44 protein-coding genes and 3 tRNA genes are annotated in these 45,827 nt (G+C 38.4%); 24 read left to right on the forward strand and 23 right to left on the reverse strand.

Annotated elements, in window-relative coordinates; translation table 11 throughout:
• The coding region (locus BM141_RS18455; protein WP_143090725.1) for a helix-turn-helix domain-containing protein at positions 1-247 on the reverse strand (247 nt) is incomplete at its 3' end.
• Between the two features lie 83 nt (positions 248-330).
• Here BM141_RS18455 and BM141_RS18460 point away from each other — a divergent pair.
• The 7 genes from BM141_RS18460 to BM141_RS23465 all read left to right on the forward strand — a co-directional run bounded on the left by BM141_RS18460 (position 331) and on the right by BM141_RS23465 (position 5,970).
• Positions 331-618 (forward strand): acetolactate decarboxylase, encoded by a 288-nt coding sequence (locus BM141_RS18460; RefSeq protein WP_262509465.1) that lies wholly within the window; start codon positions 331-333, stop codon positions 616-618.
• A 796-nt stretch (positions 619-1,414) separates the two neighbouring features.
• Positions 1,415-1,663 (forward strand): DUF2798 domain-containing protein, encoded by a 249-nt coding sequence (locus BM141_RS23805; protein WP_143090989.1) that lies wholly within the window; start codon positions 1,415-1,417, stop codon positions 1,661-1,663.
• A gap of 120 nt (positions 1,664-1,783) precedes the next feature.
• The gene (locus BM141_RS18470; protein ID WP_091548954.1) at positions 1,784-2,905 is read left to right on the forward strand and encodes a serine hydrolase domain-containing protein; all 1,122 of its coding nucleotides are present in this window, start codon (positions 1,784-1,786) and stop codon (positions 2,903-2,905) included.
• 1 nt (position 2,906) lies between these two features.
• Positions 2,907-4,292: a hypothetical protein gene (locus BM141_RS18475; RefSeq protein ID WP_091548955.1), complete on the forward strand. Its 1,386-nt coding sequence runs from the start codon at positions 2,907-2,909 to the stop codon at positions 4,290-4,292.
• Positions 4,293-4,908: 616 nt separating this feature from the next.
• The gene (locus tag BM141_RS18480) at positions 4,909-5,064 is read left to right on the forward strand and encodes a YegP family protein (protein WP_091548956.1); all 156 of its coding nucleotides are present in this window, start codon (positions 4,909-4,911) and stop codon (positions 5,062-5,064) included.
• Positions 5,065-5,124: 60 nt separating this feature from the next.
• Positions 5,125-5,493 carry a PD-(D/E)XK nuclease family transposase gene (locus tag BM141_RS23460; protein ID WP_221407708.1) on the forward strand — a complete coding sequence of 123 codons (369 nt, stop codon included), beginning with the start codon at positions 5,125-5,127 and terminating at the stop codon, positions 5,491-5,493.
• A 42-nt stretch (positions 5,494-5,535) separates the two neighbouring features.
• Positions 5,536-5,970 carry a hypothetical protein gene (locus BM141_RS23465; RefSeq protein ID WP_221407709.1) on the forward strand — a complete coding sequence of 145 codons (435 nt, stop codon included), beginning with the start codon at positions 5,536-5,538 and terminating at the stop codon, positions 5,968-5,970.
• A 365-nt stretch (positions 5,971-6,335) separates the two neighbouring features.
• Here the strand turns inward: BM141_RS23465 and BM141_RS18490 are convergent, their stop codons facing one another.
• Entirely contained in the window at positions 6,336-6,824 is a 489-nt protein-coding gene (locus BM141_RS18490; protein ID WP_394331692.1) for a transposase, read from the reverse strand.
• Between the two features lie 239 nt (positions 6,825-7,063).
• On the reverse strand, positions 7,064-7,348 hold the full coding sequence (locus BM141_RS18495) for a hypothetical protein (RefSeq protein WP_091548958.1): 285 nt from the start codon (positions 7,346-7,348) through the stop codon (positions 7,064-7,066).
• A gap of 215 nt (positions 7,349-7,563) precedes the next feature.
• Between BM141_RS18495 and BM141_RS18500 the strand changes: the two genes are divergently transcribed.
• The 3 genes from BM141_RS18500 (at position 7,564) to BM141_RS18510 (ending at position 11,195) form a co-directional block, all read left to right on the forward strand.
• Positions 7,564-9,294, forward strand: coding sequence for an alpha/beta hydrolase (locus BM141_RS18500; RefSeq protein ID WP_177217453.1), 1,731 nt, complete (start codon positions 7,564-7,566; stop codon positions 9,292-9,294).
• A 224-nt stretch (positions 9,295-9,518) separates the two neighbouring features.
• On the forward strand, positions 9,519-10,247 hold the full coding sequence (locus tag BM141_RS18505; protein WP_091548959.1) for an esterase family protein: 729 nt from the start codon (positions 9,519-9,521) through the stop codon (positions 10,245-10,247).
• A gap of 15 nt (positions 10,248-10,262) precedes the next feature.
• Positions 10,263-11,195 carry a sugar phosphate isomerase/epimerase family protein gene (locus tag BM141_RS18510; protein ID WP_317039488.1) on the forward strand — a complete coding sequence of 311 codons (933 nt, stop codon included), beginning with the start codon at positions 10,263-10,265 and terminating at the stop codon, positions 11,193-11,195.
• A 41-nt stretch (positions 11,196-11,236) separates the two neighbouring features.
• Here the strand turns inward: BM141_RS18510 and BM141_RS18515 are convergent.
• From BM141_RS18515 to BM141_RS18525, 3 genes are all read right to left on the reverse strand, one after another.
• Positions 11,237-11,309, reverse strand: a tRNA-Lys gene (locus BM141_RS18515).
• Between the two features lie 166 nt (positions 11,310-11,475).
• Positions 11,476-11,559 (reverse strand) — tRNA-Leu (locus tag BM141_RS18520).
• A 15-nt stretch (positions 11,560-11,574) separates the two neighbouring features.
• Positions 11,575-11,647: transfer RNA gene (locus BM141_RS18525), tRNA-Lys, on the reverse strand.
• A gap of 150 nt (positions 11,648-11,797) precedes the next feature.
• Between BM141_RS18525 and BM141_RS18530 the strand changes: the two genes are divergently transcribed.
• The gene (locus BM141_RS18530; RefSeq protein WP_091548960.1) at positions 11,798-12,589 is read left to right on the forward strand and encodes an SH3 domain-containing protein; all 792 of its coding nucleotides are present in this window, start codon (positions 11,798-11,800) and stop codon (positions 12,587-12,589) included.
• Here the strand turns inward: BM141_RS18530 and BM141_RS18535 are convergent, their stop codons facing one another.
• Both BM141_RS18535 and BM141_RS18540 read right to left on the reverse strand, forming a co-directional pair.
• A complete protein-coding gene (locus BM141_RS18535) occupies positions 12,590-13,321 on the reverse strand; it encodes a DUF429 domain-containing protein (RefSeq protein WP_091548961.1) in 732 nt (243 codons plus the stop codon).
• A 42-nt stretch (positions 13,322-13,363) separates the two neighbouring features.
• On the reverse strand, positions 13,364-15,001 hold the full coding sequence (locus BM141_RS18540; protein WP_143090990.1) for an NAD(P)H-hydrate dehydratase: 1,638 nt from the start codon (positions 14,999-15,001) through the stop codon (positions 13,364-13,366).
• Positions 15,002-15,218: 217 nt separating this feature from the next.
• Here BM141_RS18540 and BM141_RS18545 point away from each other — a divergent pair, with 217 nt between their 5' ends.
• Positions 15,219-16,574: a hypothetical protein gene (locus BM141_RS18545; RefSeq protein WP_091548963.1), complete on the forward strand. Its 1,356-nt coding sequence runs from the start codon at positions 15,219-15,221 to the stop codon at positions 16,572-16,574.
• Here BM141_RS18545 and BM141_RS18550 read toward each other — a convergent pair.
• The 4 genes from BM141_RS18550 to BM141_RS18560 form a co-directional block, all read right to left on the reverse strand.
• Entirely contained in the window at positions 16,571-16,945 is a 375-nt protein-coding gene (locus tag BM141_RS18550) for a DUF3127 domain-containing protein (RefSeq protein WP_091548964.1), read from the reverse strand. The two genes, BM141_RS18545 and BM141_RS18550, sit on opposite strands and share 4 nt — an antisense overlap.
• 18 nt (positions 16,946-16,963) lie before the next feature.
• Entirely contained in the window at positions 16,964-17,122 is a 159-nt protein-coding gene (locus tag BM141_RS23090) for a hypothetical protein (RefSeq protein WP_177217454.1), read from the reverse strand.
• Between the two features lie 117 nt (positions 17,123-17,239).
• Positions 17,240-17,866, reverse strand: a complete 627-nt coding sequence (locus BM141_RS18555; protein ID WP_091548965.1) for an ABC transporter ATP-binding protein — start codon at positions 17,864-17,866, stop codon at positions 17,240-17,242.
• A gap of 11 nt (positions 17,867-17,877) precedes the next feature.
• The gene (locus BM141_RS18560; protein WP_317039489.1) at positions 17,878-19,281 is read right to left on the reverse strand and encodes an MBL fold metallo-hydrolase RNA specificity domain-containing protein; all 1,404 of its coding nucleotides are present in this window, start codon (positions 19,279-19,281) and stop codon (positions 17,878-17,880) included.
• A gap of 632 nt (positions 19,282-19,913) precedes the next feature.
• On the opposite strand from BM141_RS18560, the gene BM141_RS18565 reads away from it, so the two are divergent.
• From BM141_RS18565 to BM141_RS18575, 3 genes are all read left to right on the forward strand, one after another.
• Positions 19,914-20,714: a GNAT family N-acetyltransferase gene (locus BM141_RS18565; protein WP_245764111.1), complete on the forward strand. Its 801-nt coding sequence runs from the start codon at positions 19,914-19,916 to the stop codon at positions 20,712-20,714.
• Between the two features lie 46 nt (positions 20,715-20,760).
• A complete protein-coding gene (gene argG / locus BM141_RS18570; RefSeq protein ID WP_091548967.1) occupies positions 20,761-21,951 on the forward strand; it encodes an argininosuccinate synthase in 1,191 nt (396 codons plus the stop codon).
• A gap of 121 nt (positions 21,952-22,072) precedes the next feature.
• Positions 22,073-22,948, forward strand: coding sequence for a Cbp1 family collagen-binding glycoprotein adhesin (locus BM141_RS18575; protein ID WP_091548968.1), 876 nt, complete (start codon positions 22,073-22,075; stop codon positions 22,946-22,948).
• A 62-nt stretch (positions 22,949-23,010) separates the two neighbouring features.
• Here the strand turns inward: BM141_RS18575 and BM141_RS18580 are convergent, their stop codons facing one another.
• The 4 genes from BM141_RS18580 to BM141_RS18595 all read right to left on the reverse strand — a co-directional run bounded on the left by BM141_RS18580 (position 23,011) and on the right by BM141_RS18595 (position 26,092).
• Complete coding sequence (locus BM141_RS18580) at positions 23,011-23,574, reverse strand: D-glycero-alpha-D-manno-heptose-1,7-bisphosphate 7-phosphatase (protein WP_091548969.1); 564 nt, start codon at positions 23,572-23,574, stop codon at positions 23,011-23,013.
• A gap of 33 nt (positions 23,575-23,607) precedes the next feature.
• Positions 23,608-24,495 (reverse strand): DUF4349 domain-containing protein, encoded by an 888-nt coding sequence (locus BM141_RS18585; protein WP_091548970.1) that lies wholly within the window; start codon positions 24,493-24,495, stop codon positions 23,608-23,610.
• 75 nt (positions 24,496-24,570) lie between these two features.
• Positions 24,571-24,777 (reverse strand): helix-turn-helix transcriptional regulator, encoded by a 207-nt coding sequence (locus BM141_RS18590; protein ID WP_091548989.1) that lies wholly within the window; start codon positions 24,775-24,777, stop codon positions 24,571-24,573.
• Between the two features lie 235 nt (positions 24,778-25,012).
• Positions 25,013-26,092 (reverse strand): endo-1,4-beta-xylanase, encoded by a 1,080-nt coding sequence (locus BM141_RS18595; RefSeq protein ID WP_091548971.1) that lies wholly within the window; start codon positions 26,090-26,092, stop codon positions 25,013-25,015.
• Between the two features lie 493 nt (positions 26,093-26,585).
• Between BM141_RS18595 and BM141_RS18600 the strand changes: the two genes are divergently transcribed.
• From BM141_RS18600 to aroC, 4 genes are read left to right on the forward strand one after another with little or no spacing between them, the layout of a single operon-like run.
• On the forward strand, positions 26,586-27,371 hold the full coding sequence (locus BM141_RS18600) for a rhomboid family intramembrane serine protease (protein ID WP_091548972.1): 786 nt from the start codon (positions 26,586-26,588) through the stop codon (positions 27,369-27,371).
• A 42-nt stretch (positions 27,372-27,413) separates the two neighbouring features.
• On the forward strand, positions 27,414-28,352 hold the full coding sequence (locus tag BM141_RS18605) for a rhomboid family intramembrane serine protease (protein WP_091548973.1): 939 nt from the start codon (positions 27,414-27,416) through the stop codon (positions 28,350-28,352).
• Positions 28,353-29,708, forward strand: coding sequence for an adenylosuccinate lyase (gene purB, locus BM141_RS18610; RefSeq protein WP_091548974.1), 1,356 nt, complete (start codon positions 28,353-28,355; stop codon positions 29,706-29,708).
• Between the two features lie 16 nt (positions 29,709-29,724).
• Complete coding sequence (aroC, locus tag BM141_RS18615) at positions 29,725-30,801, forward strand: chorismate synthase (protein WP_091548975.1); 1,077 nt, start codon at positions 29,725-29,727, stop codon at positions 30,799-30,801.
• Positions 30,802-30,905: 104 nt separating this feature from the next.
• Here the strand turns inward: aroC and BM141_RS18620 are convergent, their stop codons facing one another.
• Positions 30,906-32,840 (reverse strand): OmpA family protein, encoded by a 1,935-nt coding sequence (locus BM141_RS18620; protein ID WP_091548976.1) that lies wholly within the window; start codon positions 32,838-32,840, stop codon positions 30,906-30,908.
• A 481-nt stretch (positions 32,841-33,321) separates the two neighbouring features.
• Here BM141_RS18620 and BM141_RS18625 point away from each other — a divergent pair, with 481 nt between their 5' ends.
• Positions 33,322-35,097, forward strand: a complete 1,776-nt coding sequence (locus BM141_RS18625; protein ID WP_091548977.1) for an AMP-dependent synthetase/ligase — start codon at positions 33,322-33,324, stop codon at positions 35,095-35,097.
• A 158-nt stretch (positions 35,098-35,255) separates the two neighbouring features.
• Here BM141_RS18625 and BM141_RS18630 read toward each other — a convergent pair whose 3' ends face one another.
• The 5 genes from BM141_RS18630 to BM141_RS18650 all read right to left on the reverse strand — a co-directional run bounded on the left by BM141_RS18630 (position 35,256) and on the right by BM141_RS18650 (position 41,764).
• Positions 35,256-37,235: an AAA domain-containing protein gene (locus BM141_RS18630; protein ID WP_091548978.1), complete on the reverse strand. Its 1,980-nt coding sequence runs from the start codon at positions 37,233-37,235 to the stop codon at positions 35,256-35,258.
• Positions 37,236-37,317: 82 nt separating this feature from the next.
• Positions 37,318-40,341, reverse strand: coding sequence for an amidohydrolase family protein (locus BM141_RS18635; protein ID WP_091548979.1), 3,024 nt, complete (start codon positions 40,339-40,341; stop codon positions 37,318-37,320).
• A 117-nt stretch (positions 40,342-40,458) separates the two neighbouring features.
• On the reverse strand, positions 40,459-41,196 hold the full coding sequence (locus BM141_RS18640) for an OmpA family protein (protein ID WP_091548980.1): 738 nt from the start codon (positions 41,194-41,196) through the stop codon (positions 40,459-40,461).
• Positions 41,186-41,503 (reverse strand): MmcQ/YjbR family DNA-binding protein, encoded by a 318-nt coding sequence (locus BM141_RS18645; RefSeq protein WP_317039490.1) that lies wholly within the window; start codon positions 41,501-41,503, stop codon positions 41,186-41,188. The genes BM141_RS18640 and BM141_RS18645 overlap by 11 nt, the downstream gene beginning before the upstream one ends.
• A 39-nt stretch (positions 41,504-41,542) precedes the next feature.
• Positions 41,543-41,764, reverse strand: coding sequence for a DUF6728 family protein (locus BM141_RS18650; RefSeq protein ID WP_091548982.1), 222 nt, complete (start codon positions 41,762-41,764; stop codon positions 41,543-41,545).
• A 187-nt stretch (positions 41,765-41,951) separates the two neighbouring features.
• Here BM141_RS18650 and BM141_RS18655 point away from each other — a divergent pair, with 187 nt between their 5' ends.
• The 4 genes from BM141_RS18655 to BM141_RS18670 all read left to right on the forward strand — a co-directional run bounded on the left by BM141_RS18655 (position 41,952) and on the right by BM141_RS18670 (position 45,517).
• On the forward strand, positions 41,952-42,890 hold the full coding sequence (locus BM141_RS18655) for a phosphoribosylaminoimidazolesuccinocarboxamide synthase (RefSeq protein WP_091548983.1): 939 nt from the start codon (positions 41,952-41,954) through the stop codon (positions 42,888-42,890).
• Positions 42,891-43,099: 209 nt separating this feature from the next.
• Complete coding sequence (locus tag BM141_RS18660; RefSeq protein ID WP_091548984.1) at positions 43,100-43,483, forward strand: STAS domain-containing protein; 384 nt, start codon at positions 43,100-43,102, stop codon at positions 43,481-43,483.
• Between the two features lie 181 nt (positions 43,484-43,664).
• Complete coding sequence (locus tag BM141_RS18665; RefSeq protein ID WP_091548985.1) at positions 43,665-44,663, forward strand: PorP/SprF family type IX secretion system membrane protein; 999 nt, start codon at positions 43,665-43,667, stop codon at positions 44,661-44,663.
• A 68-nt stretch (positions 44,664-44,731) separates the two neighbouring features.
• Positions 44,732-45,517 (forward strand): hypothetical protein, encoded by a 786-nt coding sequence (locus BM141_RS18670; RefSeq protein ID WP_091548986.1) that lies wholly within the window; start codon positions 44,732-44,734, stop codon positions 45,515-45,517.
• Here the strand turns inward: BM141_RS18670 and BM141_RS23095 are convergent.
• A partial coding sequence (locus BM141_RS23095) for a hypothetical protein (protein ID WP_394331693.1) occupies positions 45,518-45,827 on the reverse strand: 310 nt, incomplete at its 5' end. It abuts the gene before it with no gap.

Below are 45,827 nucleotides of genomic sequence, written 5' to 3' on the forward strand. Positions count from 1 at the left end.
GTGCCACACTCAACTTGCCTGTATAACCTTGATAATTATCTTGTAAATAGGCTTCCAAACCTACTTGCTCATATCGCTGCCGATAGTTCCTCACTGTTCCTTCACTGATGCCTAAACTGGCACTAATCACCTCCATACTTTGACCCAAATGAAGCATTAAAAGCACAGTTATCTTCTTGTACGCTCTGGCATAGCGTTCATTGTGTTGTAACTCCCTTAGTAAATCATAGTCTGCTTGTGATAACATTTTTACTAATTTGATTACCAAATATTGTACTTTTTTCGTAATTTTCCTAATCCAAATTTCAAAACCTTTTACTTTTTAGTATAATAAAAGGTGGACAGCACAATTTTCATTTTGAGAATATTACAGGAACATGCGTTGGATTTTATATGCCCCAATACACCGCAAAAATCAACGTTCCGGGCTTTCATCTGCATTTTATCTCTGAAGATAAAACAAAAGGTGGTCATGTCCTTGATTTTGCAACTGACAACCCGCTTATAGTAGAACTTGACAAAGCCTCAGGTTTAATAATAGAAGAAAACACCCACACCGATTGGCAAAATATCAACTTAAAAACTAACAGAGAAAAAGATTTAAAGCAAGTAGAGTAAAGTTGCTGACCGAAAATCCAAAAGTTTTCCAACACGTGCCATTGAAATACGTTGCAACTTATCTCGGCATTACCGACACATCGTTGAGCCGTCTATGTAAGGAGCTTCTGAGAAAGTAATTTCTTGCCATTTGCTAAGTAATTTCTTGAAAAAACTATCGGACTTTGCATGAATAAAATTACAAATTTATGCAAGCAACAATGTTACAACAAAACGACTTTGAAAAGCAAGTTACCCTCGTAGTTGTTTTTTGGGGCATTGCCAGTTTTTTTGTTAGGGTATCATGGATTTTTCAATCTTATACCACGCCCGGTCTTCAGTGCTGCCGTAGTACTTATACTGAGCAGCTTAATTCTTTATTACCAACTGAACGATAAGTTTAGGCAATTCTGCAACAACATTCCTCTGAAAGCGATTACTTTATTTCATGCTTGGCGAATTTTTGCAGGTTGGATTTTCTTGTCGTACAGCGGAGTGCTTTGAGAAACGTTCATCAATAACGCAGCGTATGGTGATATTATTTCAGGATTTTTTGATTGAGCGTGTTCGTGTTTTGGTCATTCTAAACTGAATTACTTCATCTTCAATATAGTTGGCTTACTTGACTTTATTGTAGCCGTAGGCACAGGCATCACACTAACAATTTTGGGAGATGAAGGAATGAGACCCGTTATTCATCTGCCCTTAATTATGATACCACTTTTTGGCGTTCCACTTTCAGGGTTTACGCATTTCATTTCACTAAGCCGTTTGCTAAAAATGAAAAACTACAAACTAAGCGAAATAATTGGGTAATATGAGCAATGAATTTAAAAGACTTGCCCTCTTTGGCATAATTATAAGTTTACTAACCTCTACCTATGTTAGTTTTCTCGGAACAATTTTCAAGCAAGGATTTGGCACTGAGAACCTTGTTTACAATTGGTTAAGTCTTGTGCTCAAAGCATATATTGCTGTACTACCCTTTGTACTTATAACCGGACCATTGGTAAGACGATTGGCTGATTGGATTTTCGTAAAATTGACTTCAATCAAGAAGAAGTGAGAAGAAAGGCAGGGATAGACCCGTTAGCGGGCATTATATCCGAAATTATCAGCGGACTTTAAACCTTTATCTTGATGATGTGTCTAAGGTTGAAAATTGATCATATTAACCTCACTTCGTATGCAAAAAATACTTTCAATTATCAAACTCTTAACTTTTTTGCTGTTTGTATCTTGCAGCAAAGAAGATACACCACAACCAACTACCCCTCCTCTCTCTGAGAAAGATTTTTCACCTCTTACAGCCATTATGCAAAGCAATTTATCGGCTTTCAATGGCAATGCAGGGCTACTTTTGATGAGCAAAGATGGAACAATATTGTACAAGCAATACTTTGGCTCGTACAACGACAATACCTACATTCCTATTGCTTCGGGGTCTAAACTGCCTTCTATGGTTACTATAATGGCATTGGTAGATAAAGGTTTGGTGAATTTAAATGACAAAGTAAGTTTATTCTATCCGGCCGAATTTGCTGCTACTGATAGAAAAGATATTACAGTAAGGCAATTAATGTCGCACACATCAGGTTTTGCAGGCGGTAGTCAATGGATTAGTACCGACCTCGTCAACCTTCAAGAGGCGGTGAAAGGAATTGGGCAAGGTGGAGTGATAGGTACAAATAATGTGCCAGCAGCCTCAATGCCTTACGCACCCAATGGGTCTAAATTTGGTTATGGTGGAGTGAGTATGCACGTAGCAGGCGGAATTGCAGAAAAAGTTACTGGAAAAACTTGGGATGTTATTTTTAAAGAACAGGTAGCAGACAAATTAGCAATGCCCAATACCAATTATGTTGCTTTGGGTAACACCACCAACTACCGTATTGCTGGTGGGGCAGGTACAAGAATGATGGAATTTGCCAATCTATTACTCATGCTCTTGAATGATGGAAAGTTTAACGGGGTACAAATACTTTCAAAAAATGCTATTGATGAAATGCTCAAAGACCAAACCAACGGAATGCCAATTGCCTTTACGCCCTATGAAGGTGACCCTTTGAGGCAAAATTTTCGGTATGGCTTGGGATGTTGGGTGGAGGAAGTAACCAACGGAGTTCCTACTGCCTTTGGCTCGCAAGGTGCGTTTGGTTTCAGCCCTTGGATTGATAAGAAAAGAAATGTCATTGGAATTCTTTTTGTGCAAAGAACACTCGGGGCGGTAAACACGCAACCTACAGCTGAAACAGCTCCTTACACGCTTATCCGAAAAAAGATTAATGAAATTATAGACGCTCCCTAACATGAAAAATTTATTGATTAGCATTTTGTGGATAGTATTTTTAGCCGCCTGTCAAAAAGAAACTGAAGACCCCACTCCTGCAACACCCCCCTCTGTGGAATTTGCTTGGCTAAGGTCGGTTGGTGGTGCAAATGATGAAGTCATCAGAGGTACTTTTTTAGATGCTCAAAACAATACGCACATCGTGGGTACATTTAGGGGGACTATGAGTATTGGTGGTCAATCTTTGGCGAGTAACGGTTTGTTGGATTTGTTTATGGCAAAATTAGACCCAAACGGCAATTTTATTTGGCAAAAATCCTTTGGAAGCAGCACAGGAAGCGACCTTGCCGTAGATGTTGATGGCGATGCTATGGGCAATATGTATGTTACAGGAATGTTTAGTAAAAATATCAACTTTGGCAACGGCATATCACTAAATGCAGGCACAAGTGATGATGATGTTTTTGTAGCAAAATTTGATGCCAATGGCACTTGCCTGTGGGCTAAGATGGGATTAGGAGATGCCACGGATTATGGCAACGAAATCAACGTAACATCTGATAATAAAATTTTGACTATTGGTTTTGCCAATAAAGGTATAACTTTTGAAAATACAACGCTCAACAATTCTACTAATTACGGAATGTTTGTAAGCAAGCATAACAGTAGTGGTTTTTTAGAGTGGGCTAAACTTTTTTCTTCCACAGGTGAGGTTTTAGGCAGAGGCATCAGTTCTGATGAGAACGGAAATGCACTCATTACAGGTACATTCAAAGGAACACTTACGCTTGGCACAACTTCACTAACAGCGACTTCGGCTAACGGAGATGTGTTTATAGCCAAACTTGATATCAATGGCAATACACTTTGGGCAAAAAGGTTTGGACAAACAGGTGAAAATTATGCAAGAGGAATTGACAGTGATGCAGAGGGGAATATCTACGTTTCGGGTGTCTTTGATATGCAAATTTTATTCGGTTCAATTAACCTTACTAGCAACGGACAAAAAGATATTTTCCTTACCAAGTTTGATGCTAATGGGAATGTAATCTGGTCAAAATCAATAGGAAGTACAGGCAATGAAGAAGGTTGCGAAATAGAAGTAAATACTAACGGAAATATCTTTTTAACAGGCAGTTACACAGGCACACTTACCTTGAATAATGATAATTTTACAGCAAAAGGTTTGCGAGATGTTTTTGTGGTAAAGACAGATAAAAATGGCAAGTTCATTTGGCAAAAAACTATGGGAAGCCCGCAAGATGATGTAAATTATGCAATAGGATTAAACCGAACCAATGAGAATGCAGTTACAGTAGGCACTTTTGCAGGTACTTTTTCGCAAGCCACTCAATCTGTTACGAGTTTGGGGAATTATGATAGTTATATTTCCCTCTTAAAATAATAACGCCCGCTAACACGGGTTTTGCGTCAGGCGGGGTGACCTGCAAAATTAGGGCTTTGTGCTTCCATTCAAGTTCCGTGCAGGGTTGACAGTTTTTTGCTTCGAGACCCGCCCGAACGCAAAGCCCGAAAACGTTATCGGCATAATTTTAAAAAGCCAACGGAAAAGGCGAGAAACGAAAATTGACAGCCTAACTATCTTAAAATGAAAATTATGTTTCACTTTAAATAGTTAGTTTTATGAAAATCAAGTTAGTTTTAATCCATTTTGTTGTTTTGACAACATTTCTGTTTCAAGTTTCTTATTCAAGTACCTATGCCCACTTATTGGACAAAAATGTGCTTGCCTTTCAAGAAGAATACAGGGTGACTGGTTAAAGGAAAACCTATAATGGTTGGGTAAAAGTGCCTTTAAAGATTAGAGTCACTCAACCAAGTTTTGGCAAGGAAAAAGTGGAAGTAATAGCTTATCACACAGGTTATGGTTGGAGTGATGTTACTTTTTGTATTGTATCATCTGTTTCAAAATACACAGACGGAGAATATGCCGCAGCAAATTTTCAATATAAGGCATCTTGTGCAGGCACAGTTTATTTCAATTTTTAAAATTTGAACTTATGAATGCCAAATGGGAATTTTATCAAGACCCACAAAACTTGTGGCGTTGGAGAAGAATAGCACCTAATGGGCGAATAGTAGGCTCATCTTCACAAGGTTATGTAAACAAATCCGATTGCATTGATAATGCAAAACGAAACGGATACAAGGGTTAATTTTTTGAGTTAGGGCACTGAAAATGTGCCTAACTTTTTATAAATTTGTAAAAAAACACTATGAGTAGGAAACTAATCCGTTTTGACTGGGCAATGAAAAAATTGCTACGCCAAAAAGCTAATTTTGGCATTTTAGAAGGTTTTTTATCGGAGTTACTTCGTTTTGATGTAACGATAGAAAGCATTTTGGAAAGCGAAGCCAACAAGCAAGACGAATACGATAAATACAATCGTGTGGATATTTTGGTTAAAAGCCAAAGGAATGAATTGATGTTAGTGGAAGTCCAAAATGATTCTGAAATAGATTATTTCCAACGTATGCTCTTTGGTGTGTCCAAATTAGTAACCGAGTATATTAAAGAAGGCGAACCCTACGGAACAATTAAAAAAATTTACTCTATAAATATTGTCTATTTTGGTTTAGGGTAGGGCAAAGATTATGTTTATGAATACAAAGGCGAATTTGTAGGCTTGCACCAAAACGATACTTTGCTACCAACAAGTTTGCAAAAGCAAGATTTCAAAGTAGAAAAGGTATCTGATATTTTTCCGAAATACTACATTATAAAAGTAAATAACTTTAATGATGTAGCCAAAGACACCCTTGACGAGTGGGTTTATTTCCTCAAAAACAGCGAAATAAAAGACAATTTCAAGGCTAAAGGTTTAGACAAAGCCAAAGAAAAACTGCGTTACGAAAGTTTGACAGAGGAGGAAAAGAAAATGTATGACCGCTTTCAAGAAAACAGGCGTATTGAAACCAGTGTGAGTTATACAGCCAAGCAAGAAGAAAAAGTTGATATGGCTAAAAAAGCAATTAAAAAAGGCTTTGATAACCAAATTATCGCAGATTTGACTGATTTAACCACTGAAAAAATTGAACAATTAAGAAGTGCGAAAGAGTAAAAACTGTGCCTAACATTATGTTTGCGAGGGTCGCCCCGCGAAAAGGCAGGCTGATGTACATAATTTAGGCTTTTGTACTTTCTATAAACTTTGTGTGTAGGGCAAGGAAAGTGCTATTAAAGCCCGCCCTTCGCAAACATTTTTCCGTTAATGGTAATTTTACAACGACAAACTAAAAAGTAAAGAGTATGAAAAATCTATTGTTTTTATTCCTGTTGAGTAGTAGTGTAGCATTTGTCTACTCTACCCTACTATTTTTAACTACTTGATAGCGTATATTTTAGTTTATTTTTAAAGAATTTTATTTTTTGAACTATCAAAAATCTAATCAACTTATGGGCAAAACATTCAAACTTTTTGACACTTTATTTGAGTATATCTTTAAGCCAATCAATACCTGTCCTGCAAAAACTGTATGACTTATAGCCATGCTTTTTTTCTTTGATTTTCTCAATTTTCTTATCTACATAAACCCCTACATGCATACATACACTAAATCCTATACTGACTAAACCCACTAATTTTTTTAACTTATCACCATGTTTAAAATGTGTATTTTCTATGTCAAAACCTCTTTTTTTGAAGGGCTGAAACATAGTTTCTACTGTCCACCGCTTGCGATAAGCTTGCCCTAAATGTTTAGGGTCAGACATGGTGCCTACCAAAAACAATAAATCCCCGCCTTCTAATTTTTTCAGATATACCTTCACCCATACCCTATCTATCAAACAATCCTTCAAATACAAGGGCTGATGGCTTGCCAAGTCCTCTGCTGATTGGATACGCCCATCAAACCGTTCTATCAAATGATGTTTAGGCATACGAACACAAAAAGGTATCTGCTTGTTTTTCAAAAATTTAAATCAAGCATGACCCACCAATTCCCTATCTGCCACCACCAGCCCAATTCTTTCCACTCCTATTAAATTAATCACTTTTTGTAATAAATCTATGCGATTTTGACAGGACGAATTGCCACTATGCTTATCTAAAAAAGTCTTCTAATCGGTGATGAATACTTTTAACTTTGATGGTATCTCCTTCCTGTTTTATCCTCTCTGCAATAGCTGTTAGTTGAACTTTTAATAAATATTTAATGCTTCTTTGTCCAAATAACCACCTGCAACGCTATTAATTGATAATCCATAAAATATGTGTTAAAAAACCTCTGCATTCTTTTTTTAACAGCCGCTGTACTTGCCTTACTATCAAATCCACTCGCTATCTTGTCGATATTTACTGTTTTTACCTTGCATAGTGCCAATACAAAGAGCGTAATAAATTTTCGCATTGATTTATGTACTTTGGGCAAGTGAGTTTGTAAATTTTCAATAATTTCTTTTCCTTTGTTTAAACTTTTAACCTGATATGTAGCCATAGCTTTTTGAGTGTTTTTATGTAATATTTTCTCAAAACTATGGTTTTTCTATGATTTATAAAGGTTTTGTCATGCTACAATAAAGTAGGCATTAGACAGGCTAATTTCTTGGAATTTTAAAACTAAAACCAATTTTTACTGAGCATAACAAAGCATCATACAATCAAAAACACTCCGTACAATCACTTATTCATGTAATCTAAAACTAAAAAACTATGAAAAAAAATTTTTACCAATTCCTATTTATAAGTAGTTTTCTCCTGCTAAGTAACCTTTACTCCTATGCTCAAATCACTTTTGAGGTTACATTTCCAGAGGAAAGAAGTAAAACAGCCTTAGATGGTCGCTTGCTGCTTTTTATTGCTACGCATAACCAATCAGAACCTCGTTTTCAAGTAGTTGATGAGGTAAAAACTGCTCAAGTTTTTGGCTTAGATGTCGACGGCTGGAAAGCAAAACAAGTCATGAAAATAGACGGCAAGGCTTTTGGCTATCCTATTCGCAGTTTGGCAAACTTGCCCAAAGGAAAATACTTCGTGCAAGCACTTTTGCATAAGTACGAAACTTTCAAACGCTCCGATGGGCATACTGTAAAGTTGCCGATGGATAGAGGCGAAGGGCAAAACTACCGCACTGCTCCGGGCAATATTTACAGCGAAGTCATGGAAGTAGAGTTAGACCCTGCTACTGCCAAAGTAGTCAAGTTAGATTTGACCAAAGAAAACCCACCTATCGTCCCTCCCAAAGACACCAAATACATTAAGCACGTGAAAATTAGGAGTGAAAAATTATCTAAATTTTGGGGAAGGGATATGTACTTGGGTGCAAATATTCTGCTCCCTGAGGGTTTTGATGAACACCCTGAAGCACGCTATCCGCTCATGGTCTATCACGGGCATTTTCCCTATGACTTTGGCGGATTCAGAGAAACTCCTCCAGACCCCAACCTCCCTACCACTGACTACAGTGAAAGATTTAGAATTTACGGATACAATAAAATAGTCCAAGAAGAAGCCTACAATTTCTATAAACTTTGGACGAGCAAAGATTTTCCACGCTTCTTAATCATTGAAATTCAGCACGCTAACCCTTACTATGACGACTCCTATGCGGTCAATTCTGCTAACTTAGGACCTTATGGAGATGCGATTATGTATGAACTAATCCCGCATATAGAAAAGCAGTTTAGAGGAATCGGGCAAGGCTGGGCAAGATTCACCTATGGTGGCTCTACAGGAGGCTGGGAAGCCTTAGCTGTACAGGTTTTTTATCCTGACGAGTTTAATGGTTGCTTTGCCGCTTGCCCTGACCCCATAGATTTTAGAGCTTATACCGTAGTGGACATCTACAAAGATAAAAATGCTTATTACCAAGAGGGGGCTTTTAAGAGGGTGCCTCGTCCCGGCAAGAGAGATTATTTGGGACATGTATATTGTACGCTGGAGGATGCTAATTTGAAGGAATTAGCATTGGGAACAAAATCTCGCTCAGGCGACCAGTGGGACATTTGGCAGGCAGTGTACTCCCCCGTAGGGGCTGACGGCTATCCTAAACCTATTTGGGACAAACTCACAGGTGAAATAGATAGGTCAGTGGCTGAGTATTGGCGAGAAAACTACGATTTAGGTTATATCTTGAGGAGGGATTGGGACAAAATTGGGAAAAAGTTAGAGGGAAAAATCCATATTTACTGTGGCGATATGGACAACTACTACCTCAATAATGCGGTTTATTTGGTAGAAGACTTCCTGAAAAGTACTAAAAATCCATTCTATGGTGGTGAAGTAACCTATGGCGATAGGGCGGAACATTGTTGGAATGGCGACCCCAATCTGCCAAATCACATTACTCGTTTGCGTTATAACTTCATGTATGTACCCAAAATTTTAGATAGGATTCAAAAAAGTGCCCCAGCAGGAGCAGATTTGAAAAGTTGGAGGTACTAAGTGGCTTTGTAAATATAAATCGGATTGTTGATTCAGGCATGTAAGTAATTTAACAGAGTTATCAGGTTTGAGTATTTCCCAGACAAATAAGTCAGTATTTTTCAAAAAGTTTACGTAAAATTTACATACTTTTGAATATACAACAGGTTAAAGATTTTTCAACTTGCTACATTTAGTAAGCCAACATATCAATTCATTATCAAATATTTATCATATATACGCTTATGTACGAACAGTATCACAGGTGGTATTCTCACCGCATAGGTCGCGAGTTTGAGATGCTTACCTTCGGTTATGGAGGTTTTCCTATCATCGCTTACCCTACCTCTATGGGCAAGTATTATCAAAATAAGGACTTTCATCTGATAGATTCCATCGCTTGGTTTATCAATAATGGCAAGGTCAAGGTTTATTGCCCTGATAGTATTGACAACGATAGTTTTTACAATAAGGGTATCCACCCTGCCCACAAAATTATGAATCATGTCATTTATGACGATTTGATTTTGAATGAGGTAGTCTATAGGGCAATGCACGAAACAGGTTTTGGTAAGGTCGCTATGGTAGGGTGTAGCTTTGGAGGTTATCATGCCCTTAATTTTTCTTTCAGACACCCCGATAAGGTGGCTTACATGTTTAGTCTGGGGGGAGCTTTTGACATTAGTTCCTTCATGTGGGGCTACCACGATGACAATGTGTATTTTAACAACCCTGTAGAGTATATGCCCAATTTAGGCGAAGGGTGGTACTTGGACAATATCCGCAGAATGGGCATTATTTTAGCCACAGGCGACCAAGACATCTGCAAAGAGGACAATTACAGAATGTCGGGTATTTTGCACTCTAAAGGCATCAATCACTGGTTAGATGTGCGTTGGGGGGCGCAGGGGATTCACGACTGGCCTGCTTGGAGAGCCATGTTACCTGACTATGTGTCGCAAATTAGGTGGTAAAGAACTCATAAAGATATGAAAATGAAAACTTCAAGGCGAAATTTTTTGAGGGGTTTTGCCTTTGCTTCTTTGGTTACACCTTCTTTGCTCTCTGCGAAAGTAAAGGCAAAAAACCTTCCTATTTCTTGCAACACTTATAATTGGGTTACTTTCTATCGCCGCCAAGGAAAAGAATGGGGAAAGGATTGGGAGGCTTGCATCAGCGAATTTGCTCAGACAGGTATCCCTGCTATAGAGCCGAGTTTTCAAAGTGCAGAAGAAGTAAAGGTTTTAGCTCCTATCTTGAAAAAGTACAATATCCTGATGCCCTCTTTGTATGTAAATAGCTTGTTGCACAAGGCAGAGGAAGCAGAAAAATCCATTACTTCTGTGCTAAAAATAGCAGAAGAAGCCAAGCAACAGATGAATACGCAGATTTTTGTAACTAACCCAAGCCCAATCCGATGGGGCGGGAATGAGGTCAAATCTGATGCAGAGCTATTGGTGCAGTCTAAGAACGTAGAAAAATTAGGAGCAGAGTTACGAAAAAAAGGCATTATCTTAGCCTATCATACCCACGATATGGAAATGCTGGCAGGCGCAAGAGAGTTTCACCATATCTTGCTAAATACCTCCCCTGAAAATGTAGCCTTTTGCTTTGACGTGCATTGGGTTTACAGAGGCTCACAAAACTCACAAGTAGCTGTTTTTGATGTACTTAAACTCTATGGTAAACGCATCGTAGAACTGCACATTCGGCAGTCGGTAGGGGGAACGTGGACAGAAACTTTTGCAGGCAAGGGCGACATAGACTACTTGCGGTTTGCCAAAGAAATAGAAAAAATGAAGATACAACCACACTTGGTCATAGAACAATGTCTGGAGGAGAAAACCAATGTTTCCCTTAGTGCAGTAGAAGCCCACCGACAAGATTTAGCGAGTATTAAGGAGGTTTTTGGGAGGAGATAAAAATAAAAAGAGCAATCAAGGAAATTCTCGATTGCTCTTTGTGATTCCGCTGGGGCTCGAACCCAGGACCCCTACATTAAAAGTGTAATGCTCTACCGACTGAGCTACGGAATCTGATAAACGTAAACAAAAGATTATGAATGAGTTGCAAAAATTCATTGCCCTATTCATAATTTTGGACTGCAAAGGTCGTGATTTGTTCTTTATTAAGCAAGTAAAAAAGCATTAATTTTAAAAATTTTTACTTTTTATTCATAACCCTTTGCTAATCAGTATATAGTGCGCACGAGAAGATTCGAACTTCCACAGGATTGCTCCCGCTACCACCTCAAAGTAGTGCGTCTACCAATTTCGCCACGTGCGCTTTAGGATAGTCAAGTGATTCCGCTGGGGCTCGAACCCAGGACCCCTACATTAAAAGTGTAATGCTCTACCGACTGAGCTACGGAATCAAGTCATCTACATTGATTAAGCACTAACAAAAAATCTTAGCTAAAATGTTTCAAAAAGAAAGCAATTTTAGTTAAGAAATGAAAAAAACTTGTCGTCTAACAAGCAATTACTGTAAATTGCGGTGCAAAATTAATAGCTAAAATTTTCAAATGCAAACCTGCCGTCTATTTTTATTTGTACTATTTTTCCTTGTTGCCGCATTTCTGCCTCAAACAGGCTATACAGAAGATTATTTTACTAAACTCGACAAGGCAGATTCTTTGTTTAGGCAACGCAAATATACCGATGCGCTCAAATTATTTGAGGAGGTGCTGGACAATCAAAACAAAGATGAAAAGGACAGCAATGAAAATAAAGAAGATGAAAAAAAGGGCTACTTTACCTATAGAATGTTGCTCCAAATGGCATATATTACAGAAGGTTTAAATGATTATGCCGCTACCATGTACTACCTCAATCTCTATTACCTCAACAATCCTGAGCAAAAGGTTTTAAACAAAATTTCTGAACTTGCTTCTAAACACAAACTTGTCGGCTATGAGCCTAACGATGTAGAATATTTAGTAGCTATTTACAAGAAAAATCAAGTTTGGTTTCTCTCTTTCATTTTTATCCTATTTATGTCATTTTTAGGATTTTTGATATATAGACGTGCTAAAGGAAAGGAAATACTCTATCCAAGCATTGCTTTGAGTTTTGCCTTAGCGATTTTCTTTTTTATTTATAACTATTATGGGTTGGACTGGAAAAAGGGTATCATAAAAAATGAAAAAGTATTCTTGATGAATGCTCCCTCAGCAGGCGGGGACATGGTGAGTATGCTGAATAAAGGGGATTGCGTACAAATCATTGGACAAGAAGATATTTGGTACAAGGTAAGGTGGAAAGACAAGGACAATATTGCCTACTTAAGAGCAAATAACGTGTACGTTATTCAATAGCTACTTCCTAACCCAAATCCAGCCTTCTTTTTTAGCCATTGCGATATGCTCAGGCAGATAGACTGACCCTTCTAAGAAGTCTTTGGCGGCAAGCAAACACACTACCGCATCTAACATATCTGCTCGGCTATCAGCGTGAATTAGGCCGCTGATGTTAAGAATATGAGGCGCTAAATCTTGGATAATTTGTTTCCTTTTGGTTTTTTCCTCTGGTGAATCACCTTTATACCCACTTGATATAGTTTGGTATGCCCTTAGTGTAGCACTCGGATATACTTCTATGATGCCGTTTGCATCTTGTTTTCCTACTTCCCAGCACATTGGAAGAGAAAGTCCTTTGGCTCGTAACTCGCCAATAATTTTCAAAGCAGAGTGTGCAGTTCTGGCGATGCGGTCTGCTCCTACTTCCAAAGGTAGCTTGCCTGTTTTTTGATGCACAAAAGTATCGGTCAGCCTACGAAAAAAGCGGTCTTGTTCCTCTGCAAGAGGGTCGCCTGCTTGATGCAAAGCAAGTAAACGTCCCATAGGCTCAGACCAACCCAAAGGTGCATCAATAGCCATCAGTACCTCAGCAGGCGAAGATACGCTGGCATAGATAAGATCTGCAATATTTTGTTTTTTATTTCCCATATAGACCTCAGATAGCCAAAGGTTTGAGTTTTGGTAAGTCCCTATGGCTACGGCTGTGTTTTCTGCTTTGGAGGCGCAGTCTATACCGATGATTTGCAGCATATTAGGTTATTTGTCAAAATAAATTGTGATGAATTTTAGCTTTTATCCCTCGCCATAATGCAAAGAGCGAAAAGCCTTGCTCAAATATTTAATAATATCTCCCGCTATCATCGCTTCTTGAGATAATCTCTTGGCTGCCATATTGCCAGAAGTACCATGCAAGTAAGTCCCTATGCAACAAGCCTCTTCTGGCGTGTATCCTTGTGCTAATAAAGAGGTCAAAATACCAGTAAGTACATCTCCACTCCCTCCTGTTGCCATGCCTGCATTGCCTTGTGTGTTGAAGTAAGTCTTACCTTCTGGCGTAGTGATACAAGTAGTCGCTCCTTTCAAAATGATAAATACTTGACGCTGTATAGACATAGCTATTTGCAACTGATGACGCAAGTAAGGATTATTGGCACGTCCAAACAATCGTTCAAACTCTTTGGGGTGCGGGGTCAAAATACTATGCTTAGGGACAAAGTCCCACCAAGACAGATTCTCTGCTAAAATGTTCAGTCCATCTGCATCGATGACCATAGGCATAGAAGTTGATTTGAGCAAGTCGTGAAAAGCCTGAACTGTTTTCTCTCCCTTACCTAACCCACACCCAACTCCTATCGCAGTATATTTTTCTAAATCAGTAGATTCTCGGCAAATTTTAGAAATACTTTTTTTCTTTTTATCTACTACGACCATTGCCTCAGGAATAGCCGTCTGCATGATATTGTAACCACACTTAGGGACATGTACCGTCAGTAAACCTACCCCGGTTCGCATACATGCTTTAGCTGATAAGACTGCCGCTCCCATTTTCCCCTCACTCCCAACTACCAACAAGGCATGACCAAAATTTCCTTTATGAGCCGTTTTAGGTCTGACTTTCAGTTTTTTATAAATATCTTGTTTAGTCAATAAAAATAAATCAGAGGCTTGCTGACCCATGAAGTTTTTATCTAAGCCAATGTGTACTATGTGTACTTTGCCTGTAAAAACATAATTTTGGTCGTAAAGAAATGCTAACTTGTAGCCTTCAAAAGTAAGCGTATGATTTGCTTTAATAATAGCTCTATGCTCAATATCTTCATTGTTTTCTGCGAAAAGACCAGAGGGAATATCGATAGCGATAATTTGAGCCTTGCTATGGTTAAGGTAGGCAATGAGTTGGGCAGTAAAGTCCTTGATAGGCTTGTTAAGTCCTGAGCCAAAAATAGCATCTATGACTACATCGCTTGCTTGAATCTCTGGAAAATCAGAAACTGATTTGATGTAATGTAGGCTAAGATGTTGTTGGGTGGGGATTGGCTCACGGGTCGCAAGTGTTGCTTTTTTATTACTTTTGTTTTTTTTCTTTTCCAACTTCTGAATGACTTTTTCCAATCTTTTTATATTTTCCTCACAATCAGGGGAATACTTATCTGAGTAATTGATAATAAATACTTGGATATTACTCAAACCTTTTTCTGCCAAAAGCCTTGCTATTACTAAGCCGTCGCCCCCGTTATTGCCCATACCAGAAAATATTTTTAGTGTTTTATCAAAAGAAAAACAATATCCCAAAGGTGAATCTTCATCATAAAGTAGCCAATCTACGCACTGCGAAGCAGCTCTCTCCATGAGGTCAATAGAGCTAATAGGTTCATTTTGAATAGTATATTGGTCGGCTTGGCGAATCTGCTCGGCAGTTAGGATTTTCATAGTAACATGTTTTATATTTACTGTTTCTTTGGCTTTTGAATTATAATTATACAAAATTAAATGTAATTTTGCTTTTGAAAGTAGGTATTACTTTTCAATTAAATTATTTTTCAATGCCTAATAAATCATTTAAGTAACTCTATACAAAAAGACTATGGACATAAGGCATTTACTTAGTAAATTTGATATAAATTGTACTAATTTCAAATGTAGGATTTTGATTTTTTTCCTAATTTCTGCTTGTAGCAGTGATTACAGCGACCCTCAACTCCTTTCTGAATTTCATACCAAATATGTTTGGAAACCCAGCCTCCAAGTCTCAATCAATGACTCTTTGGACGTTTACTTAGACTACTCCTCTGGCATGTACGAAGCTATGTATGCCTCCCTTGATTTAGCAGTTAATGAGGTGCTTACCATTGCCAAAGGAGAAAAAACCAAGTTTTATCGAGCAGGTGCTACTTCCCCTTACTTGATTGATATAGAAGCCAGCGACAATATCCCTACTACTACGACCAACTACAAAGAAAACCGCTCTGTTTTAGACGAGCCTATTAAGCGTATTGTCAGAGGAGGTAAACAAGGAGTTTTCATTACTGATTTTGAGTTTGTTCCAACTGGACAAAAAATTTTTGAAGGAGCAGTGCCTGACGGGAGTCGGGTGAAAACATGGATAAACCCCGATGCTTGGGCTACTAACCTTTTTGAAACTTGGCTCAATAAAGGCAATCAGATAGACATTTATGCTTGCAAGTTTAGGGAAAAGCAGTTTTTGTACATTTTGATTTTTACCCCACAGGGATTGATAGGAAAGGACAACGCGCTTATCTCGAGGCTAAAACAATTGGATACTAAACTTTCAGATAGGTTGTACCATTTTAGCTTTTTTAACCTAAAAAATGCTAAGGCAGTAGCTAAAAACTATGATGCTCACTATGGAGGTTTGACAGAGCATCTTGCGGCTTTGGATTATGCGTATAAGCCTGAACGCCAATTTGAATATTATGAAGTCCCTTTGAAAGACATAGAAAAATACATTCATCAAGAACCTTCCGTCAAAGATAAGCGAATTTTAAGAAAAGTATTTTTAGAGGGAGATTGGCAACTATATGAAAATGTGGATATTGGGTTGAGAGCATACCGTATCTCTGAGGTATTTGGCTTGTATCAGCAAAACCAAAACCAAGCCCCTCCTGAGTACGAAATAGACCCAGAAACTGGGGACTCTACCTTAGTTTCTGGACAGCAAATGGTTTTTAGCTATACAGAAGGAGAAGCAGTAGATAATGTTTTTGAGGTAGTATTCAATAAAGAAACCAAAGAAATAGGCATCAAAACCAAAGCTGATTTTTATGGGACAGGCAACCCAAATGAAATTTATAGAATAGATATTTTTTTAAAGAATGCCAATTTCAAAGAAAGCCCTGAGATGAGCAAAGTTTTGCAATGGCAAGATAAGCAAGGCTTTATGGTTCGCTCTCTATATGAAAGCCTCACCGAAGCCTTACGAAGGACTGAAAAAAATGCCAAGGAACAGTTCCTCTATCGCTACTATGTCAAATTGGATTTTTAAAAAGGTAAATCCTCCTCGCTTTCAGGAGCATCTCTAAAAGTAAATTCCTCTGGCAAAGGAATTTCTGAGCTGGCTGTGTCCTTATTTTCTTTGATGGCATCTATCCGCCAGACATCTAAGTTGTTAAAATAGGTAGTAACTCCGTCTTTGGTGTAGGGCTTGCCTCTCAAATTGAAAAATACATTTATCTCCTCACCTACATTGAAGCGGTCTAAAATATCGCATTTATCTTGTGTAAGTTGGAACTTGACCTGCTCGGTGTAGTTCCCACTTGGGATTTCTACTACAAACTCACGCTTTTTGAAGCGTTCTGTAAGTTGTTGGCTATCATATTTAAGCAATAGCTTTCCTTTGACCTCAAAAGATGACATAGATGACAATATTTTTTGTTAGTTGTTCTTCTTTTTTTGCTGTCCCGGAGGTACTCCTCCCTTTTTCATTAATCCCGGTGGAGTATTTTTTTTCTTTGCTTGTCCGGGTGGAAGAGGCTTGCAAGCAATTGAAAAGCAGAAAGCAAACAATAAGATAATTAAAAGTAGTTTTTTCATGCGCTTTATCTAAAAAGTTTTATTGGCTAATTTTTTATTATTTTACTTTGTAACTTCAAAGTTATCGATTTTAAATCCATTTCTAAAATTTATTGAAAAAAAATCGCAACATACTTCTTAGAAATTAATTACTTTGCTAAAGCGATTTACTATTCTACCGTCATGAGTAGAAACAAAAAGCGTAGCGTTGTGGCTTTGGGCTTGTTGAATCAACATCTCTATTACGGCTTCTGTATTTTTATCGTCCAAACTTGCAGTGGGTTCGTCTGCTAAAATAATAGATGGTTGGTTAAGCAAAGCTCTGGCAATTACTACACGTTGTGCTTCGCCCCTGCTCAACTGCTCGGGTAGTTGTTTGGCTACATGAGCAACATTGAGTTGTTCTAAGCTATTGATACAAACCTTTTTGTTTTGGGGTTTTCCTGCCATATATTGGGCAAGAATGAGATTTTCAAGCACGTTTAAAGTTTTGATAAGATAAGTTTGTTGGAAAATCATACCAATTTTGCTTCCGCGAAATTGGTCAAGTCTTGCACCTTGCAAAGTGCTAAGGTCAGTCCCAGCGATGCTTACCTTGCCCGCAGTGGGTTTGAGCAAGCCTGCCATGATGTGAAGCAATGTCGTTTTTCCACTTCCTGATGCCCCCCTAAGCAAAATCTGTTCGCCTTGTGAGGCTTGCATTTCTTCTATGGAAAGTACGATGCGGTTTTCGTATTGATGTTGGAGTTTTTGGAGTTGAAACATATTTTTTCGGTTTATATTCCTTCAAATAACTGATAGCTTTCCAAGTATTGTGGAATAAAAGTATTCCACCCTAATTTTTCTTTGATAGTTTTTGCCAAAGCCTCTGCACTTTCTTTTTCACCATGCACGATAAAAGTATTCTTGGGTGCTTCTTGGAAAGAAGACAACCACTCGAATAACTCTTCAGAGTCTGCGTGGGCAGATAAACCGTCCAGTTTAGTAACTTTGCATTTCACAGGTACAAACTCACCAAATATTCTGACTTCTGGTTCGCCGTTTAGTATGCGTCTGCCTCGCGTACCTTCGCCCTGATAGCCGACAAAAAGCAATGTATCGTTTTCTCTGGGTAAGCGGTGGTATAAATGATGCAAAATACGCCCACCTGTTGCCATACCACTCGCCGAGATAATAATTGCATTGGATTTAATGTCGTTGATTTGCATAGAAGCCTGCTGTTCGTGGCAGTAGTAAAGATTATCAAAATCAAAAGGTTCATTATCCTCCTCGAACAAAGAGGCTTTGCACAAGTCTTTATTTTTATTGTAAATGTCCGTAGCGTTCATAGCCATAGGACTATCTATGAAAACACGACAAGGAGAAATTTTATGTGCCTTGAATAGTTGTTTTAGGTAGTAAAGAATAGCCTGTGTTCTCCCCAATGCAAACGCTGGAATAAGTATGCAGCCGTTGTAATACAAAGTTTCATTGATGATGCTGGCTAAGTCTGCTCTTGGGTCTTGGTCTGTAAGGTTGCGATTCCCGTAAGTAGATTCTACAAACAAGAAATCTGCCTCAGCAATCTTTTTAGGGGGATACAGCACAGGGTCATTAGACCTTCCCAAATCACCAGAAAAGACAATTTTCTTGTTCATCTGATTGCCTTTCAAGAATAGTTCTATGATGCCCGCTCCTAAAATATGCCCTGCGTATTGGTAGCGAAAAGAAACCTGCTCGTTTAAGAAAAATTCTTTTTCAAAAGGAATACCTACTAATAAAGGCAAAACCATATCCACATCTTTCAGCGTATAGAGAGGTTGTGGCTTGTCATGCTTAGAATACTGCTTGTGTTCGGCGTACTGAGCTTCTTCCTCTTGGAGTTTTGCTGCATCTTTGAGCATCATAGGAATCAAATCCAGAGAAGCATCTGTACAGTAAATCGCTCCTCTAAACCCTTGCTTGCATAGTCTTGGCAAGTAGCCGATGTGGTCTATATGCGCATGGGTAAGTAAGATAGCATCTATACTATCGGGATTGATAGGGAAGGGACTCCAATTTTTGAGGCGGTCTTCTTTTTTGCCTTGGAAAAGCCCACAATCTATCAAGAGGCGAAAACTATCAATGTCTAACAGGTACTTAGAACCTGTAACTATCTGTGCCGCACCAAGAAATTTGACAGATACGTCCATTAGTTTCATGTTTATTTTTTATGACAGTATCGTAAAAGTATAGCTAAATTTTGAAAAGAGTAAGAATTTGAGAAATAAAATTAATTCAGTGCCTTTACATAGTATTCGTATGCAATTATACTCACAGATGACAGGTTTGGCAAACCTATTCGGTGTAAAAGATTGATAATAATATTTTTTATTTGCAAACTCATTTTGTTTAGGCATATATCTGTCATATACCCTTTTTCTCAGGATAATCTTGAATAGGATTGCAATTTTCTAATTTAAAAAAAACTCCTATTTTTTTCTAAAAAATACAATTTTTACTTGTACTTTTGTCAAGTTTTTAAAATACAGATGAAGCATTTTTTAGCACATAGTTTTTCATATCCTTCTACTCCTCGCTTGCATTCAAGGCAAGTTTTACGCAGGAACTTCTATAGGCGACCCTAATGTGGGAAGATTTTTCTTTTAAAGTTTCACGTTCCCTTTTTATCATATTTTTTTCTTCTTAAAAGCACAGCGTTTTAACGACCAATCGTTTTTTTGAAGGTTTTTATTTGTAATTTTCTTGTCTTAGTGTTTGGACTTTCATGTTTGTATTTTAAAACTTTTAAAAAATCTCGAGTAAAAATTTTCTAATTTGGTTAAAAATTAAAATGGAATTTATTGTTCAGGTTGCCACAGAAAAACATTTAGAATACGCAGAAACCATTTGCAAAGAAATGGAAGAGTCAGCACGCCAACGTGGTACAGGTATTGCAAAAAGAGACCCTGAGTATATTAGGCAAAAAATGCGTGAAGGAAAAGCTATCATCGCTTTGAGAGAAGACGGTGCATGGGCAGGTTTTTGCTACATAGAAACGTGGAGTCATGCCAAATACGTGGCAAACTCTGGTCTAATCGTCAATCCTGAATTTAGAAAGTTTGGTTTAGCTACACGTATCAAGCAGGTAGCTTTTAACTTGTCGCGTGAGAAATATCCTGAAGCTAAGCTATTTGGCTTGACTACAAGCTCGGCTGTTATGAAAATCAACTCTGAACTTGGATATCGTCCTGTTACCCTTCCTGAACTCACTGACGATGAGCAGTTTTGGAAAGGTTGTCAGAGTTGTGTAAACTACGACATCTTGACCCGCATGAACCGCAAGCACTGCCTCTGCGTAGGCATGTTGTACGACCCTGCCGAGCATCAGAAAACACAAAATGAGCAGGTACAACTTCCTGAAAAAGAGGCAGTAAATGGGGCAGGTACTACTCAGAATGGAAAAAAGAAAAAGCGAATAGGACGGATTTTGAGCCAAGGAAGAATCAACTTTAATGAAAAAAGAAAACTTTTTGAGAGGTGGCTTAGAATCAAAGCGAATATTTTGCTTAAAAGATTCAAAAAAGAAGAAAATGGCAAAAATGGCAACGGCTCAGGCATCAAACAAAAACAAAAAGAAGTAGTGGAAGTGTAAGGCTTTAATTTCTAACTATTGAACTATCAAACAATAAAAAACTGAAATGAAAGATAAAGTAGTGTTAGCATTCAGCGGAGGTTTAGATACCTCTTACTGTGCTATTTACCTTAATAAAGAACTAAATTTAGAAGTTTATTCTGCCATAGTCAATACAGGCGGATTCAGCGAGGAGGAGCTTCAAGCTATTGAAAACAAAGCATATAGCTTAGGTGTAAGCAAGCACGTCAGTCTTGACCAGACCCAATACTACTATGATAAGTGCATTCGCTACATGATTTTTGGTAATGTACTTAGAAACAATACCTATCCGCTTTCTGTCAGTGCCGAGAGAATGTTTCAGGCACTGGCGATTGTACAGTATGCCAAGGAAGTAGGCGCCAAATACATAGCACATGGAAGCACAGGTGCGGGCAACGACCAAGTGCGTTTTGACTTGGTTTTCCAGATTCTTGCCCCTGAAATTCAGATTATTACCCCTATTCGTGATAAAAAGCTATCAAGAGAGGAAGAAATAGCATACCTCCAAAGCCATGGAGTTGTTGCCAACTGGGAAAAAGCCAAGTACTCTATCAATCAAGGAATTTGGGGAACAAGCGTAGGCGGAAAGGAAACTTTGACCTCTCACTTACCTTTGCCCGAAGAAGCCTACCCAAGCCAACTAAAACGCACCGATAGCCAAGAAATAGAAATTACTTTTGAAAAGGGAGAACCTGTAGCCCTCAATGGCAAGCTATTAGGAAGCGTAGCGGTTATCCAAGAACTTGCTAAAACTGCTTCTGAGTATGCGATTGGACGAGATATTCATATCGGCGACACAATCATTGGCATTAAGGGAAGGGTTGGCTTTGAAGCACCCGCCTCTCTCATTACTATCAAAGCACACCACGCACTTGAAAAACATACTTTGACCAAGTGGCAGATGTATTGGAAAGAGCAGTTGGGAAATTGGTACGGAATGCTGCTCCATGAAGGGCAGTATTTGGAACCTGTGATGCGAAACGTAGAAACTTTTTTAGAAGATACGCAGAAAAATGTAAGCGGAAAAGTAAAAGTAAAACTCATGCCATACCGCTTTGAAATTCAGGGCATAGAGTCGCCACACGATTTGATGTCTGCCAAATTTGGTTCGTATGGTGAAATGAACAATGCTTGGACAGGCGAGGACGTAAAAGGCTTTACCAAGATAATAGGCAACCAGATGAAGATTTATTATCAGGTGAATAATTCGCAATAATAATCATATAAAGTTTTGAAAAACTTGCATTTCTTCTTATAAATTTGCAAGATAGTTCATTAAAATTTCGTTTGATAGCAGTAGCCTATTAATTTTGATTCAAAATCTAAAAAACTTACGTATGAAATCCTTAAAACACTTTTATACATTCCTTGCCTTGCTTGTAGTAATCATCTTGGCAGGTTGCGGAAATAATGCAGAAACGGATAAACTTCGCTTGCAAAATGAAGAGTTGCTTGCCCAAGCGCGAAAAGATAGCTTGTATATCCAAAGTATTACCAACGAAATGAATGAGTTGTACGTAAACTTGGACTCAATGAGGGCGAGAGAGGAGCGTATTCGCCAGATGTCAGCGCGTATGCGTGCAGGCTCAGTAAGCGGTAGAGAAGGAGGGCTAAGCATAGATGAAAGTTTTGCAGAAATGGAAAAACTCAATGCAGAAAATCAAAGAAAAATAGCTTCCTTGCAAGCACAGTTGAAAAAAGCAGGCACAGAGAACGCACTTATCAAGAAAATGGTAGAGGAGTTGCAAAAAACTATTGCAGACAAAGATAAGTATATCAATGACTTGCAAATACAAATCTCTGATTTGCAACAAGAAGTAGAGGGCTGGAAATCTAAGTATGCCGCTACTGAGGTAGAAAAAACACAAGTCAAAGAAGAACTCGTACAAACACAAGATGTGATGAATACAGTATTCTATACGATAGGAACTAAAAAAGAACTTGCTGATAGAGGAGTGATAGACAAGAGAGGTTTATTTGGCAATATCAAGGAACTTAATGAAAGTCTTGATGATGATAAGTTTACTAAGATAGATATGCGTACTGTTAGCGAAATTCCTTTAGGAAAATATAAAGTAAAACGCATAGAACTCCTCCCAGAAAGACCTGCCAATTCTTTTGTATTAGAGGAAAGTGGAGAAAATGTTACCTTGAAAATCACTAATCCACAAGTTTTTTGGAAAAATAAGTATTTGGCGGTTGTAGTCAAGTAAGAAGATTGCTCAACCAGATGAGGTTTGAAGCACCTCATCTGGTTGGCTATATAAAAAGCATACTAAGACAATAATAATTTGATTACCTCCTCCCAATTTCTACTTCTGAAATCTACTTTTTCCTCATCTTCTTGCAAAACAAGGCTTTCTCCAAAAAATACGGTGAGCATTCCTGCATTTTTCCCAAATTCCATGTCGGAAATACTATCCCCAATTATCAAAGACTTTTGAAAATCTACCTCAGGAAATTCTTTTTGTGCTTTCAAAGCCATACCAATGTTAGGCTTGCGACATATATCGTTGCTTGATTTCAAAGAAGGACAGTAGTAAATCTTATCAATGATAGGAAGCAAAGTAGGATTATGCTCGGCTAATTTTGCTAACATGTTTTGATGAATATTGGCTAAATCTGCTTCGCTCATCAGCCCTTTCCCTATGCCTTGCTGATTGGTAACAACAAAAATATATTTGAAAATAGTACGAAGCTGAGCTATACTCGCCTGAGCATCAGGCATAAACTCAAACTCTTCCCACGTTTTTACATAATCTTCCACAAGGCGGACATTGATGACCCCATCACGGTCTAAAAATAAAGTCCAAGAAGGGTCTATGGATAGATTTGGCATAGATAGTTTTATATAAGCAATTGAAGTAAAATGTTAGGTAGGTGTTTGATTTTTTTTCTTTTTCCTTCTTCTTATCCACCACCAAGCTACCCCTGCAACCGCAATAAGCAAGGGCCAAACTGATACTAAACCTATAAGAAAACCGAGCAAACCTTCCCAGCCCTCTACAAGGCTTTCTCCAACTTTATTCAAGAAACTTGCCTTGGGAGGCTTTTGGTATTTTTCATTGGTTTGGTAGTAGTTGAGATGAATAGTGCTAAACTGTACTTGGTTTTTGAGGTATTTTAGTCTGCCCTCTCTGGATTCTATCTCTTCCCTGATAACTCTTAGTTTCTCCTCGACTTCCAAGATTTCACTGATGGTCTTGGCGCGGCTCAGGATTTCCAAATATCGCTTTTCTACTTCTCTTTTTGTTTTGAGGCGAGTAATGACATCTACAAACTCCTCTGTAACGTCCTCTGCACTTTCATTTTTAAAATTGACGTAGATAGCAATTTCTAAGATTTCTTTGATTGCTTTATCAAAGTTTTTGCTTGGTACTCTTACTACCATTTCGCCATCCAAAGTATATCCATTATTTCGCTCATTAGCAGAGGAAATGTAGGCTTGATTGGCTTTGGCTACTTGCTGTATTTTTTCAGTAGCCTCTTTAAAATCTTGGACTTGGAAATTGAGTTGTGCTATTCTTATAATTTGCTTGCCTATTTCCACAGTATCCTTGTCAGTATCTTGCGTTTGCTTTACCTGTTTGAAATCCTCCTCTTGTGGAGAAAGTAACTTGGTAGTAGGAATATCTTGCTCAGGAGCTTCGTTCCTCTCCAATCCTAATTCAGAATCGCCTACGCCTGCTCCTTTTTCGCTTCTGTTCCCACAACTCCACAAAAGCAATAAAGTAATAAGAATAATACAACGCATGTTCATACTTATTATGCTTGTAATCAAAACTTTAACAAGGTTCTACTCCAAAGTAAAACTTTGTCAAAGATACACTAAAAATTATTGCCAATCTTCCTCTTCCAGAGAAAATATTTCTTCTACTTTTTTTTCAAATACCTTAGCAACTTTCAAGGCTAAGACCGTAGAAGGCACGTACTTGTTGCTCTCTATGGCATTGATAGTTTGGCGAGAAACCTTTACTAAGTCTGCCAGCTCTGCTTGGGTGATGTTCTTGATAGCTCTTTCTATTCTAATGGTATTTTTCATTATATCAGAATTTGTACGGATTGCTTTTTCTCTCTCCAAAAGAAGCCAATTAAATCAGCAAAAACCAGCCTATTCGTTTGTAGCGATGTGGGAATGAAAGTTATGTTTCCATAATATTTACTTCATTAAGTTAAAATGTAAAGTTTGTTTTACAAAATAAATATTTAGTTTACAAAAAGTAAAATTTACTTTACATTTTAACAGAATTTAATTTGGAAACGAGGTAAGCGTTTTTTTAAAACTTCACTACTTCCCAAAATGCTTTTTTGGGTTGATGGTTTTGGTCAAAAAGCAAGGGAAAATCTTTTCGACCGCGCACAGGAAAATTATCTAACCATGAATACCTGTCTGACAAGTTCCAAAAAGTAACGCCTGAAATCTTATCTTTGTGTTTGCGAAAAATCTCAAATAGCATTTTGTAGTGAGCCGCTTGTTTGTTATTCATTTCAGGCGTAAACTCTGCCTTGTCTGTGTCTTTGCGTTCACGACTTGTATGCTCTTTGGGGTACACAGAAACGTCTAACTCAGTGATTTGTACTTTCAAGCCCAGACTTGCGAACTTAGTAATGGATTCTTCCAATTCTTGGGCAGTAGGCTCGTACAATGACCAATGCCCCTGCAAACCTACCCCATGGATAGGTACTCCCTTGTCAAGTAACCCTTTCACAAGTTGGTAGATTTTCTCCCTTTTTACCTTATCTTCTGTATTATAATCATTGTAAAAAAGTTGGGCATTGGGGTCTGCTTCGTGGGCATAGCGAAAGGCAAGTTCTATGTACTCCTCACCGATGATTTCATAAAACTTAGACTTGCGATAGATTTCTGTACCGTTGCCATCAGGTACAGCCTCATTGACTACGTCCCAAGCGTAAATCGCTCCTTTATAGCGATTTACTACTTCAAAAATGTGTTTTTTCAATCTTGCCAATAGTACTTCCTTGCTTACCTGCTTACCTTCTGCATCAGTGAAAAGCCAATTAGGGGTTTGGTTGTGCCAGCAAAGCGTATGACCTCTCAATTTTAAACCATTTTTTACAGCAAACTCCGCAATTTTATCGGCAGGTTCCCAATTGTAGCGGTTCTCCTCGGGGTGTATAGGTCCCATTTTCATCGCATTTTCAGCAGTCATGCTATTGAACTGTGTCAAAATCAAATCGGCTTCTGCACCTGCATCTAACATGCGAGGGTTTACTGCTACCCCAATAGAGAAGTAATCTTTGTAGTAATCTTTCAAACCTTTAGTATCTTTGGTTTGCGAAAATGTGCCTGTAATACCGCAAATAAAGAGTACAAGAACAATTGCTAATTTTTTCATTTTAAGAAATTTGTTTTAGTAATTTAATAATAAACTGAAATTGAACTGGCGATATTTCCTCACCGCCCCTTCTGACCTTCAGACTTTGACCCACATGAAGTATTCAAAGCATAGTTATCTTGTTTTACACTATTGCATAGCCTTCACTGTGTGATAGCACCCTTAACAAATCGTATTCTGTATATATACTTTTTCTGTAATTTTTCTAATCTAAATTCCAAAACCTTTTACTCTTTAGCATAAAATATTAGTTTGGGCAAACTCAAAAAACTATCATACATTTGAAATCAACCTCCGTTTATACGGTAGAAAAACAAAAATAATTACTTACCATCTATATTTAATTCATTTTTACAATTTTTTTTCTCATCTTTACCAACTTTACAAGGGTACTTGCTGTTTAAGTATTGTATTTCAAACTTATTGGGAAAATGGTAATACTGCCTGCCTTTCCACAAAAAGGCATTTTTAACTTGTAATTTATTTTAATTTTATGATGCAAATAACTCCTGTAGTAAGAAATCTGCTCATTATTAATTTTGGCGTATTTCTGCTTGGTATGTTTCTTAATTTAGACCTATCCCAAACCTTTGGGTTGCGTTATTTCTTTACCCCTGAGTTTGCTCCTTATCAGATTGTAACGCACCTCTTTCTGCATGGAGGGTTCAGTCATATATTTAGCAACATGTTATCCCTTTTCTTCTTCGGTCCTTTGTTAGAAGGTTATATGGGGTCTAAAAGGTTTTTGATATTTTATTTGATTTGTGGTTTCGGTGCAAGTGCCTTGTACTCAGGGATTAACTACTTTGAAATTTCTCAACTCAAAGATGCTGTAGAGATGTATTTAGCCCACCCTACTCCTACGGAGTTTACCAACTTTATGAGCAAATACGGCAGTATGTTCAAGCCTGAATATGTTTTTGAGATTACTAACAAGTTTGAGGAGTATCCTAATAGCAGTCAGCTAATTGCAGAAACCAAAGAAGTAGTTTCTTACCTCTATCAAGCCAAAAGCCAAACAGTGCTAATAGGGGCTTCAGGAGCAGTTTTTGGTATTTTAATGGCAATGGGCGTACTATTCCCTAACTTACGTTTGATGTTACTTTTTCCTCCGATTCCAATGAAAGCAAAATATTTTGTACTTTTGTATGGTGCTTACGAGGTTTATGCAGAAATTATCCAAAAAGCAGGTGATAATATTGCACATGCAGCTCACTTAGGGGGAATGTTGTTTGCTTATATTTTGATTCGCTACTGGGGGTTGAGAACAGTACACTAAGAAATAATATCGAATAATTACATATTAGTAATTACTAAAAATATGAGTGCTTTATTAGACGACTTTAAAAATGTATGGACAAAGCCCAATAATGCTTTGATGCAGATTATTGTGCTGAATATCATTGTTTTTACAGTGATAAATATTATCTATGTAATCAGTGTGATTGCAGGAGAAGACTGGCTATTTGTGCTGATTGCCAAAGGCATATTTATCCCTGCGGCAATAGGAGAGTATGTATGGCGGCCCTGGACGCTCATTACTTATTTTTTTACTCATCAAAACCCTTTGCATATCTTATTTAATATGCTGATTTTGTACTGGTTTGGTATGATTGTCAGGGACTATCTGGGCAATAGCAAGTTGATAGCTTTGTATGCTTGGGGAGGAATTGTAGGGGGAGTTTTATACCTGATTTGCTTTAATACCATTCCTTATTTTATGAAACTTACCCCACAAATAGGCATCAAAGGAGCTGATGCGGCGGTCTATGCCATAGTGGTAGGTGCTGCTACTTATCGCCCTCACTTGCAAATACACATGCTCTTCTTCGGAGCTATCAAAATTGTTTACATTGCCGCAGTGGTAGTCATTCTATCTTTTATTGGGGTGGCTTCTTACTCCTCTGACGCAGGCATGGCTACTAACTTAGCCGAATTAGGTGGGGCACTGCTCGGATATATTTTCGTAAGGCAATATGAAAAAGGAAGAGATTGGAGTATCCCTATTGAAAAGGTACTGAATAGCATCAGAAATATTTTTAGACCCAGCAGTAGCAACCGTAATCGTAGTAAAGCCTACTCCAAAGCCTCTACCAGCAAAGGAAGTAGTGCAAAAGCCAAAGGGGGTAGTTTTACTTCCTCGGCTACTCCTTCCCAAGACGAAATAGATATGATTTTAGATAAGATTTCTGCACATGGCTATGAGTCATTGACCACAGAAGAAAAACAAATTTTGTTCAAAGCAAGTCAAAAAAAGTAAATGAATCTGAATACTTTAACTGCAATTTCCCCCATAGATGGTAGATACAGAAGGCAAGTAAACCAACTTGCCGATTTTTTTTCAGAGTACGCACTCATCAAGTATAGGGTCAGGGTGGAAATAGAATATTTTATTGCCTTATGCGAGCTGCCCCTGCCTCATCTGGCGGATATTGACGAAGAGATATATCCTTCGTTAAGAGAAATCTATGAAAACTTTTGCCTTGAAGATGCGCAAAAAGTCAAGGAGATAGAGCTAATCACCAACCATGATGTAAAGGCAGTGGAGTATTTTATCAAAGAAAAGTTCAAAGTATTGGAGTTGGGAAAATACCAAGAGTTTGTTCACTTTGGGCTTACCTCCCAAGACATCAATAATACAGCCATTCCTTTGCTGCTTAAAGAGGCTATTTCTGAAATTTTTAATCCCCTATTTGACCAACTCTCTGCTAAGTTAGCTTCTCTTGCTAAACTCTATGCCGATGTGCCTATGCTTGCTTTTACACATGGGCAACCTGCCTCACCCACGCGTTTAGGCAAAGAATTAGGTGTATTTGCCTATAGATTGGAGCAGCAATATCATCAACTTTTAGAAATTCCGCATAGTGCCAAATTTGGAGGCGCAACAGGCAACATGAATGCTCATGCCGTTAGCTATCCTAACATAGATTGGCTCGCTTTTGCAGATAGTTTTGTAAATGATACTTTGGAACTGCATCGTTCGCAACTAACTACTCAAATAGAAAACTACGATAACTTTGCTGCTCTTTGCGATAATATCCGCAGAATCAATACAATACTAATAGATTTAGCAAGAGATATTTGGACTTATATTTCTATGGGCTATTTCAAACAAAAAATTAATCCCAAAGAAGTAGGCTCTTCTGCCATGCCTCACAAGGTCAATCCCATAGATTTTGAGAATGCAGAAGGAAACTTAGGCGTAGCTAATGCACTTTTTACTCATTTTTCAGAAAAACTACCAATTTCTCGCTTGCAAAGGGACTTGACCGACTCCACTGTCTTGCGAAATATTGGAGTTCCTTTCGCTCATACTATCATCGCTTTCAAGTCTTTGCTCAAAGGTCTAGATAAATTGGAAATGAACCAAGAACGCATCAGTGGGGACTTGCAAGAAAACTGGGCAGTAGTAGCTGAGGGTATCCAAAGTATCCTACGTAGAGAAGGCTATCCCCAGCCTTATGAAGCCCTTAAAGCACTTACCCGCAAGAATGAAAAAATTACGGCAGAAGTCATTAGCCATTTTGTAGATAGCCTTGACGTAAGTGAGGAAGTTAAAACAGAATTAAAGCAAATTACACCGTTTAATTATACGGGAATTAGCGTATCTTATTGATAATTAGTTACTAACAATGAATTCATACGGAAAGATATTTAGGATTACGACTTTTGGAGAGTCGCATGGTACGGCAGTAGGTGTTATCATAGATGGCTGCCCCGCAGGTTTGCCCATCGACATCAATTTTATACAAGCAGAACTTGACCGCCGCCGACCGGGACAGTCCAAAATTACTACGCAAAGGCAAGAAGGAGATAAAGTAGAAGTACTTTCAGGAATTTTTGAAGGGAAGTCGCAAGGTACGCCCATCACCTTAGCCGTTTGGAACGAAGACCAAAGAAGTAAGGACTACTCGCATATCGCAGATAAGTTCCGACCCTCTCATGCTGATTACACCTACCAAATGAAGTACGGCACGAGAGATTATAGAGGAGGAGGGCGAAGCTCAGCCAGAGAAACTCTGGCTCGTGTAGCCGCAGGGGCTGTAGCTAAGCAGTTCTTAGCTACCTTAGGGGTTAAAATTACTGCCTATGTTTCCCAAGTGGGGCATCTACAATTAGAAAATGATTATACGAAATACAATTTTGAGGAAATAGAAAATAACATAGTTCGCTGTCCCGAGCCAAGCATGGCAGAGCAAATGATAGCCTTGATAGATGAAACAAGAAAGAGTAGAGATACTATTGGAGGAGTAGTTACGTGTGTAATTCAGGGAACGCCTGTAGGTTTGGGAGAGCCTGCTTTTGACAAGTTACATGCGGAATTAGGGAAGGCTATGCTTAGCATCAATGCGGTCAAGGGCTTTGAATACGGAAGCGGTTTTGAGGGGGTAAAAATGTACGGTTCACAGCACAACGACCTCTTTTATACTTCGGAAGATGGCAGCATAAGAACTAAAACCAACCACTCAGGAGGTATTCAAGGAGGAATTTCTAACGGTGAAGACATCTATTTTAGGGTAGCTTTCAAGCCTGTGGCTACTATCATGCAAGACCAACAAAGCGTAAATGAGGCAGGCGAAAGCGTCATCGTTTCAGGCAAGGGTAGGCATGACCCTTGTGTAGTTCCTCGAGCCGTACCTATTGTAGAGGCAATGGCGGCATTGGTCATTGCTGATTTTTATTTGAGAAATAAAACTACTCAAAAATAATTCTTTGTTGATTTCAGCAACCTCCTATTACCTTTTAGGAAATAAAAAAGAGCAACAACCTTTGTAGATTGTTGCTCTTTATATTTTTAAACGCTTAGATTAAATTATTTTTTAATCTGAGGTTTGAATTCAACACGACGGTTCAAAGCCCAGTTTGCTTGAGAATTGTTTGGTACCATTGGAGATTTCTCACCGAAGGCGCGTACTTCAATTCTGCTTTCTGGAATACCTTTTACCTTAGTTAGATAATATCTCGCCGCTGCTGCTCTGCGTTCTGACAATCCTTGGTTGTAATCATCACTACCACGGTCGTCGGTGTGTGCCTCAATTCTGATAGAAATTCTTGGATAATCCGTCATGAATTTATGTACTTTATCAAGTTCTTGTCTTGCTTTTGGTAAAAGCGAAGCATCAAGTTCTTTCTCGTCCATAGTACGAGGTCTTGCAGTGTTAAAGTTGATATTCTGGAATACAATCTTAGATAAGTCAAACAAGTAGATTTCTCTGTTGATAGTATCACCAGCTACTTTATTTTTCAAGTCTAAGGAGATAGAGGCAGGCTCGTATTGGTCAGCAGAACCATTGGCAGTATAAGTAGTACCTGGGTTCAACAAAGCAAAGAACTTACCTGGACCTGTTTTCTTGAACTCAGAAACTTTGCCATTTGCATCGTCAGGCTTGATTTCAGCATTAGATTCAGCAATTACTTCGTTAGTTAAGCCGTCCAGTACAGTAATAGTAGCTTGTACGCCTTTCTTACGCATTTTAATCATGGCACTGCACTCCCACTCAGAGATGTCTTTGGTCAAATCTACTACTTTAGTTACAGGCTCATAATCATCAAGTTCGAATACGATTCTATATTTATTGCTTTCAGTCAATACAGTTTTGAACTTACCCTGTTCGGCATATTTTTCGTAGCTCAAAGGCTCGCGAGTAAGGTTAGTTACTTTCACCGTAGGCTTTAGCTTTGCCCCAGTAGCAGAATCTACCACTGTAGCATTAAACCAGCAAGTTCTCTTTGGCTTAAATCTTTCTTGTAAAGGATAAGTGAATAGTTCGTGAGAAGCACCTCTGTAAGAGCTGAAGTAAGCCAATACGTGAGGATTATCATTAGGGGCAACAGAAACTAACATGTCAGGCTGATAAGAATACATAGTAGTTCTTACCCAAGGACTCATGTCTGTCAATACAGGTGCAGTCCAAGCCCCCCCTGGTTCCATTGCAGAGTAGTACAAATCAAAATCTTTAGAATCTTTTGGAGATAACCAAGTACGAGTAGAGGAGAAGAATAATGATTGACCGTCAGGCATGATTCTCACGTGCTTATCACAATCGCCGGGAATTGGTGAAGGAAGTTCAGTAGGTTCTCCGAAGCTACCATCCAATTTTCTCTTAGCTACCATTAGCTTATAGCAAGAAGGATATTTAGTCTTGCTACCTCCTTTGTCAGACTCGGCACTTCCACTGTTAGAAGAAGAACCTCCATCTTTTTTTCTCATAAAGTACAGGAACATGCCATCGGGAGAAATAGAAGGGAAACCTTCGTATTCGCCTGTATTTACTGCTCCAGCTACTTTTTCAGGCTTGCTCCATTTGCCGTCTGTCCCTTTGGTAGATTGGTAAATGTCTTCTGAACCCTCACCCATTTTGGCAAAAAAGTACAAAGTTTTACCGTCATAGCTTAGGCTTGGACCTCCGTAGATGTCGCCTTGTTTAAAGTCTCCATTGATTTCGTCAATAGGAGAAGGTTTTGTCCAGAAACCAGTTACAGTATCGCGCATAGACTGCCACAATCTGTAGTATTCCCACGTTTTTCCGCCTGCATTAGACTGATAAACGAGAGTCCTTCCGTCTGGACTAATGGCTGGTGCATATTCATCATGCAATAAAGTATTGATGATGTTAGGCATTCTTTCTACCTTAGGTTGCACGTCGCGTTTAGTAATCCTGTCAGCAATGGTTTGAGCTTGTGCGTTATAGCCCAAAATCAAAGTGAACAGAAACATCAGACTTACATAGTTCACTCTTTTTCTCATAGGTTTAAGTATTAGATTAGGTTAATTCAAGTAAAAATTTTTTGACCATGAATTGAGTACCAAAAATAGTTCTTTAAATGAAAAGACTACAATTTTATCTTGAAATTTTCAAATTTATACAAATTCATCAATATCCAAAATTCATCGGTCTTTCTTTTTCCAAAACACTATTTTTAATACGATTTTGTAAAATTTAGGTTTTAAAGAGTTAAAAATAAACTTTTATATCATTCCTGCAAATTTAGAAGATTAAATTGATAATTCACACTATCCTATCACGATTTTTTGATTATCTTCCCAAATTTGAGTATTACTTCTGCAAATTAATACTTTACTTTAAATAATAATGCTGTATTTTTAGAAAATAATTGTTGTATTTTTTGGATTACAACGCTTTACCTATGAAATTAGTATAAATGAAAAATGATTTGCCATGCACAGGGTTTGCTTGGTTGATGAAAATATGAAAATGAGATAGACTATGGAACTAAAACGAGCATTTGATTTAATTTATTATCAGGCGGAGAAGTATTCCCGACCAGATGCACTCAATAGCAAGATAAACGGCAAATGGGTGCAATACAGTACGCAAGATGTAATAGATACAGTCAATCGCCTAAGTCTTGGTTTGCTGAAATTAGGCTTAAAAAAAGGGGATAAGGTAGCTATTGTGTCCAATGGTCGTCCAGAGTGGAATCTGATAGACTTGGCTACTCAGCAAATAGGAGTGGTCAATGTGCCTATGTATCCGACTATTTCTATTGCAGATTACGAGTATATTTTTAATGATTCTGAAGCAAAAATAGCTTTTGTAGGTACACAAGAACTGTATGACAAAGTAAAAAAAGCCACAGAGAGTAAAAGTATTCCTATTTATACTTTTGACCTACTTCCTAACCTTGCCCATTGGTCAGAAATAGAAAACTTAGGCAAGGGCGAGGAGGTCAGCCAATTAGATGCTCACAAAGCTAATGTAGATGAAAATGACTTACTTACACTCATTTATACTTCTGGCACTACAGGCGTTCCGAAGGGAGTAATGCTTTCTCATAAGAACATTGTAAGCAATGTAATAAGTGTAAGCAAAGCCTTCATCGAGCAGAGTGATAAATTGCAACTTGGTTTAGGGAAAGCTAAATCTCTAAGTTTTCTCCCTCTTTGCCATATTTATGAACGCACAGGCTCTTTTGTATATATGTACTTGGGGATAGGTATTTATTATGTAGAGAGCATGGATACCATAGTAGCCAATATACAGGAAGTCAAACCTGATTGCTTTAATGCTGTACCACGTATTTTTGAGAAAGTTTATAATGGGATTGTCGCCAAAGGCATGGAACTGAAAGGTTTAAAAAAGAGGATTTTCTTTTGGGCTTTAAAAATAGGAGAGCAATATGAACCTAATAAGAAATACGGTTGGTGGTACAACAAGCAACTTGAAATAGCAAATAAGTTAGTATTTAGCAAATGGAGAGCAGCTTTGGGGGGAAATCTAAAAATGGTAAGCTCAGGCGCTGCCTCTCTCCAGCCACGCTTGGCACGTATTTTCTGGGCGGCAGGCATCAGAATTTACGAAGGCTACGGGCTAACGGAAACCTCACCTGTTATTACTTCTTCTCTTAATGATATGGAAAATGTAAGATTGGGGTGTGTGGGGACAGTAATAGACGGGGTAGAAATTAAAATCGCTGAAGATGGAGAAATTCTCTGTAAGGGTGATAATGTCATGATGGGCTATTACAAACAACCTGAACTTACTAAGCAAGTACTTAAAGACGGCTGGTTCCATACAGGTGATATAGGGGAGTTGGTAGAAGGTAAATTCCTGAAAATCACTGATAGAAAGAAAGAAATGTTTAAAACATCGGGAGGAAAGTACGTGGCTCCACAAATCTTGGAAAATAAATTCAAAGAATCTCCTTTTATAGAACAAGTGATTGTCATAGGGGAGAATAAGAATTTTCCTGCTGCCCTCATCGTTCCTGCTTTTGACCACTTGAAAAAATGGTGCGAGCATAAGGGTATTCCTTACACTAAGCCAGAAGAAATGTTAAAACACCCTAAAGTCATAGAAAAGTTCGACGAGGAAGTAAAAAAAGTGAATGAAAATTTTGGAAATTGGGAAAAAGTAAAGAAATTTACATTACTATCAACTCCTTGGGGGATTGATAGTGGAGAACTAACCCCAACGTTAAAATTAAAACGTAAGTCGATTTATAGTAAGTATGAAAGAATGATAGATGAAATTTACTCTTAGAGAAGGCTCAGTTATCTCAACTTTAACTTTACCACAACGCAAAACTCAACTGACCCTTGTGATAACGCTTCTCCCTTACAAAAGAAATTTTCATCTTATTGCAAGCCAAAATAGACCTTTCGCAAGAGAGGTCTTTTTGCTTTGGTTCACTAACCACCTTACTCACTCCACTCCCAAGCACTTTTATAAGCATGAATTGTATCTACATAATTGAGAAAATTATTGTAAAAGTCAAACTTGGCAAGAGTAGCACTGTCGCCGATGACCACTAATTTTTTCCGAGCGCGCGTCATAGCTACATTCATACGCCTTGTATCTTTCAAAAAGCCTATTTCCCCTTCGCTATTGCTCCTCACTAAACTGATGTAAATAATATCTCGCTCTTGCCCTTGAAAGCTATCTACTGTATTTACCTCAATATCAAGATATAACTGATTGGATACGTGATTTTTTTCTTGCTTTTCTAAGGCAAACTTTTCAGGGTATTCTTGCTTAAAATATTCCAATTCTTCTTTGAGCAAGTGCGTTTGTGCTTTATAAGGAGAAATAAGTCCAATAGAAATAATACCTTTCACGCTTTGACTATCAATTTCTTGTATCAAAACTTTCAAATGCCTGAACAATAGCTTTGCCTCTTCGGGATTGGCTGTGCTTCCTGTTTCTGGATTGGGAGTTTCCTCGAATCCACACCCTGCGGTGTCTATAAACTCTATAGGAGCAATATTCTCACCTAAGACCCAATGCCTTACCTTGTCGCTTGCCATGAGTTGATTTTCATAAAACTGCTCATTGGGAAACTGCATAATCGCCTCATTCATGCGGTATTGGGTGCGAAGCATGACATCTACGGGACTATCCAACTTTTTATGCCTAAGTATGCACTTTTCAAAAAGTGTTTTGCTCAAACCTTTGCGGTCTGCCTCCATAGACTTGACCGTAGGGGGAAGTTGCCAATGGTCGCCTGCAAAAACAACTTTTTCTGCTTTTAAAATGGGTATCCAAGTGGCTGGTTCTAAGGCTTGTGCCGCCTCATCTATGAAAACAGTATCAAATCGCCTTTCGTGTAGGACTTGATTTGCCGCCCCTACCAAAGTCGCCGTAATGACCTCTGCCTTGTCCAAAATATCCTTGCTAATGTATTTTTCCAACTCGCTTGCCTCTTTAAGTAGTTTTTTGGCTTCGGCATAAAGCAGTCTTCTTTGCTCTCTTTCGTCGGACCCAAAGTTGCGTTTGTATTTGCCTGCCATCTGCCTAAAATTCTCTGCATCTTTACGGTATTTTTTCAAATCTTTGAAAAGTGGGTGATTAGAGATTTGATTATCAAGAGTATATCGTTGTACGTCCTCATCTACTCTGGCAGGATTGCCTATGCGCAAGACCTTGATGCCTTCGCTTGCCAATTTTTCTGTGAGTAAGTCGACTGCGGTATTGCTTGGAGCAGCCACCAACAAACTCAAAGCATTTTCTTTACTTTTCAGAGCTAAGCGTATCGCTTGCACCAAAGTAGTAGTCTTGCCCGTACCAGGGGGACCGTGAATAATCGCTACTTCTTGGGCAGAAAGTACATTTCTCACCGCTTGATTCTGAGAATCATTGAGTTGGGGCAGGGAGATTTCATATTTCAAAGGTTTAAAGTTGGCTTTTTTTTCACCTAATAAAATCTCTCGCAATTGCACTATCCGCCCCTTTTCTGCCTTGATGACCTGCTTTAAGGCATTTTCCATTTCTCTATAGCTTACATTATCAAAGAGAATATCTATGCCTAACTTCCCATCTTCCACCCAGTCAGGCAGTTCGTCTGTATGCAGGGCTATTTTCATGGTATCTTTCCAAATCGCTGAAATTACGCCACTTACACTATTATTTTGAGTATTTTTTTCTTCTGTATTCACAAAAAACGATACCATGCTCCCTACGGAAAAGGCATGAGGCGCACCCAAGGAAGAGGTACGCTCCACACTGATATAAACGAGCTCACCTGTCCCGATTTCCGAATAGTTTAGCTTGACAGGATACCAACAAAAACCTTGCTTTCTTCGCTCATTCAGAGGAGTTTGCAAGATGTACTGTTGGTAGTTTCTGAAATCTTCCTCTTGCTCTATTTTCAGAATGTTGAGTAGGTCTTGGAGTTCTTGCACAGTATTATCGCATTATTAAAAAGGCTGCCTAAAAGTTCTGATTTTTAGACAGCCTCGCTTTATATATTTTGTTATGAAATCTCTATTCCATCACTCCGCACTTGCACTGAATCCCTAACTTTTTGCTTAGTTCTTCTATGTCCGTATAATCTCCCCTCATGTTAGGGCGTTGTGTAGGTGCGCCGCCCTTTTTTGCATTGACCATCTTCTGAATAAGACGATTACGTTCTGCATTGATTTCCTCTCTGAGTTGTTTATCTCTGTCTATGTCATAGTAAAGTACGCCATCTACAAAGGTTTTTTCTGCTTTAGCATAAATAGAAAGTGGGTTATCAGACCAAAGCACTACATCTGCATCTTTGCCTACTTTGATGCTGCCTGTACGATTGTCCAAGTGTAACATTTTCGCAGGATTCAAAGTAACCATTTTCAAGGCATCTTCCTCTGACATTCCACCGTATTTGACTGACTTGGCAGCTTCTTGGTTCAGGCGGCGAGCCATTTCTGCGTCATCAGAGTTGATAGCCGTAATAACGCCTGCATTGGTCAATAAAACAGGGTTGTAAGGAATGGCATCATATACTTCAAATTTGTAGCCCCACCAATCAGAGAAAGAGGAAGCCGCTACACCATGTTTTTGCATTTTGTCAGCTACCTTGTAGCCTTCTAAGATGTGAGTAAAGGTATTCACTTTGAAGCCAAACTGCTCGGCTACTTTCATTAGCATATTGATTTCTGACTGCACGTAGGAGTGGCAAGTAATAAATCTTTTCTTGTTGAGTATTTCTGCCAAAGCCTCTAATTGCAAATCTTTTCTTGTTTGAGTAGGGTTTGCTTTCATATTTTTGTCGTATTCCCTTGCTCTGGTAAAGCCCTCGACATAAATCTGCTCTACGCCCATGCGCGTATTGGGGAAACGAGTAATGTTACCGCCAAAAGTACGTCCACGCTTTACATTTTCGCCCAAAGCAAACTTAATAAAGCCATCTGCACCCTCGATTTTCATTTTCTCAGGAGAAAGTCCCCAACGGAATTTGACGATAGCCGACTGCCCACCTACCGCATTGGCAGAGCCATGCAACAACTGCGCCCCAATCACTCCCCCTGAAAGTTGGCGATAAATATTAATCGCCTCAGAATTAATGACATCGCCCATGCGAACCTCAGAACTAAGCGAATAAGTAAACTCATTTACTCCGTCCAAAGCGATGTGAGAGTGTTCGTCAATGATACCTGCGCTGAGGTGCTTGCCTGTACCGTCTATGACTTTCGCTCCTGTGGCAGAGAGATTCTGACCTATTTTCTCTATTTTCCCATTATTAATCAGCACATCTGTATTTTTCAAAATGCCTTCTTTTTCATTTGTCCAAACGGTTGCATTTTTTATCAATACCATTTCTGCCTTAGGCACTTCAGGCAAGCCGTAAGCAGAAAAAGGAAAAGTAACCTTGCCTAATTCGGGAGCTTTGGTATCTTTCTTAGCTTCGTCTTTTTTGGTTTCTTCTTTGGGTTCTCCTGTTTTCTCTGCTACCCAAGCCAGCCATTTACCATTTTCATCTTGCCCTTCGCCGTACAGTTTGCCATCTATTACTCCTGTCAAACGAACCTTTTTATTGTTTCTGTCAAAAGTCAAAGTAAGCAATTTGCCGTCTATGCTTCCGCTGGTTGTGTATTTGATAGTGTCTTTATTTACCTTAAAATCAGGCTTTTCCGCTTTCCCGCTAATGCTCAAACTCAATAGCTCATTGCCAAAAGTAAGTTTGTACCCGCCTCTGATGTCTGTAACATTCATGTCATTGATGATGTAGCGATTACCTTGTACCCAGTTTTCGTAAATGGTATTTTCCTTGTCAAAAAGTTCTTTGGAAGTAATCAAGAAGTTAGCAACCATTCCCTTTTTCAAACTACCTACAATATTTTCCGCGCCTACAAGTTTGGCAGGAGTATAAGTTACTGCTTTCAAGGCAGTTTGCTTGTCTAAGCCATATTCTATGGCTTGTTGGATATTTTTGATAAAATCGCTTTTATTTTTCAAACCATCTGCGGTAAAGGCAAACTCTATACCTGCCTTTGCCAAAACACTTGGGTTGGTAGGGGCAAGTTCCCAATGTTTCATGTTTGCCAAAGAAACCAACTTGGCATCGTAGGGGTCTTCTACATCATAAGCCTCAGGGAAATTCACAGGCAAAATAAAAGAGGCTTTGCTTGCTTTGATTTCATCAATAAGTTGGTACTCATCTCCTGAGCCTTTGATAATGAATTGCTTGCCAAACTCATCACCAATTTTGTCAGCACGAAGCGCATTGAGTTTGTTATTCACCGCAAAGATTTGAGGAAGGGCAAGGTTTTTATTGAAATAATCCAAAGAAATATTGTACTCTAAGGTATTTCCAAAGTTTTTGTACCAAATTCCATCGTAAAAAGTTTGCCTGAGCAGGGCAATGTAACCCATTTGAGAGGTTGGATACACCTGCGTACTTGTGCCTTTGTCGAAAGAATAGTAGGCAGCAGTTTCACCCTTTAATACTGTTTTTTGCTCTTTCTCATCAGATAAACTTACCAAAACTCCTGTTCCCCTAACTACTCCGTCCATCAAATGCGTAGAAACCGCTCCAAAGCCTATATCTCTTAAAGATTTGGCATTCGCTGAGTTAGCATTAAAAAGTTCATTGCCTTTGGTTTCAGGCTTGACCGCTTCGTTGGCGTTGAATGCTCCCTTCTTTTTAGAAAGAAACTCTCCACTTGCAAAAAAGCCTCTTGCCCCTTGGGGTTTAGGCTGCTCGATTCCGTAGTCAGAGAAAATATCGACCATAGAAGGATAGATGTATTTCCCTTTGAGGTCTATGACCATTGCACCTTGTGGTATAGGCAAGTTCGTACCAACTGCCTCTACTTTTCCTTTGACCACCACCAATGTACTATTAACCATAGTAGTTTGATAATCCACTACCACATTGGCATTGGTAAAAACATAGATTTCTGGTCGCTTGTCCTGCGCTCCATTGACTGGGTGCGTTTCTTGGGCAGAAACGTGCAGGACTATCATTAAAAACAAGAGTGTAGATAAAAAATGCTTCATCGTAAATAAAGGATATAGTTTAGACATGAAAATTGAGTGATTGAATAGATTGATACGAAGTTGTCTGAAAGTTAGCAACTTTCAAAATAGTTATAGCGAAATTTTTGTAGAAATATCAAAAACTAATCACTTAGAACAAAGGATTTATTTTTTTTCAGATAAAATATCTCTGACAATGAACTCGATACGCCGGTTAAGTTGATGCTCCTCGCTGTTGCATCTTACTCCGTTAGCACAGTGATTGACTAAGCGAGTTTCTCCGTAGCCTTTGGCAGAGAGGCGATTTTTAGGAATCCCTTTTTTGATAAGGTTAAAAGCTATCTCATCTGCTCTGCCTTGCGAAAGTACTAAGTTGTACTCGTCATTCCCTCTTGAATCGGTATGCACCCCGATTTCAAAAACCAAGTGGGGGTTCTCATCCATGAGTTTATGCAACTTTTCCAAAGTAACCTCTGATTCTTGGGTAGGAATATTGGTATTAGGGTCAAACTCAATGCCTTCTATGCGGACTCCTTTGCCTATAACTACCTCTCTTAGCTTGAAAGTGTATTGGAAAATCTTATTTCGCATGGTCGTATTGACCTCTATACTTGCTTGGGTAAAATATTGGGGGTGGCTAATGATGGCATCATAAACTTGCTCAGCATCTAAAAGAGTATTAAAATATCCTTTGGCATCAGTGATTACTTTAATAGTCAGGCTTTTTTGTATATTTTTAAACAGTACCGTAGCATTGGCAATAGGCTCGTTACTTTCTTCATTTAGTACCCAACCCTCTACGGAATAAAAAACAGTTCTACCATAGCTATCAGCGATTAAGACAGGATTTTTTGATATGAAAAAAATGAAAGCAATTAGGAAGAAGTGTAAATTAAAGTTCATTTAACTCGTTTTTTTCTTTTTTAGTCAATTTGCTCACTACCAAGTCGTAGGAGTGCAAAATCCAATGCTTGATTTCCTCATCGCTCAGTTCTCCGACTATGGCTATGGTATTCCAATGTTTTTTGTTCATGTGGTAGCCCGCTGTTACACCGCTATACCTTTCGCGAAGGTCTATGGCTGTTTCAGGCTCGCATTTGACATTGATACTTTCAAACTTATCTATGTCTGCTATAGCAAAAACTTTACTCATTACCTTCATCACTAAGGTATTATCATCAAAGTGAGTGGATTCTGTAACTCCCTTCAAATTTAGGCAAAACTCGCGAAATTCCTCAATATTCATCAATCAAAAAAATAGCCTTTTGGCTAACCAAACCACAAAGGCAAATAAAAACATAAGGATAGAAATACGGTTAATGCCATGCATGACTTTCAGGTTGAAATTAGGCTTGCCGTTAGCATCTTTGCGAAAAACTCTGAAAAAGTAGTGAAATACCTCATTGACAGCAAAATACTCTCTGAGCGTATTTCTTCCTTTTTGGGCTTGTTTGTTCTCGATATTTTCCATTGGTAAATGTTAGTCTTTAAATTGATTAATAATATGTTGCCAAGTCAAAATGACATATCAATATTAATAAAGATAGAAACATACTATTTTGTTTGCAAGTTAGGCAATTTTGTTTGAATTAAAAAAATTAGAACTACCTTTGCCGTGCAAGAAAACTTGCAAGTGAGTTATTTCTTTATATTCGAAGATGGAGGCAATCAAAGAAACCAATTTTCATTTTCCTCAAAGCAATCAATTTTACAAAGGCAAGGTCAGAGATGTTTATCATTTTGCAGACAAGTTAGCCGTAGTTGCTACTGACCGCATTTCTGCTTTTGATGTAGTGCTACCCAGAGCTATTCCTTACAAAGGGCAAGTTCTCAATCAGATAGCAGCACATTTTTTAAAAGCGACAGCTTCTATCGTTCCTAACTGGTTGGAAGCTATTCCTCACCCTAACGTCAGCATTGGCAAAAAATGTCAGCCTTTTGCTGTGGAAATGGTCATTCGTGGTTATCTTTCTGGACACGCATGGCGAGAGTACAAGGCAGGCAAACGCACTCTCTGTGGGGAAACTTTGCCAGAGGGCTTAAAGGAAAATGACCAACTCCCCTATCCCATCATTACGCCTACTACCAAAGCACACGAAGGACATGACGAGGATATTTCTGAAAGTGAAATCATTAGAAAAAAAATAGTGAGCCAAGAGGACTACGCAATCCTTAAAAAATATACTTTTGCCCTATTTGAAAAGGGTACGGTCATGGCAAAGGAAAGAGGGCTGATATTGGTAGATACCAAGTATGAGTTTGGGAAATTGGGAGATAAAATCTACCTCATAGATGAGGTGCATACGCCTGATTCCTCCCGATACTTTTATGCGGAAGGCTATGAGGAAAGGCAGGCAAAAGGAGAAGCCCAGAAGCAACTTTCTAAAGAGTTTGTGAGAGAGTGGCTCATTGCCAATGGCTTTCAAGGCAAAGAAGGGCAGCAAGTTCCAGAAATGACAGACGAAAAAGTAGCCTCTATTACTGCTCGTTATATAGAACTTTATGAGCAGATTACAGGGAGTACTTTTCAACAAGTAAGCTATGAAAACATATTGGAACAGATAGAACAAAGTATCCGCACATCAATTTCTATATGAAGTTTTCTTGACTTTTGAGAAGAAAGTTTTGTAGAAAATTGTGAATAATCAATGTAAATTTTAAAAATTATAATTATTTTATCTATCTTTACATTTGTAATTATTTAGACCTTACAAGGTTTTGCACACCTTACAAGGCTACGCATAAGTTAAACAATAAACTTACGAAATTGTCAAATTTTACAAGGGTTATCTTATCAATAATCAATATGAAATATAGCATAGATAAACAGGAGAGATACAGCATTTTGGCGTTAGATGAGGAAAAGTTAGACACCTTGATTGCTCCCAAGCTAAAGTCTGAATTTGTAACCCTATTCCAATCGGGTACAACTAACTTAATTTTGGATATGAGTAAGGTGAAGTATGTGGATTCGTCAGGGTTGAGTGCTATCTTGGTAGCTAATCGCTTGGCGGGAGATGTAGATGGCTTTCTGGTATTAGCAGGCGTAACTCCTCATGTGATGAAGCTAATCACAATTTCAAAGTTAGATAATGTACTCAATTTGTTACCTACCGTTAAGGAAGCAGTAGAGGCAATACACCTTAGCGAAGTAGAAAAAGAATTAAAACAAGAAAATGGTATGGAATAACTATTACGAGCAGGATTTATTTATTTCTTTGAAAATCTAAAAGTTAGTCCCAAAAAATTTTTTGGGTGTTAGCTAAAAATCACTTACTTTCCCACCGTTCTGAGCGGTGGGTTTTCTGTATAGCCACGAATTTCACGGATTTACACGAATTTATTTTGCTTTACCTAAAATTATCTATCTTATGAACAAAAGAAAAACATTTATTATCGTCTATTTACTTTCTCTACTGCTGTTTTTCTTTCCTATTGAGGGACATAGCCAAGATGCCAACTTTACGCAGTTTTATGCCTCGCCTACTTACATGAACCCTGCTTTTGCAGGTGCTGTACCACAATACCGAGCCACTGTACAGTACAGAAACCAATATCCAAGTATCCCTAATTCCTACGAAACCAACATCTTTTCCTTTGATTATAATTGGGACGACTATGACTCTGGTTTGGGAGCGATGATACTGCAAGACAGATTGAGTTCCTTCTCTATGACCTCTACAAGTTTGCTTTTAGCCTACTCTTATCAAGTCAAAATTACTAAAAAATGGGTGGCTCGCTTGGGCTTGCAAGGGGCTTATACTACGCGTACCACCGATTTTTCGCGCTTAGTTTTCCAAGACCAAATCAACACAGGCAATCCTACGAGAGAAAACTTAGTCGGAAATTTTATCCATTACCCCGATTTTTCTACAGGTTTTTTAGTCTATAATAAAACATTTTGGTTTGGAGCGGGCATACATCATTTGACTCGCCCTTTTCAGTCTATCGTCAATACCAGCGAAAGATTAGCCATGCGACAAACCGTACAAGCAGGTGCAAAGTTTTCATTTTCAAAAGATTGGGACAAAGACATTTCCCTTGCTCCTGCTATTTTGTACCAACGCCAAGCCCCTTTTGACCAGTTGGACTTAGGGGTGAACTTCTTTTACGAACCCTTGATTATCGGCTTGTGGTACAGAGGTATTCCTATCCAAAAAAATGTAGCAGGTCGCATCAACCAAGATGCGATTGCAGGATTAGCTGGTTTCCGCTATAAAAATTGGATTTTTACTTATAGCTATGATGCCACTATCTCCTCTTTGAACCGCTCTGGAGGGGCGCATGAAATCTCGCTGACCTTAGCCCCACGCTATGACAAAAGAAACAAAAGAGGAAGCAAGCATATAGATTGCCCTGTATTTTTCTGATAAAACAATTCTTAAATTTGCTTTGCACAAACTGAATTTTGTATCTTTAAGCAAAAAGTTATTGCTTTATGCTTCATAGAATCAGATTCAAACTGCTCTTTGCCTTTTTGTTAGTAGGTATAGTCCCATTTGCATTAACTATGTGGTGGGAATATCGCAACTCAACTACTTTACTGAAAGAGCGAACTTTTGAACAACTAAGAACAGTACGGGAAAGTAAAAAGATGGAAATAGAAAATTACTTTACCCAAACACGCCAAGAAATTGGCTATTTCGCTCAAAATAGTTTGGTAAATAAGGCAATGAAGGATTTTAAAGAAGCATTCGAGAATATACAACCTAAAGAATTACCTCCAGAATATCCTCAAAAGCTAAGAATGTATTATGAAAATGAGTTCATTCCTAAGCTCAGGCATCACCAAGACACTTTCACAGTAGCGCATTTTTTACCTACTAACTACAAAAGTATTTTGCTTCAAACCCAATACCTTATCAGCAATAAGACTGCTTTTAAACCTTCTTCTTACAGCTATGTGCATGACAAATACCACAGCTCTCTTTCTACCTTCTTGAAAATAGGAGGCTATTATGATATTTTTTTGGTAGAAGACGAAACAGGCTACATTGTTTATAGTGTGAATAAGGAAGTGGACTTTGGAACAAGTTTATTATCAGGGATTTATGCCGATTCTAACTTGGGTAGGCTATACAGAAAAATCAGGCATATAGGGATAAAGTATCATACCCTACTTTGCGATTTTGAAACTTATCTTCCTTCTTATTTAGCCCCTGCCGCCTTTATAGCTGCTCCTATCTTTGACGAAGAAAAAAAGATAGGCAACCAATTGTGCTAGTTAAAATATAAAGTTTTTTATATCTAAGATAGGTTGTTGAGTTATAAAGTTTAAATAAATAGCAAAAGTTAGGGATGTTATTTTTGCGATAATTCTATTTGTTAGTCCCCAAGCACTCTTTGCACGTGTATATTGTATGTTAAACTGCTCTGTCAGTATTGAGTTTACTGTTTCAATGGTTTTACGAAAAATACCAAGAAATGCTTTTTCAGTAGCAGTATTAGCTACTTGGTTTGCTCTATTTTGTATAATTAGCTCATAATCAAGTGTATTCTCAAGCCTTTTTCCCAACCCTACATACCCTTTATCG

The organism is Thermoflexibacter ruber, assembly GCF_900113045.1.
GTDB lineage: Bacteria > Bacteroidota > Bacteroidia > Cytophagales > Thermoflexibacteraceae > Thermoflexibacter > Thermoflexibacter ruber.

Bases quoted from the DNA above. Each gene is read 5' to 3' on its own strand.
- BM141_RS18635 (WP_091548979.1), bottom strand. From the start codon at position 40,341: ATGTCTAAACTATATCCTTTATTTACGATGAAGCATTTTTTATCTACA.
- BM141_RS18655 (WP_091548983.1), top strand. From the start codon at position 41,952: ATGGAGGCAATCAAAGAAACCAATTTTCATTTTCCTCAAAGCAATCAA.
- BM141_RS18660 (WP_091548984.1), top strand. From the start codon at position 43,100: ATGAAATATAGCATAGATAAACAGGAGAGATACAGCATTTTGGCGTTA.
- BM141_RS18590 (WP_091548989.1), bottom strand. From the start codon at position 24,777: ATGAAAAATACCATTAGAATAGAAAGAGCTATCAAGAACATCACCCAA.
- BM141_RS18560 (WP_317039489.1), bottom strand. From the start codon at position 19,281: ATGAAACTAATGGACGTATCTGTCAAATTTCTTGGTGCGGCACAGATA.
- BM141_RS23460 (WP_221407708.1), top strand. From the start codon at position 5,125: ATGAGTAGGAAACTAATCCGTTTTGACTGGGCAATGAAAAAATTGCTA.
- BM141_RS18595 (WP_091548971.1), bottom strand. From the start codon at position 26,092: ATGAAAAAATTAGCAATTGTTCTTGTACTCTTTATTTGCGGTATTACA.
- BM141_RS23090 (WP_177217454.1), bottom strand. From the start codon at position 17,122: ATGAAAAAACTACTTTTAATTATCTTATTGTTTGCTTTCTGCTTTTCA.
- BM141_RS18500 (WP_177217453.1), top strand. From the start codon at position 7,564: ATGAAAAAAAATTTTTACCAATTCCTATTTATAAGTAGTTTTCTCCTG.
- argG (WP_091548967.1), top strand. From the start codon at position 20,761: ATGAAAGATAAAGTAGTGTTAGCATTCAGCGGAGGTTTAGATACCTCT.
- BM141_RS18665 (WP_091548985.1), top strand. From the start codon at position 43,665: ATGAACAAAAGAAAAACATTTATTATCGTCTATTTACTTTCTCTACTG.
- BM141_RS18540 (WP_143090990.1), bottom strand. From the start codon at position 15,001: ATGAAAATCCTAACTGCCGAGCAGATTCGCCAAGCCGACCAATATACT.
- BM141_RS18605 (WP_091548973.1), top strand. From the start codon at position 27,414: ATGAGTGCTTTATTAGACGACTTTAAAAATGTATGGACAAAGCCCAAT.
- BM141_RS18640 (WP_091548980.1), bottom strand. From the start codon at position 41,196: ATGAACTTTAATTTACACTTCTTCCTAATTGCTTTCATTTTTTTCATA.
- BM141_RS18565 (WP_245764111.1), top strand. From the start codon at position 19,914: ATGGAATTTATTGTTCAGGTTGCCACAGAAAAACATTTAGAATACGCA.
- BM141_RS18600 (WP_091548972.1), top strand. From the start codon at position 26,586: ATGATGCAAATAACTCCTGTAGTAAGAAATCTGCTCATTATTAATTTT.
- BM141_RS18470 (WP_091548954.1), top strand. From the start codon at position 1,784: ATGCAAAAAATACTTTCAATTATCAAACTCTTAACTTTTTTGCTGTTT.
- BM141_RS18550 (WP_091548964.1), bottom strand. From the start codon at position 16,945: ATGTCATCTTTTGAGGTCAAAGGAAAGCTATTGCTTAAATATGATAGC.
- BM141_RS18585 (WP_091548970.1), bottom strand. From the start codon at position 24,495: ATGAACATGCGTTGTATTATTCTTATTACTTTATTGCTTTTGTGGAGT.
- BM141_RS18555 (WP_091548965.1), bottom strand. From the start codon at position 17,866: ATGTTTCAACTCCAAAAACTCCAACATCAATACGAAAACCGCATCGTA.
- BM141_RS18620 (WP_091548976.1), bottom strand. From the start codon at position 32,840: ATGAGAAAAAGAGTGAACTATGTAAGTCTGATGTTTCTGTTCACTTTG.
- BM141_RS23805 (WP_143090989.1), top strand. From the start codon at position 1,415: ATGAGCAATGAATTTAAAAGACTTGCCCTCTTTGGCATAATTATAAGT.
- BM141_RS18670 (WP_091548986.1), top strand. From the start codon at position 44,732: ATGCTTCATAGAATCAGATTCAAACTGCTCTTTGCCTTTTTGTTAGTA.
- BM141_RS18535 (WP_091548961.1), bottom strand. From the start codon at position 13,321: ATGCTGCAAATCATCGGTATAGACTGCGCCTCCAAAGCAGAAAACACA.
- aroC (WP_091548975.1), top strand. From the start codon at position 29,725: ATGAATTCATACGGAAAGATATTTAGGATTACGACTTTTGGAGAGTCG.
- BM141_RS18580 (WP_091548969.1), bottom strand. From the start codon at position 23,574: ATGCCAAATCTATCCATAGACCCTTCTTGGACTTTATTTTTAGACCGT.
- BM141_RS18510 (WP_317039488.1), top strand. From the start codon at position 10,263: ATGAAAATGAAAACTTCAAGGCGAAATTTTTTGAGGGGTTTTGCCTTT.
- BM141_RS18505 (WP_091548959.1), top strand. From the start codon at position 9,519: ATGTACGAACAGTATCACAGGTGGTATTCTCACCGCATAGGTCGCGAG.
- BM141_RS18480 (WP_091548956.1), top strand. From the start codon at position 4,909: ATGAATGCCAAATGGGAATTTTATCAAGACCCACAAAACTTGTGGCGT.
- purB (WP_091548974.1), top strand. From the start codon at position 28,353: ATGAATCTGAATACTTTAACTGCAATTTCCCCCATAGATGGTAGATAC.
- BM141_RS18650 (WP_091548982.1), bottom strand. From the start codon at position 41,764: ATGGAAAATATCGAGAACAAACAAGCCCAAAAAGGAAGAAATACGCTC.
- BM141_RS18575 (WP_091548968.1), top strand. From the start codon at position 22,073: ATGAAATCCTTAAAACACTTTTATACATTCCTTGCCTTGCTTGTAGTA.
- BM141_RS18625 (WP_091548977.1), top strand. From the start codon at position 33,322: ATGGAACTAAAACGAGCATTTGATTTAATTTATTATCAGGCGGAGAAG.
- BM141_RS18530 (WP_091548960.1), top strand. From the start codon at position 11,798: ATGCAAACCTGCCGTCTATTTTTATTTGTACTATTTTTCCTTGTTGCC.
- BM141_RS18475 (WP_091548955.1), top strand. From the start codon at position 2,907: ATGAAAAATTTATTGATTAGCATTTTGTGGATAGTATTTTTAGCCGCC.
- BM141_RS18495 (WP_091548958.1), bottom strand. From the start codon at position 7,348: ATGGCTACATATCAGGTTAAAAGTTTAAACAAAGGAAAAGAAATTATT.